Here is a 57,671-nt window from a genome sequence, read left to right as displayed (position 1 = left end):
TACCTGCACCAGCATAGCCAGCACGCACAGCAGCAGCATGCCTACCAGGCGGAAGCCAAACAGCTCCTGCACGTACAGCCCCAGCTCGTAGTTGAAGTAGCCCTTGAAGGTCTGCAGCAGCAGTCCGCACAGCATCACCACGGCCAGCAGTACCACCTGAATCAGCATCAGCGCGCCCAGCTTGGCCAGAAACGGCACCCAGGCGGGCATGGGCATAGCATCGTAGATCTGGTTGATCTTGGCATCCCGCTCGCGCCATACCAGCTCCCCGGCGTAGAAGGTGATGATGATGAGCTGGAACAAAGCAAACGTACTGGCCAGCAGCTCTACCACCACCGGCGTGGTGGGAAAGGTGTTGGTACCATACATTTTGCCCACCTGCATGCCGGTAACCAGTAGAAACAGCACCCCAGCCCCGGCAATACCGATGAAGTACACGCTGCGCACGGTGCCGAAAAACTCCAGCCGCAGCAGGCGGCTTAGCTGGGCCCAGGCCAGGCCCGCCGTAAAGCGCGGGGTTGCCCGGGGCAGCGTCAGATTTGGGGCGGCCTCGGCCACGCCTAGTGCCCCGGCCTTGGGTCGGGGACCCGAGTCGGCCTTGTTGGCGAAGGAAAACCGGAAGAAGGCAAAGCAGGCCGCCAGCGTAGTGAAGGCTACACCCAGCCACAACAGGCGGTTCTGCACCAGCCAGATACTCCAGGGCAGCAGGCGGGTATTTTTCTCGGCCACCGTCCAGTAGCGCTGGGTCAGGTCGATGGCGCTGCCGCCCAGCGGGTCGAGCAGAGTGCTGAGCGTGTCGTTGTCGAGGTCTTGCTGTAGGGTGCCGCTGATGGTGTACAGCACCAAGAACAGCACCCCGCCCAGGTAAATGGCCAGGGCCGAGCGCGTGAGTGTGGCCGCCGTGAAGAAGATGGCCCCCGACAGCAGCAGGTTGGGTATAACCAGTTGCAGGTAGGGCAGCAGGTAGGCGGCGGCCACGTTGGGGCCCAGCCGCTCGGGCTCAATAGTAGGCCAGTACGTGGCCAGCCAGGCTCCCAGGGCCGCGCCGAGGAACACCAGCACCGTCACCACAAACGAGCCTAGGAAGCGGCCGCCGAGGTAACCGGTCTTGCTGATGGGGGCCGTGTAGTAGAGCGAGTGGGTGCGGTGGTCGAAGTCGCGGAACACCGGCGTGCCCATCATGGCGGAGGTGATGAACACGCCAAACAAGCTCACCACCGTGAGAATGGTGTTGATCTGGTAAGCCGAGTTGGCCAGCATCTTGCCACTGCCGCCCCCAATGGTCACGTTCACGCCAAACACGCCGGCCACAGCCAGCATAAACAGCCCGGCCATGAGGGCCAGCAGCACAAAGTAGATGTAAGTAGCTGGCCGCTTAAAGCGGTAGCGCAGCTCAAACAGAAAGATTTCGAGGAACATAATCAGAATATCAGGAACGTCATGCTGAGCGAAGTCGAAGCATCTCTACCGCTTCGTTGTAAGACTACTCAGACGAAGCAATAGAGATGCTTCGGCAAGCTCAGCATGACAGACATGTTTGAGTTACTTAGCTACTGGTGCAGCTTCACTGACTGCCTGCTCGGCGGCGTGAATGCGGGCGAAGTACACGTCTTCCAGGGTCGGCTCCACGCCTTCGAAGCCGTTGCCGGGCTGAGCAAGGCTATGCACGTGAATGATGGTCTGGCCCGCAAACAGGCGCGAAGAAATCACCGCAAACTGCTGCTGATAGGTCGCCAGCTCCTCCTTGCGGATGCTGCGCCGCCAGATTTGCCCGCGCACTTCCTCAATGGCCCGTAGCGGGTCGCCGGTATACAGCACCTGCCCTTTGTTGATGATGGCAAACTGCCGGCACAGGTCCGAGACGTCCGACACGATGTGGGTGCTCAGAATCACGATGCGGTCTTCCCCGATTTCGGACAGCAGGTTGTGGAAGCGGTTCCGTTCGGTGGGGTCGAGGCCGGCGGTGGGCTCATCCACGATGATGAGCTTAGGGTTGCCCAGCAAGGCCTGCGCAATACCGAAGCGCTGCTTCATGCCCCCGGAGTAGCCGCCCAGGTTTTTGTTGCGCACCTGGTAAAGGTTGGTTTGCTGCAGCAGGGCATCTACCACTTGCCGCCGCTCACTTTTGTTGCTGAGTCCCTTGAGCACGGCAAAGTGCTCCAGTAGCTCCGCCGCCGTGATTTTTGGGTACACCCCAAACTCCTGGGGCAGATAGCCCAGCACCTGGCGCACGCGCTCCGGCTCCCGCAGCACGTCGATGTCGCCTAGCTGAATGGTGCCGGCATCGGCCTGCTGCAGGGTAGAGATGGTGCGCATCAGGCTGGACTTGCCGGCGCCGTTGGGCCCCAGCAGGCCAAACATGCCGGGCGCAATGCGTAGGCTCACGTCGTTCAGGGCCTTGGTGCCGTTGGGGTAGGTCTTGGAGAGGTGGTCGATAACCAGTTCCATAGCTGAAAAGTGTTTTGGTAGAAGGGCGTGAGAGCAGGCAGAAAAGCGGCCGGCAGACTGGGAGTTGCCAGGACGGTAGGCCGCCAGACAAACATGGCCAAATCCCTATGAAATGCCCCTGATTTTCAACCAACGCCGCCGTGCGCCCGCCCAACGGCACGTGGGCCGGCCGTAAATTCAGCCGGGAGGGGCTATGGCGTGCGGCGGGCCCGGCCCGGTCTTCTATCTTTGCGCCCGGCCCGCCGGCTTCCTTTCATTGAATTCCTTTCGTTTATGCTCCGTACGCACACCTGCGGCGAACTTCGCCCCGAACACGTTGGTTTAACCGTCACGCTTTGCGGCTGGGTGCAGCGCACCCGCGACAAAGGCGGCATCAGCTGGGTGGACTTGCGCGACCGGTACGGCCTCACCCAACTCACCCTGGAAGAAGGCGTGGAAACCGAGGAAATGCGCGCCGCCGCCCGCGAGCTGGGCCGCGAGTTTGTGGTGCAGGTAACCGGCAAAGTAGCTGAGCGCTACTCCAAAAACGACAAAATGCCCACCGGCGGCATCGAAATCCGGGTAGAAAAGCTGGACGTGCTCAACCCCGCCAAGCTGCCGCCCTTCCTCATCGAAGACGAAACCGACGGTGGCGACGACCTGCGGATGAAGTACCGCTACCTCGACCTTCGCCGCTCACCCGTGCGCCAGAACCTGATGCTGCGCCACCGCGTGGCCCAGGCCACCCGCCGCTTCCTCGATGGCCAGCAATTCATTGAGGTGGAAACGCCCGTGCTCATCAAAAGCACGCCCGAAGGGGCCCGCGACTTTGTGGTGCCCTCCCGCATGAACCCCGGCGAGTTCTACGCCCTGCCCCAGAGCCCCCAGACGTTCAAGCAGCTGCTGATGGTGTCGGGCTTCGACCGGTACTTCCAGATTGTGAAGTGCTTCCGCGACGAAGACCTGCGCGCCGACCGCCAGCCCGAGTTCACGCAGATTGACTGCGAAATGGCCTTCGTGGAGCAGGAAGACATCCTGAACACGTTTGAGGCGCTGGTGCAGTACCTGTTCCGAGAGGTGAAAGGCCTCGAAATCGGTCAGCTGCCCCGCATGACTTACGCCGATGCCATGCGCTACTACGGCAACGACAAGCCCGACACGCGCTTCGAAATGAAGTTTGTGGAGCTGAACGACGTGGTGAAAGGCCAGGGCTTCCCGGTGTTCGACAACGCCGGCCTGGTGGTGGGCATCAACGCGCACAACTCGGCCATGTACACCCGCAAGCAGCTCGATGAGTTGACCGAGTTCGTAAAGCGCCCCCAGATTGGCGCCACCGGCTTGGTGTACGCCCGCGTGGAGCAGGATGGCTCGGTGAAGTCGTCGGTAGACAAGTTCTACTCCCAGGATGCGCTGCAGCAGTGGAAAGCCGCCTTCAACGCTCAGCCCGGCGACCTGCTGCTGATTTTGGCTGGGGAGCCTACTAAAACCCGCAAGGCCCTGAGCGAGCTGCGCCTGGAAATGGGCCAGCGCATGGGCTTGCGCGACAAAAACACCTTCTCGGCGCTGTGGGTGGTTGACTTCCCGCTGCTCGAGTTCATTGAGGAGGAAGGCCGCTACTTCGCCATGCACCACCCTTTCACGTCGCCCAAGCCCGAGGACATTGCCCTGCTCGACTCGCCCGACACGATAGGGGAGGTGCGCGCCAATGCCTACGATATGGTGATTAACGGCGTGGAAGTGGGCGGCGGCTCCATCCGCATCCACGACCGTGCCGTGCAGGCCCGCATGTTTGAGCTGCTCGGCTTCTCGGCCGAGGAAGCGCAGGCCCAGTTTGGCTTCCTACTCGACGCCTTCGAGTACGGTGCCCCGCCCCACGGCGGCATTGCCTTCGGCTTCGACCGGCTCTGCTCGCTCTTCGGCGGCGCCGACTCCATCCGGGACTTCATTGCCTTCCCCAAAAACAACTCCGGCCGCGACGTCATGATTGACTCGCCCTCGCCCATTTCCGGTGCCCAGCTCAAGGAGCTAAGCATTGCTACGGCGGTGGTGGGGAAGTAAGCTTTTTCTCTGTTTAACCGAAAGCGGCGCCTGATACATCAGGCGCCGCTTTCGGTTTATGGCGTATCGAATGTTAAAACAGTTGATTGATCAAACTCTGCTCTTTCTTCGGGAGTCATCCTGTTGCGTAGAAGCTTAATCGTATAGCCACCAAAAAGACGGTTGTTCTGGGTGTAATTCCAATCAACGGCAGTAGTCGTATCTACTAAAATGCGCTGCCCAGCTACTACTTGGCTAGTAAATTCTGGTTTGTTATCGACAACACCATACAACTGGCCATTTTCGATACTTAGGCTTCCTACCCAAAGATATTCTCGTTGAACCCCATCATCATAATGGACTTTTATAGCTGAGTTGATGATAGTCGAATCTGACTTGCTTATCGTGAGTAGAAACGCAGGCAATGTGGCTTTCCCTTGTCTCATTGCTTTGTTCATTTCTTCGTCATCTGCGTCCGTGGTGTAGATGGCTGGCTCGCCTTCCCGCTTAATCTTGCTTGAGTCAGAAGTACAACCAGCAAAGCTCAGGAGAAACCCTATTAGAAATAAAGAAGAAATACGCATCGCGAGTGGACAGCAACGGAGTGTTTAGACAAATATCTAAATAATTGGAAAAGATATTTGCTCATCTGGAATATAATTAGACATTTGCCTAAATAACTAATCAGTCTTGAACGCCCTCTTCAAAGCCCTCAACGACCCTACCCGCCGCGCCATCCTGGAGATGCTGCGCGAGCGGCCCTGCACAGCCGGGGAAATTGCCGATGCCTTTCAGTTCTCCAAGCCCACCATCAGCCACCACCTCGATTTACTACGCCAGGCCGACCTGGTCGCCAGTGAAAAGCAGGGTCAGTTCGTGCTCTACACCCTCAACATGACGGTGATGGACGAGCTGCTGGGCTGGCTGCTGCAATTCAAATCCTAACGTTTAGCTAGTGCTCAATTCTATGAAAACGGCTTTTTCCTTTTGGCATGTTCTCTCCCTTATAGCCTTGGTGCTGCCCACCGCTTACCTGGCCTATTCCTGGTCGGCGCTGCCGGCCCAGATTCCCACCCACTTCGATGCTAATGGGCAAGCCAATGGTTTCACGGCCAAAGAAAACATGTGGTGGCTGTGTGTGGCCCTGCCATCGGGCATGTACGCGCTGCTGCACTTTCTGCCCCGCTTCGACCCGAAAAAGCAGTTGAGCGGCACCAGCGTAAACTACCAGAAGCTACAGTTTCTGCTGGTAGCTATGCTAAGCGGGGTGAGCCTGTACAGCCTCTACGTGGCGCAGCATGCGGGCACGCAGCCCGGCAGCGGCTTGGCCGTGCTGCTCGGTCTGTTTTTCGCGCTGCTGGGCAACTACCTCACCACGGTGCCCCAGAACTACTTCGTAGGCATCCGCACGCCGTGGGCGCTGGAGTCGACCATCATCTGGGCCCGGACACATAGGCTGGGGGGCTACCTGTTTTTCGGAGTAGGACTCCTAAGCGCGGCTCTGGCCTTTTGGTCGGCGCCGGTGGCTACCACGGTGCTGGTGGCGGGCGTGCTGGGGACGGTGGTGGCCACCTACGCCTACTCGTACTACCTGTACCGGCAGATGCTGAACGCCGCCTGAGGGGGTTATGGCGCCCCCGCCGATTTTGCTAGCTTTGGCGGGGTCTGCGCCGGCGCTGGTAGCTGGGCGGCCGTGCCTGCATGAAGCATTGCTTATTTCCCTTCTTACTGCTGCTGTTTCTGGTGCGCCTGGCCGCGGCCCAGCCGGCCCTGCCGCTCACGTTCCGCACGCTCACCACTGAGCAGGGGTTGTCGGAAAACAGTGTGTACTGCATGGCCCAGGACCCGCGCGGCTTTCTGTGGCTGGGCACCCAGGACGGCCTTAACCGCTACGATGGGGCCGGTTTCCGGGTGCTGCGCAACGACCCCCAGCTGGAAGGCAGCCTGAGCAGCAACTTTATTCTTTCGATGGCCGTGGACAAGCGCGGCCAGCTTTGGGTAGGTACCGGCGGCGGCGGCCTCAACCGCTATGACCCCGTCACCGGTCGTTTTCAGGTGTTCAAGCACGAAGACGGGCAGGCTGGCTCCCTGGCCGACAACTTTGTGCGGTCCGTTTTCTGCGACCGAAGCGGAACGCTATGGGTGGGCACGGAGGGCGGACTGCACCGCTTCAACCCGCAAACCGGGCAGTTTCAGCTTTATCAGCACCCCCCGGAAACCTCGCCCAATGTGCGGCAGAACTCCGTGCGTGCCATTGCCCAGGATGCCCGGGGGCGTATCTGGGTGGGCACCGGGGCCGGCCAGCTCAGCTACCTCGATACGGCCAGCGAGAGGCTGATTGCCCGCCCGAACTGGCAAACGCCTTCCGCCATCACGGCCTTGTGCATCAGCCAGACGGGCGGCGTGTGGGTGGGCACGGAGGTACATGGGCTACGCTTTGTATCATTGACCGGAGCCCGAGAGGAGTTGATCTTCCGCCACGAGCCGGGCCGGGCCGGAAGTTTGCGCAGCGACGCTGTGCGCAGCATTCTGGAAGATGCCCAGGGCCGCCTCTGGGTGGGCACCGATGAGGGCCTGCACCAACTGGACCGTGTGACGAACACGTTTGCGCCCTACCAGGCTCAGCTGGGCCGTCCGCACCTGCTGCCCGAAAACACCGTGCAGGCTTTGTTTCAGGACCGCAGCGGTTTGATTTGGGTAGGTACCGAGGGTGGAGTCGCCTCGTTTATGCCGCGCCCGGCCACCTTTACGACCGTGCCCATTACCGCGCAGCCCGACCCGGTGTGGGCCGTATGCGAAGACAAGCAAAGCCGTTTGTGGGCCGGAACCCAGGAAAACGGCGTGGTTTGCTACGATGCTGCCACCGGCCAGCGCCGCAGCTACCGCTACGACCCAGCCCGGCCCGCCAGCCTTAGCGAAAACTTCATTCGGGCCCTGTGCTTTGATAAGGAAGGCCAGCTGTGGGTAGGCACGCAGCGTAGCGGCCTCGATTGCCTCGACCCCGCCACCGGCCAGGTGCGCCACTTTCGCCACGACCCGGCCCAGTCCGGCAGCCTGAGTGATAATGCCGTGCGTGCTATTCTGCTCGACCCTTCCGGCCAGCTATGGGTGAGCACCGAAAACGGCCTCAACCTCTTCGACCCCGCCACCGGCCGCAGCACCATCTACCGCGACAAGCCCCTGACGCCCAAGGCAGGCTTTGGCACCAACTACATCCGCATGTGCTACCGCGACCGGCAGGGCCGCATGTGGGTAGGCACCGGCGGGGGCGGCCTGTGTTTGCTGGACCCACGCACCGGTCTGTGCAGGCCCTACCGCAACGTGCCCGGCCAGCCTCGCACCCTCAGCAGCAACTTTGTGCGCGGCATCGTGCAGGATCGGGCCGGCACGCTCTGGATTGGCACCGAAGGTGGGGGCCTGAGCCGCCTCGACGACGCCGAGAAAGGTTTGTTCACCACGTTCCGGGAGCCCCAGGGCCTGCCCAACGACGTGGTGTACGCTCTATTGCCTGACCGTGAAGGCAACCTGTGGCTTTCCACCAACAAGGGCATTGCGCACTTTTCGCCTACTACGCTGCAGGTACGCACCTACGACATGCGCGACGGGCTGGCGCAGGACGAGTTCAATGCCGGCTCGCAGTGGGCCGGCTCCGATGGGCGCCTCTACTTCGGGGGCATCAGCGGGCTGATTTCGTTTCGGCCGGGCGCGGTGCCCGTGAATCAGACGGCGCCGCCGGTGGTGCTTACCGGGTTCCGCAAGTTCAACCAGCCCGTGCGCCTCGACACGTCCATTACCGAGCGGCGCACCCTGCGGCTGGGCCCACGCGAAAACTTCTTTTCCATCGAATTTGCCGCCCTGAACTTTCAACTGCCCTCCAAAAACAGCTTTATGTACCGGCTGCGGGGGTTCGACGACGACTGGATTGAAGCCGGGGCCCGCCACGAAGCCACCTATACCAACCTCGACCCCGGCACCTACCTGTTTCAGGTGCGCGCCGCCAACAACGACGGCGTCTGGAACCAGCAAGGGGCCTCACTCCGCATTGTGGTGACGCCGCCGTGGTACCAGACGTGGTGGTTCCGGGTGCTGGCGGCTTGGCTGCTGGTGGGGCTATTGTTTCTGGCCTACCGGGTACGGGTGCGGCAGTTGCTGGCCTTGGAACGGGTGCGCCACAACATCGCCCGCGACTTGCACGACGATATGGGCTCCACGCTCAGCAGCATTGGTATTCTGAGCACGCTGGCCCGCAACCACCAGCACCAGAACCGCCCCGAGCAGGCCACCCAGCTGCTCGACCAGATAAGTGAAAGCTCGCGCCGCATGCTCGACTCCATGGACGACATCGTGTGGGCTATCAACCCCGCGCACGATTCCATGGAGGCCGTTCTGTCGCGGATGCGCATTTTCGCCTCGGACGTGCTGGAGGCCCGGGGCATTGATTTTGCCTTCACGGTGGCGCCCGAGGTGCAGGGCCTGCGGCTGGAAATGCGCGCCCGCCGGGAGTTTTTTCTGCTCTACAAAGAGGCCGTAAACAACCTGGCCAAGTACGCTCAGTGCGAAGAGGCCCGCATTCACCTCAACTATCAGTACAACCGCCTTACCCTCACGGTGGAAGACGACGGTGTAGGCTTCGACCCCAAGGACCCGGCCAAAGGCGGCGGCAACGGCCTCACCAACATGCGCACCCGCGCCGCCGCTCTGCGCGGCCAGCTCGACATCACTACTGCTCCCGGTAAGGGTACCAAGCTGGAGCTGAGCGTGCCGCTGAAAGCGGCGTAGTTTTCCTTGTAAGTCACATCATTGTGTGAGTGGGGGCGCGCCGGCTACCTGGTATCTTTACTCACCGTCTAGCCTTGCTCTGTGCCACCGTTATGGAAAAGAACACCCGCGTCCTCATCTACGAAGACAATACCGATTTACGCGCCAGCCTCAGCCAGCTGCTGGCCGGCACGCCCGGACTTGAGCTGGCCGGGGCTCTTGGCAACTGCACTCAAACTGAAACCGACATCAGCCGCCTGCGCCCCGACGTGGTGCTGATGGACATCGACATGCCCGGCATGACGGGTATCGAGGGCCTGCGCCGCATCAAAAGCGTGTCGCCGGGCGTGAGCGTGGTGATGCTGACCGTGTTTGAAGACAACGACCGGGTGTTCGATGCCATCTGTGCCGGGGCCGACGGCTACCTGCTCAAGAAAACCCCGCCCGTGAAGCTGCTCGATGCTATCAGCGAGGTGCGGGCCGGCGGTGCCCCCATGACGCCCGCCATTGCCCGCCAGGTACTCAAGCTGTTTCCGCGCACCCCGCCCAAAGCCAAAGCCGCTTCCCCGTCCGACGACTCGCCGGCCAACCTGAGCGCCCGCGAGCAGGAAGTGCTCAATCTGCTGGTCGAAGGCTACAGCTACAAGATGATTGCCGCCGACCGGGGCATTTCCCTCGATACCGTCCGCTCCCACATCAAGAAAATCTACGAAAAGCTGCACGTGCGCTCCATGACGGAAGCCGTGAGCAAAGCCCTGCGCCAGGGACTTACCTAATATTTCACATCTATATGTGATTGTGCGGGCCCGCAAGTTCCTGCACCTTTGTACAGTCAGTGGCCCCGGCAGATCCGGGTCGTAGCGGAGAAAGTCCGGGGCCGCTGATGTAATGCCGGAAAAGTTAATCACCACCAACACCGGCCGGAATTTTAGCGGCTGGTTTTGAGTTTATTGACCTGAAAACACTAACCCTGTGAAAACAAACGCCCGCCGGCCGGCCCTCGTGGTTGGTCGGCGGTTTTTTGTGACCCTGTGCCGGGAAAGCCTATATTCGGTATCCGAATTCAGTTAGTGGCGCCCGGCTATGCAGATTTTGCACAAAGTTTCCCTTGATCAGCTGTTCGTCCTCGACATCGAAACCGTGCCCTGTGTGGGCTGCCACGATGAGCTGAACGACATGCTGCGCCTGCTCTGGGAGCATAAGTGCCACGCACTACGCCGCGAGAAAGGCTGGCAGTCCAGCGCCGCCGACGTAGAGCCCCTGCCCGACCACCTGCACGCCACCAGCTTGTTTGAGCAGGCCGGCATCTACGCCGAGTTTGGCAAGGTGGTGTGCATTTCCGTCGGCTGCTTTTTCTTCGACAAGCAGGAGGAGCGGTGGCGCTTCCGGGTGAAAAGCTTTGCCGACCACGACGAGAAAACCATGCTGCGCGAGTTTGCCGCCCTGCTGGCCCGCAAGCCCAACTACCTGCTCTGCGCCCACAACGGCAAAGAGTTCGACTTCCCGTACCTGGGCCGGCGCCTGCTCATCAACGGTCTGCAGCTGCCGCCCCAGCTAGATGTAGCCGGCAAAAAGCCGTGGGAAATCAACCACCTCGACACGATGGAGCTCTGGAAATTTGGCGACCGGAAGTCCTACACGTCCCTGGCGCTGCTGGCCGCCATGTTCGGCATTCCCACGCCCAAGGACGACATTACGGGAGCCGACGTGGCCCGCGTGTACTACACCGACAACGACCTGCCGCGCATCGTGCACTACTGCCAGAAGGACATCATCACCACGGCCCGCCTGCTCCAGAAATTCCGGGGCGAAGAGCCTTTCTCGGACGAAGCCGTGATGTACGCCGACGAGCTGAGCGCCGTGATGCGCCGGGCCTGAGGCACCGAGTTACTTGGCAGCGGGCAAGGTATCCAATAGCTGCCAGATAGCGCTGAACTGCTTCGTCAGGACTTCGTTTTCGTCAAGCGCTACATTGGTGATGAACACTTTGCCGATGCCGGTTTGCGGGTTGTAGAACATAAACGACGAAGCGCCCGGGTCGCTACCGGTGTGCCCGATCTGGCCGTTGCGGCGGATAGCCCAGAAAATACCGGAGTTGGGCTCTTTCGGGTTGAGGTTGCGTGGGGGAGAGGCAGCCGCAAACTGCGGCCCCAGCATCGCCTGAAACGAGGTGGGCGTTAGCAGAGGGGAAGGCTGACCGGCCGCGCCCCGCAGGATTTCGGCGAGATAGAGGCCCAGGTCGTGGGGCGTAGTGAGCAGGCCGCCGTCGGGATAGGTAAGAAGCGAGTAGGGGCGGAGAGGCTTGCCGCTGGGCTTGTAGTTGACGGCGTAGCGGTTGGCGCGGCGGGGCTCGTACAGCCAGCCGGAATCTTGCATCTTCAGCGGCTCGAAGATGTAGCGGCGGGTATACTCGGCAAAGCTCAGGCCCGACTTCAGCTCAATCAGATAAGCGGCCAGCGCGGCGCCGATGTTGCTGTAGTGATACGCGGTGCCGGGCGCATCGGGGCTGAAGTTGGCGGGGCGAAACGTGCGGCCCTTCGGGCTCAGGTACTCGCGCAGAAATGCGGCCAGCTGCCGCCGGGCCAGGGCGTGCCGCTCCGCCGAGTCGAGGGCCGCCGTGGCCGTGGTCCGGGGCACGTAGGCTTTCCGGTAGGCCGCTTCGCGGTCGATAATGCCCGAGGTGTGCGTGGCCAGCTGACGAATGGTAATGGGCTGGGCCGGCGCCTGGGGGTGGTGCACGGCAAAGGGCAGCACCTTGTTAATGGGCGTATCGAGGGAGAACAGCCCCTGCTCCACGGCTTTCAGCAAAGCCACCCCAATAAAGGTTTTGCTGACTGAGCCCACGTTCTGCATGGTGCCGGTTGAGTAAGGCTGCCGGGCTTGCCGGTTGGCATACCCGAAGCCGTGCTCGTACAGGATGCCGGTGCTGCTCACCACGGCCACCCCAAAACCCGGCAGCCCGGAGGCCGAAGCCAGGCGGCTCAGTTGGGCGGTGAGCGAGTCGGGAGCAGTTGCCTGCGCCACGCCAAGCAGCGGGAGGCTCAACAGGGCTGCCAGGGCAAGGAAACGTTTCATAGTCGGAGAAAGGGGAAGCAGAAAATCAGCCGCAAGTATAGGCCCGTTCCGGCGAAAGCCGTACCCGCGCGCCTCCGCCACTCCGGCGCGGGCCTTCTAGATGTGTCCAACCCCCTCCGGCACTTGGCCGCGAGTTTTCAACACGGCAGCGCAAGCGTCCGAGACGTCAGCGCGAGCGGCCTACACCTCAGCGCGAGCGTCCGAGACGTCAGCGCGAGTGTCCTACACCTCAGCGCGAGCATTTAAAGGGGTTCCGGCAGCGTATGAAGCCCCGCCGGATGCGTATGAAACGTCAGCGCGAGTTATTATTGGCCCTGCGGGGGCCTGGGATGAGTAACGAAAAAGGCCCCTTCCGAATGAAAGAGGCCTTTTCCAGGAAAAGAAATTCGGGAGTCCGGCGCGGGCCTAGAGCATACCGGCCACTAAGCCGGGCAGCACACCCAGCACCACCGTGAGCAACGCCAGCAGCAGGAGCGTGGCCGACTGAAACGGGCCTACCGGCACCGGGGCGGCCGTGGTTTCGTCCTCAGTCGGGCGCATGTACATGGCAATGATGGGGCGCAGGTAGTAGTAGATGCTCACCATCGACATCACCACGGCAAACACCACCAGCCCGATGTAGCCATTCTCCACGGCCGCCGCGAAGATGAAGAACTTACCGAAGAAGCCACCCGTGAGCGGAATACCAGCCAGGCTCAGCATGGAAACCGTGAGGGCGAAGGCCAGCAGCGGGTTGGTCTTGGCCAGGCCGTTCAGCCCGTCGTAGTCCTCGCGCATGCGGGCATCGGCTACCAGCTTGAGTACCCCAAAGGCCGATACCGTGGCCACCGAATAAGCCAGGGAGTAGAACATAATGCCGTTGGCCGAGGCTCCGTACAGCTGCCCGTTGAAAGCTACCAGCGCAATGAGCAGGTAGCCAGCGTGCGAAATGCTGGAGTACGCCAGCATCCGCTTCACGCTGGTTTGGGCCACGGCGCCCACGTTGCCGATGAGCAGGGTGAGTACGCACATGGCGGTGAGGGTGGGCAGCCAGACACCCTGGGCATTGGCGGCGGGGAAAGCCTGCACGAGCAGCTTAAGGAAGGCGGCGAAGCCGGCGGTTTTCACCACCGTGCTCATAAAGGCGGCGAAGAACGTGGGCGTGCCCTCGTACACGTCGGGCGTCCAGAAGTGGAAAGGCGCCGCCGATACTTTAAAGCCAATACCCACCAGCATAATCAGCATGCCGATGTAGAGCATGGGGGTGAGCGACTCGAAGCCGGGGGCCGGGTTCTGCACCGCCGCGCTGATCTGGCTTAGCTCGAAGGTGCCCGTAGCCCCGTACACCAGCGCCACGCCAAAAAGCAGCACCCCGGTGAAGAAGGAACCCATCAGAAAGTACTTCAGGGCGGCCTCGTTGGAGCGCAGGTTGCGCTTGTCGGAACCGGCCAGCACGTACATGGCCACGCTCAGGATTTCGATGCCCAGGAACAGCATCAGCAGGTGGTTGTAGCTCACCAGCATGATGGCGCCCACCAGCGAAAACAGCAGCAGGGAGTAGTACTCCGCCAGGTTCGGCTCACCGTCGCGCACGTACTTCTGCGAAAAGGGCAGCAGCAGCAGCGCCGTAACTACCACAATGCCCGTGAAGGCCACCGAGAAGTTATCGACCACCAGCATTCCGCTGAAGAACGACAGCGGGCCGGCGTTCCAGTCGAGGTAGTTTACCCCAAGGGCCACCAGCAGAATGAGCATCGCCACGGGCAGCAGCAACCGGTTGGAGCGCAGAAAGCCCAAAAACAGGTTGGCCAGGCCCAGGACGGAAAGTACAATGATGGAATTCATATTCGTCTCGATGTAGAGCGAAGCAGCAAGGCGCTACGCTTAGCGGTTTACTACTTCGTTCAGGATGCCCAGCACACTGCCTTCCGACAGGTGCAGGAACGTGTTCGGGAACAAGCCAATCCAGAACACCAGCACGATGAGCGGTACCAGCAAAGCCAGCTCGGCGCCGGTGAGGTCGGTGAAGGTTTCGGTGAACGAGGAATCGGGGCCGAGCATCACGCGCTGGAACATGCGCAGCAAATACACCGCGCCCAGAATAATGGTGACGCCGGCTACCGCGCCCATCCAGGCGTTGAACTCGTACACGCCTGCCAGCAGCAGGAACTCACCCACGAAGCCGTTGGTGAGGGGCAAGGCTACCGTGCCCAGCAGCAGCACCAGAAAGCAAACCGTGAGCACGGGGGCTTTGCGGGTGAGGCCGCCCAGGTCGGCAATGTTGCGGGTGCCGGTGCGGCGCTCAATGGCGTCGGCAATGAAGAACATACCCACCACGTTCACGCCGTGGGCCAGCATCTGGATGGCGGCGCCCTGCATGCCCATCTGGGTCAGCGAAAACACGCCGGCAATCATCAACCCCACGTGGGAAAGGGAGGAGTAGGCAATGAGCCGCTTCACATCCTGCTGCCGAATAGCAATAATGGCCCCGTAGATGATGCCGATGATGGCCAGGATCAGGACCAGGTTTTGCCAGTAGTCGGTGCCGAGCGGTACCACCGGAATCAGCCAGCGCATGCAGCCGTAGATGCCCATTTTGAGCATGATGCCCGAGAGCAGCATGGTAGCCGGCGCCGGGGCCTCAGTGTAGGTATCGGGCTGCCAGGTGTGGAAGGGGAAGATGGGCATCTTCACGGCGAAGGCCGCGAAAATCAGCCAGAACACCCATACCTGCGTTGCAGCCGGCAGGTTCAGGTTGTAGAACGAGGCAAGGGCCGAGTTGTGGGCCGACAGGCCATCAGCCGAGGGGCCGGTCTGAAAGTAGAGGTACACGAAGCCGGCCAGCATGAACAGCGAGCCGATGATGGTGTAAAGGAAGAACTTGAACGTAACGCGGGCCCGGTTCACGCCGCCCCACACGCCGGCCAGGAAGTAAATCGGAATCAGGGCCACCTCCCACATGAAGTAGAACAGGAAGGCATCCTGGGCCGTGAATACGCCCACTAGGCCGGTTTGCATAAACAGCACCAGCGCGTAGAATACCGACTCGTTTTCGAAGTTGCGGCGGAAGGCGCTCAGCAGAATGATGGGTACCAGCACGGCCGTCAAGAGCACCAGCAACAAGCTCAGCCCGTCCATGCCCACCGCGAAGCGGATGCCGGCCGAGGGAATCCAGTTCAGGTCGTAGGCGAACTGGCCGGCGTGGTTGGTGTTGAAGGTGAAGGCAGCGTAAGCGGCCAGCGCAAGTTCAACCAGGGCCGCGCCCAGCGCCGGAACCCGGGCCGCACGGCCTTTGAAGAAGTGCAGCAGCAGGGCGGCCGCCACGGGCCAGAGTAGGAGAAGGACGGTGAGCATGCTTTACTGTGAGGGTGCGGTGATTTTCAATTGGGCTAGCCTAACTGTTAGCGTATTTTTCGTTTGTATACAATCCAAGAGCCGTACATCAATTTTCCCGTCGAGTCCATATCAGTTTCTGAAACAGCTAATTCATTATTTTTAACGGAGTATCTCATTCGGTAATTATTCTCAAAGACAAAGCAGCCAGAGCGTCTGTGTGTATCAACTATGAGTTCTTTTCTGGTGGGTTCGTAAGTAGCAGGATAATCATTTTCGTCAATGGAAGCCATTAATTTATCACCGTGTTGATGAATGATAATTGATGGAACAGAGTCCTGACTAGACTTCTCAATCCACTTTCCTACAAATCTTACTTCGTCATTTGAGCAAGAGGAAAGAATGAAAATAGTAGCTAGAAGGAGGATTGATTTCATGAATCAAACTCTTCTAACTATGTTTAAAACTTCCCGAAGTTCAGCGCCAGCACCAGCACGATGCCCACTACCATCAGGATGAGGTAGGTTTCCACGGAGCCGGTCTGCACGTAGCGCAGGAGTTGGCCCCCACCCATAGTCAGGCGACCGAAGCCGTTCACGATGGGGTCGATGATACCGTTTTCGACGTAGCGGAACAGGCCGTTCGAAAGCCACATGATGGGGCGCACAATCAGGGCGTTGTACAACTCGTCGATGTAGTACTTGTGGTAGATCAGGTTTTCAAGGAAGCCGCGTGACTGGCCGTCTTCCACCGGGCGCACCCCGCGGCTCACGTACTGCACGTAGGCCAGGATGATGCCCAGCACACCCGCGCCCACCGAAAGGCCGATGAGCATAAGCTCCGTAGCGTGGTCGGCGTGTACCGCGAAAGCAGCCGGATTGATTTTCTGCGAGTAGGTGAACAGCGGCGCGAGGAAGTTGGCGAGGTAGGCGTTGTTTTCGCCCAGGAAGAAGGGCGCGTTCATAAAGCCCCCCACGGCCGCCAGAATCGCCAGCACAACAAGCGGCAGCGTCATGGAAGCCGGCGACTCGTGCAGGTGATGCTTCTGCTCCGCGGTGCCCCGGAACTCGCCGAAGAAGGTGAGGAACAGCAGGCGGAACATGTAGAAAGCCGTCAGGAAGGCGGTGAACAAGCCTACCGCGTACAGCACCTTGCTGTGCTCGAAGGCGTGCAGCAGGATTTCGTCTTTGGAGAAGAAGCCCGAGAAAGGCGGGATGCCGGCAATGGCCAAACAGCCAATCAGGAAGGTGATGAACGTAATGGGCAAAGCTTTGCGCAGGCCGCCCATGCGGCGCATGTCCTGCTCGTTGCTCATGGCGTGAATCACGGAGCCCGCGCCCAGGAACATTAGCGCCTTGAAAAAAGCGTGCGTGAGTACGTGGAACAGGGAAGTGCTGTAGCCCATTACGCCCAGGGCCAGGAACATGTAGCCCAGCTGCGAAACGGTGGAGTAAGCCAGCACCTTCTTGATGTCGTTCTGGGCCAGGCCGATGGTGGCCGCAAACAGGGCCGTGGCCGCGCCGATGATGGCAATAACCTCGAGCGTATCGGGGGCCAGCGTGAACAGCACGTTGGCGCGCAGAATCATGTAGATACCCGCCGTAACCATGGTGGCGGCGTGAATCAGGGCCGAAACCGGGGTAGGACCAGCCATGGCGTCGGGCAGCCAGGTGTAGAGCGGCAGCTGGGCCGATTTACCGGTAGCGCCCACGAACAGCAGCAGCGTAATCACCGTGACGATGCTCACGGTATAAGGCCCGAACTGGTTTAGGGCAGCTTTCTGGAAAACCTCCCCAAACTGCACGGAGCCGAAGGTGAGGTAAATCAGGAAGATGCCGAGCAGGAAGCCCAGGTCGCCGACGCGGTTGATGATGAAGGCTTTCTTGGCGGCATTGTTGTAGCTGGTGTTCTTGTTCCAGAAGCCGATGAGCAGGTAGGAGCACAGCCCCACGCCTTCCCAGCCGATAAACAGAATCACGAAGTTGGCGCCCAGCACCAGCACCAGCATGCTGAACACGAACAGGTTCAGGAAGGAAAAGAATTTGCCCACGTTCTCGTCGTGGTGCATGTAGCCGATGCTGTAGACGTGAATCAGGAAGCCCACGCCCGTCACGAGCAGCAGCATAATCAAACTGAGCTGGTCGATCTGGTAAGAAAAGGGAATCTGCAGGGAGCCGACCGAAATCCAGTCGAACAGCGTGACGGTGTACTGGTACTGAAAATTCAGGAACAGAAACACCGAAATGGCGAACGAGCCCAGCACGGCCAGGCTGCTGATGGCCCCGGCCACCGTGCCCGAGAGCCGGCGGTTGAGCAGCCCGTTGATGAGAAAGCCCAGGAACGGCAGCAGCGGAATGAGCACGTACAGAATCGTGGGGTACGGTGCGCCAGCAGCAGGTAGTACAGTTTCTTGCATATCGTAGGGTCTTGGGGGCTTAGGGTCTTGGGATCTTGGATTTCGTTGGTTTAACTTGTTCAACTGAACAAAAAACCAAGACCCTAAGACCCTAAGACCCTAAGACCCAAAACTAGAATTTGAGTCGAGTCAGCAGATTAACGGCGGTGTTCTGAACGTTGCGGTAGATCATCACGATGATGGCCAGGCCCACGGCCACTTCGGCGGCGGCTACGGCCATGATGAAGAACACGAAGACCTGCCCGTTGGGGTCGGAGCGGTAGGCCGAAAAGGCCGTCAGCAGCACGTTCACGGCGTTGAGCATTAGCTCCACGCACATAAAGATGATAATGGCGTTGCGCCGGGTGAGCACGCCCAGCACCCCGATAGAAAACAGGGCCGCGGCGAAGAAAACGTAGTACTGAAGAGGAACCGTTTGGATAACCTGCGGTATATTCTGGTCCATGCGGTAGGGCTGACGGCGAAGTAATGCCCTGCCAGAGCAGATACGACAGGGCCATTAGCTGGCAAAAGTAGCCCGAAAATCGGAAAACGCCACCCTTAAAATAACAGACCGGCCCGCGCCGGCAGACTAGGTCGGCAATTGCCAACGGGCAGGAATGCCGTTGCTATCTACCCGGAGGATGGAAGCCAAGTAATATAGGCTGTGTCTACTGTTGCAGATGCTTTATATATTTAAATAAGACGATATGAACCAACTGACAAGCGCCGCAGTTAGCGAAGCCTATCGGCCGACGCTACGTTGCGTGGCGGATGGAAGGTTAGTAAATCTTACAAGATAGGGTATAGTGATTTGAAGAACTTTAGGGTACTTGATTATTTCTATTGCTAAAACCTGCACTTTTACCTTGGTAACTGTGCGCTAACGTGTTATAAGTCAGACGTAGTTGTACTTTTTCATTTTGCACTTTCAAGCCCACCCTATGAAAAAACTGCTTACTCTACTACTCCTGCTGCTCCTGAGCAGTACGGCATCTTGGGCAGCCACTTACTACACCTTTGTCGGGGGTGGCACCAGTGGACCATGGAATAACTCCGGCACCACTAAGACGTGGACCACTGACCCCACCGGGCAGACCATTGTTGGTTCGCCAGCCGCGGCACCGCTTTCCAATGACGTACTAGTTATTCTGAATGGCTACACCGTCAATCTGACGGCCAACGTCACGACCACGGGGCATACCATTACAATTCAGAGTGGGGGCGTGCTGGATCAGGCTACGTTTAGCTTTTCTGCCAGTAACCCGGCGCTTACACTGAGCGGAACCGGTCTGCTACGACTGAAAAGTGTAAGCTTTCCCAAAAGTGCGGCTAACACTTTTGCCAGCGCCGGTTCGCTCACGGTAGAATACTACGACCTTGGCTCAGTGACCTTGCCGGCAATTGGCACGTACCGCAACTTAGTGCTTAGTCGGACAGGCGCTACGAACGTCACCGTAACGCAGCCCAACAACACCGCTCTCACAATTACGGGTACGCTCAAGACCAGCCGGACTGGCGTAGGTGCGCTGACGTTTGCTGCGGGCAGTAATGCTCTTACGCTGAATGATAACGTAACGATTGGTGCTGGTACAACGCTTACAGCAAGCGGAGCTATTACCAGTGTGGGCAATATCACCAACAACGGCACAATCAATACCACCAGCATCATCACGTTTTCGGGGGCGGCAAACCGGACGCTCGCGGCAAATGGCCCAACGACATTCAAAGCTGTAGTTGTTAATAAAGGAACAAACCAGCAGTATATTCAAAGTATTACGTCGAGTGCTTCCGGCAATTTCAGCCTGGATATGACTTATGGGGGCTACATCGTGGATTTGCGCAATGGTACCCTCAGATTGGGAAGCAACATCACCTTGGCTCGCTTGCGAGACGACACAAACGGCCAGGTTGGATATGAAGTGCCGGCTTCTGCCGGCTTGTGGATTGATGGCGCAGACGTGACGCTGCCAGGCAACATGGGCGGTAGCAACAAGGGGATAGGCGGCGGCTTTATTTGTCGTGGGGCTTTCCGTATCAGTGCCGGCAAGTTCACCAGCAACCGTAACGACGGCGCCGTGATTGGCGATGTGGGCAGCTACCTTATTGAGGGCGGCGTAGTATCCGTAGAAAAGTTCAGCCCACGTAAAGAAGGAACTCCCGTTGGCAGCTTTGTGATGACCGGCGGTGAATTCAACGTTAAGGGAACAGGTGCCCAGATTGACCGGCAAAAAGCGTTTGATCGGTTTTGCCTGGATTCGCCCACCAATAGCTTTTCAATGAGCGGTGGGACTATCAATATATATAATGCCGAGGGCAATGATGGGGTGAAAATTGGCCCTGCCATTGGTAATTACTCGGTAACCGGAGGAAATTTTAATGTCATTCTGCCGCCCAGCGGCGATGCTTATCCTGGGACCGTCAATATTAGCTCAACCGCTCCTTTTTGGAATTTAACTGTTTCAGAACCGGTAGCCGCAGCCGGTACTACAGTCGCCTGGGCAGTAAGCCCGATTACGGTGCTGAATGATCTGAAGATCGAATCTGGAACAAACAATGCCACATTTACTGCTAATAACAACGCGGTAACCGTGCAAGGCAGCTTTACCGTTGGTGCCGGGGCAACTTACCTGCCGGGTACCAACGTCACTTCCTTCACTGGCAGCAAAGACCAGACGCTGCAGATCGATGGCACTATTGGCGCTACAGGCAGCCTGGGCTTTAATCAGTTGCTGATGGATAAAACCAACGGTACCCTTACCCTGGCTGGTTCCGCAACAGCTTCTATGCGCGTACGCAGCACGCTCACGCTGGAGAACGGTGTGTTCAACGATGCCGGCAAAGTGCTGACGGTATTGGGCAATGTGGTGAACTCGGCTACGCACACCAGCAGTGGCACTACTACCGGCAGCATTACGCTGGGCGGCAGTTTGCTGCAAACCCTGTCAGGCGACGGTACGGGTATTTTTGGCAACCTGATCATCGACAACTCTTTTGGCGCTGCCGGTGCCGTATCCGTGCAAATGGCGGCTGAGCAGACCATTAGTGGTAAGCTGACCCTGCTTCGGGCAAAACTCTTCGACATTGGCACGTACCGTCTATACATCACCTCGGTAAGCCAGGATGCCATATCGGGCGGTGGAAATGCTTTCTCCAACACCCGTATGATTCTGACCGCCGGCAACCAGTCAGACGGCGGTATCCGCAAAACCTATGGCTCGCTGACTGCCTTCGTGTTTCCGGTGGGTACTAAAGTCGGTGCTAACTACTACTATACTCCGGCCAGTATTACGCTCACGGCGGCACCTACCAAGTATGGTAAGATTAACGTAGCTCCGGTAAACGCCGTCAACCCGTTTGCCACAAACAAAAGCGCTGCGCTGCAGTACTACTGGAAAGTAACGGAGCACGATTTTTCGGGGCTGGCCGTCAACAAGGTGATGCATACGTATTCGGCTTCGAACGACCTGATATTCGCTGGAAACATCAAAACCGATTATGTGCCGTCTTATTACAACCCTGCGACGGTAACCTGGAATACCCCGGCTGTGACTGCACCTGCAGTTTCCAAGGATGACGTAGTAGAAAACACCGCCACCATTGACATTAAGTTCAACGCCGTTAACATCAACGGCGAGTATACGGCCGGCTACCCAGCCGCCTTCGGCGAAATCAAGAAGTTCTACAGCCTGACGACCGGCAACTGGCATACGGCTGGTACCTGGTCGCGTGAAAGCCACACCGGTACTCCGTCTGCCGAAATTCCCGGATCCGGTAATCCGGTCTTCATCGGCAACAACCATGTGGTAACGGTTCTGACGAATGGGGCTACTTCCGGCAGCCTGCAGATTGACAAGGGCGCTGTGCTGGACCTTGGTACCACCACCGGACACAACTTTGGTTCGCTGCCCGAAGAAGTGGTGCAGGGCTCCGGTACTTTACGCATTTCCACCACGGCCACTACGGCAGCCTTCCCGGGCGGTGATTTCGCCAACTTCCTGGGTGCCCAGGGTGGTACGGTAGAATACTATACCACGGGTGCTGCCAGCTTCACGCTGCCCGCAAATACGGTAGCTTCTTATTATAACCTGGTATTGAACGCTGGCAGCGGCCGCACCATTACCCTGCCTAACCAGAACCTGCGCATTTACGGCGACCTGAATGCGGGCACACTGGCCGGCTTCACAGGCACGGCTACCATGAGTGCCCTCACCAACGGTAATCTGGTGGTGGATGGGAACATTGATGTGCAGGGCGGCAAACTCCTCTACGGTGCCGCTACGCGCAGTGTGGTAGTAAGCGGCAATGTACAGGTGGGTGATGCCGCCGGGGCTACCTTTGGCATCGAAACGGGTACTGCAACTAATACGCTTCAGATTGGGGGCAGTGTCGTAAACAAGGGCACGTTTGCGCTGGCTCCTGCCGGCGGCAAAGTAAACGTGACCTTCACCGGCGCTACTGACCAGAAAATTACGGGCGCAGGTATTGCTACCAGCCTGAATACGGTAACGATAAACAAAGGCACTTCTCGTACGCCTGTGCTTACGCTGGACGTAGCCGGTACGCTTACCGTGCCCGACGCCACCAATAACTGGCTGGTTCTCACGAACGGCACGTTTAGCTTTGCCAAGCCCGACAAAACCATTACGGTTAACACAGGCGAGTACACGATAGGCAGCACGGCGGGCCTGACGGTAAACGGCGTCGGCGCGGTTATCAACCTGGCCACGGGGGCTACCACCCAACTGGATGGCCGTTTGAGCGCGCTGCAGGGTACCATCAACGTCGGCCAGAGCATTGAGTACTCGGGTGCTACGCAGCCGGAAATTGTCGTAACAGCCGGCACGTTGAACGTGAACGGTCAGATTCGGCGCCCGCTTACTACTACGCAAGGCTCACTAACTTATGCTCAGAGTGGAGGTAATGTAACGGTAGGAAACAGTACTTCCTTTGCGCTGAACAACAGCCGCGCCGTCTTTGAAGTACTCAATTCCGGTACATTTACCATGACCGATGGTACCCTGAAGGTGTTACGCACCCTGGGGGTAGCCGCTACGCCAGACGTATATCTGCACCCGGCTGGCAGCACCGTTACGGGCGGGGAGGTTATCCTGGGAAATACCACGGCTCCTGGCCTGCTGAAGCTGGACACCACCGTGCCGTTGTATAGCCTGAAGGTTGAGAACGGCACCAATACCGCTCAGCTCCTGCAAAATCCGCTGACGCTGAAAGGCAACCTCACGATTGGTAACGCCACCTCGGTGTTCGATGCCAATGGCCTGGACGTATCCGTAGCCGGCAACTTCACGAACAACAACACGGCTACCACAACGAACCTGACGACCGGAGGCTACCGGGTGCAAAGCGCTTCGCAAACCACCACGCTGAACGGCTCAGTAGCCAGCCAAACGGTAGCGGGTGCTGGAACCAACGTCACCAGCTTTGCTAATCTGGTGATAAACAATACCCTGTCGGGTGGAAAGGTGACGCTGGCGGCCAATTCCACGCTGCGCGTGAATGGCCAGCTGACGCTCACCAAAGGCGAACTGGCCGATGGGGGCAATACCATTTCCGTAGTAGGCAACGTGGTAAACTCAGCCAAGCATAGCGGGGCGGGTAAAATAGTGCTAATCAACACCACTGCTCAGAATATCGGCGGTGATGGTACGGGTATCTTTGGTAACCTGGAGCTGAACAACAGCGCCGGCGCAACCACTCTGGCTGCTCAGCAGGTGGATGGCGTACTCACGCTTACGAGCGGCAACCTGACTATTGGCTCCAACTTGTTGAAGCTGACTAACACAGCAGGTGCTATTGCCGGAGCGCCCTTCTCTGCCACGAAGATGATCATCACCAACGGCTCGGTGGCCGATGGCGGCGTGCAGAAGTCGTTTACCACCGGTGTAGCCTCCTTCACCTTCCCGGTAGGGGTGACTGACAAATACACGCCGGCTATCTACACAATCAGTGCTAACACCTTGCCGGGTGTCCTCACGGTTGCTCCGGTTAACACGGCGCATCCCTCTACCACGAGTGGCAACAATTCGCAGCTGAACTACTACTGGCGCGTGAGCGGCACGGGCTTCAATGGCCTTGTCGCTACGCATCAGTACACGTTCCTGCCAGCCGACGCGCAAGGCACCTCCAGTCAGAAAACCCAGTACGTGCCCGGTCGTTTCCTCATCAATCAATGGGCACCGGTTGGCGGTGTGACGGGCACCGGCAATACAGCGGTTGTTAGTACTGGCCTGATTACCCTTACGGGTGCTGCGTACCTGAACGGCGACTATACAGCCGGGGTAGGTGGTACCACGGTTGGTGCCACTGAATTCGGCACGGTGAGCGTGTATTACAGCCGTGCGGGGGCTGCCAACGTTACAACAACGGGAGCTACTTGGTCGGATGTGAATACCTGGACCCTGACCTCAGACGGTTCAGGCCCGGCCGTAGCGGCTGCCCCTACGGCCGGCACGCCGGTCGTTATCCTGCCGAACCACGTGGTGAAAACCACAACGGCCGGCCAGAGTGCTTCCTCGCTCACGCTGAACGGCACGCTGGATATCAGTAGCTACACCTCCAATAACTTCGGAGTAGTGACGGGCACCGGGCGGTTGAAAATCAACTCCTCTACCTTCCCGGCCGGCAACTACGACGACTTCACCAGCATCGCCGGCGGCACGGTAGAATACACGGGTCTGATTGTGACGCTGCCACCCCGCTCCATCTACAACAACCTGGTCTTTTCGGGTTCGGGCGCTTCGGCTACCAAGTCGCTTGGCAACGTGCCCTTGCAACTCAACGGCTACATGCAGATTGAGGCCGGCAACACCGTCAACAACAACGACAACATCGATGTAACCCTGCTGAACCCGGCGCAGCCACTTACCAACAATGGCAATGTAAACCTGGGCTCGGGCAACCTGACGCTGGCCGGAGCAGTGGTGAACAACACGGGCGCGAGCCTGACGTTGGCCGGAGGCAATGCCGTTATCGGGACCACGCTTACCAACGCTGGCACCATCACGGCCGGCAACGGCAGCGTAGCCGTGGGCTCCAGCCTCACCAACTCGGGAACCTACAACCACGGCGACGGGGCACTAACTGTTTCGACGAATCTGGAAAACGCAGGCGTATTCAATGCTCTGAGCCAGGACGGAACGGTGACCGTGAGCGGCAACCTCGCTAACTCCGGTTCCCTGGAGGCTGGCAACGGGGCGCTGGTCGTAAGCGGCAACCTCACCAACTCGGGCAACTACGCAGCCAACGCCAACGTGCTGACGCTTGCCGGGGACTTCGTAAACCAGGGCAACTTCAACGCGGGTAGTGGCACCATCAGCCTGCAGGGCAACTGGACCAACTCGGCTACCTTCATGCCGGCTACCAGCACGGTACGCTTCCTGAGCAGCCAGGCCCGCACCCTGAGCGGCACTACCACGTTCTATAACCTGAACAAAGTAGGCAGCGGCTCCCTTACCATGCAGCAGAACGTGACGGTGAGCAACCTGCTTAGCCTCAACAGCGGCAACATTATCACCGGCACGAATACCCTGCGCCTTACCAACACCGGCGCGCAGCCGGTAATCGGGGAGAGCCTGGGGGCCTACATCCTGGGCAAGCTGGCTATGGTATTCCCCACCACAGCCTACGCCACCCGCTCGTTCCCGGTGGGCAACTACAATATTCGCAACGAGGACTTCTACCGCCCGGTTATCATCACGGCTCAGGGCGGCAGCAGCTTAGGAGCAGAAGTACTGGTAGAAATGGTCCAGGAGTCGGCCACTGGTCCGGTAGCAACTACCGACCCGCGCATTTCCAACCTTTCGCGGGTACGCTACTACCGCATCTTCACCCTTGCCGGGACTATCAATCAGCCCACGGTGCGCCTGAGCTTCAATACCAACCGGGAGGATGAGGAAATCAACGTGCCCAGCAACCTGCGCATTGCCCGGTCCAGCGTGAGTACGCCCGCCGAATCGGGCGGCACCTGGACCAACGAAGGCGGCGCCGGGGTGTTCTCACCCGCCGCGCCGGCTGGCTACGTAACCTCCGGCTCTACCACCATCACCAACAATTCGTTGTTTGCGCTGGCTTCGACCAACCTGGTAGACAACCCGCTCAACAACGACCTGACCCCGCTGCCGGTACAGCTGGTGGCTTTCTCGGCCAAGGCCGTGGGTGCCACGGTACAGCTGTCCTGGGCTACGGCCTCGGAGAAAAACAGCTCCCACTTCGTAGTGGAACGCTCCCTCAATGGCCGTGACTTTGTGGCCCTGACGCAGGTGGCGGGCAATGGCACTACCACCAACTACCACACCTACGCCGCCACCGATGCCAAGCCTTTCCAGGGCCTGTCGTACTACCGGTTGCGCCAGGTAGACTTGGATGGTCGTACTACCCTGAGCTCAGCAGTAACCGTTACGGTCACGACGACGGCCAAAGCCTCGATGCAGGCGTATCCGAACCCCTCGGATGGCAGCCAGCTGCGCGTGCTGACAGTAGGCTTGCGCGGCCAGGGCACGCTACGCATCCTCGATGGCTTCGGCCGCACAGTGCAGCAGCAGGCCGTAAGCCTCACGCAGGCTCAGCAGGAGCTGACGGTAACGCCCGCCGCTCGTCTGGCTGCCGGTATGTACATCATCACCGTGCAGACGCCTGGCGGACTGTATTCGCAGAAGCTGGTGGTGAAGTAGCTTTGATGCTACCCACGTCCTCAAAAGCGGCTCCCCATCTTGGGGAGCCGCTTTTTGCTTTTCAGGGTATTTAGCTGCTTCGATTACTCTCATTACACACGGCGGTTAACGCGTACCTTCGCCGCTCGCACCTTTTTCCGCCAATTCCCTCCCGTATGAGCCTTACCATTGGCAGCCTCCCGGAGCTGCAACAGTACGAAACCCAGGAGCTAGGCACCTCCGCCTGGCACACCATCACCCAGGAGCAGATCAACCATTTTGCGGCCGCCACGCTCGATTTTCAGTGGATTCACCTGGACGCGGACCGCGCCGCGGCCGAGTCACCGTTTGGGGGCACCATTGCGCACGGCTACCTCACCGTAGCGCTGCTGCCTTACCTCTGGAACCAGATTGTGACGATTGAGAACCTGAAAATGCAAGTGAACTACGAAATCGAAGCCCTGCGCTTCAACCAGGCCGTGCTGGTAAACAGCGAAGTACGCCTGCAAGCCAAGCTGCTATCGGTGAAAGACCTGCGCGGCATTGCCAAAGCCCGCATTGAGGTAAATCTGGAAATCAACGGCAGCCGCAAGCCGGCCTATACTGGCATCATCACCTTCCTGTACCACTTCCAGTAAGGCACACGCCGTTTCGAAAGGGCCGTACGCCCTTTCGAAACGCATCTACGCCGCTTAGAAGGGCCTTTACGCCGCCATAAGCGGTGGAGCGCAGAGCGGGCGGAATATTTTCGGCGCCGCTAAAATATCTTGCCGGCTGGCGCGTCTGCGTCAGTAGAATGGAAACCATTGCTTTACCCCTCGATGCTTCGCTGATGACGGCCGGCCACCAGGACCTGCAGATACAGGAAGCCGTGCGCACCCAGCGCAAGCGCCTGCTGGCGTTCATTCGCCGCCGCATCCCCGACGAGGCGGAAGCCGAAGACGTGTTGCAGGACGTGTTTGCCGAACTGGTAGAAAGCTACCGGATGCTGAAGCCCGTAGAGCAGGCCGCTGCCTGGCTTTTTCGGGTGGCCCGCAACAAAATCACGGACCTGTACCGGCGCAAGCGCACTACCTCGCTGGAAGCGGAAATGGCCGCATACTCCGATGATGAGGAGAATTCCCTGCTGCTGGCCGACCTGCTGCCCGCCACCGACGATGCGCCGGAAAACCGCCTGCTGCGCGAAACGCTGATGGAAACCCTCAGCGACGCCCTGGCCGAACTGCCGGCCGCTCAGCGACAAGTGTTCATCTGGCACGAGCTGGAAGACAAGACCTTTCGTGAAATGGAGGAGGAAACCGGCGTTCCGCTCAAAACCCTCATTTCGCGCAAGCACTACGCCGTGCAGCACCTGCGCAAACGCCTCCAGACGCTCTACACCGAGCTATTTACGGATTGAGTTGTTGGTCGAGAGTTGTCAGTTGCCAGTATCACTGCTATTGATACAGCAACGCTGACGGCTCTCACTACCTGACAACTATCAACTGATAACTGACAACAAAAATGAACCGCTCCTTCTGGCTGCTGCGCGGCCTCAAATTCGTACTTTTCGCCGTTCTGTTTGTGGCCGTGGCGGGCTACGTAACCATGCGCCTGTGGAACTGGCTGCTGCCCGACCTGTTCAATCTGCCGCTTATCAGCATCTGGCAGGCGCTGGGCCTGCTCGTGCTTTCCCGTATCCTGTTCGGGGGCTGGGGCGGGCGCAAGGGCCGCGGGGGCTGGGCACGACACCGCCGGGAGTGGAAGCAGAAAGTGGAGGCCCGCATGGCCGGCCTCACGCCCGAAGAGCAGGAGAAGTTCCGTCAGAAAATGGCGGGTGCCTGCGGGCCGGCTTGGATGCGCCGCCGGGCGGCAGACCCCAGTCAGTCGGCTTCCTTATAACGCTTGATACTACCGCGGCCTCTGAGAAATCGGGGGCCGCGGTGGTCTTAAGCGTTATACTGCGCCAGCAGGTTCGCGCGGTCGGGGCGCTCTACCTGGGTCATGGCAAGCAGAAACTGGGTGAAGCGTACTTCGTTGATCTGAATCATGCCCAGCGGGATATTCAGCTCCTGAAACCCGAGGGACTTTGCCAGCTGGGCCATCGACTGGGCCACGGTGCCCTGGGCGCGGGAGGGCTCAAACTCCTGTGGCACCACTAGGCACAGAATTTTCTGCCCATGCACCTCCATCAGGTACGCATCCTGAATAATATCCCAGTTGATAAAGCCCTTGTAAGTGGTGCGGTCGAAAATGCCTACTTCATTGATGATGATCTGCGGGCGCCGGTCGAGCAGCTGAAAAATGCCCACGGGAATGCCCAGCCCAAAGAACCCCACGCAGGCCCACGCCATCAGGCGCGACGTATCCGGCTGCTGCAACAGCCAAACGCCTGCCGCCACAAAGGCTCCGCTGCCCAGCAGCAGCTTCACGGCCCGCCAAGGGGATTTATACAGCTTGATTTCCATGCCTAAACATAAAAAACGTCGGTGAAACCGGGGCAGGAATTGCTTTCTATAGCAAGTAGTGTGTGGTCAATATAATGGCGTAAAGCCAGGATGTATATACTATCGTGTAGGTAAATGCATAGCGCAGGCTTGGGGCAAGCCTTCCCCGGCATTCGCGCCCATGACGCAGCGCAAACCGAAGTGCCCGGAAGAAAATCCAGTAAAGCATAGCGGACAGTACCATAAAAACAACCCAGGCTACGGCCGCAAAAAACCAGAGCAGAACCACGGCAATAGCTGCAACCAGCAGCCACGCCAAAATGCCGAGGATAATAGCGCCGCACCCTTCACCCGCATCAAAATCCAGATCTAAATCCCCTGTACTTAATTCGGTTATCTGGTCGGGGAAAGGCATGCGCCGGATGTGTTCCTGCAGATTGCCAAAATTGTCGTGAACCCAGACTCCCTGAAACAGGCTTACCGTCAGGAATGACCCAAATGCTACCGACAGGATGGTAAGCGTAATGAGTGATTCTTTAAACAGGCTCCACTCTTGCCGCAAACCCAAAAACCATACGACTAGAATAGTGGCCGTGGCAATGAATAGCGTGTAGAAGAACGGCCTTCTAGCAGGAAGTTTCATAGTTGAAGAATTAGTACGAGCTTAAAGCAATTGCGTATAGTGTATGAGTTTCTATTGTCAGCATGGGAACGAATTATAGAATGACAAGCAGCGACTGATACATCAGTTGCCTGTTTTTTGCGTATTTGATTTGGGTATTATTCGATGAACCATCAAATATGTGCCTTGTGCATATCCATTTAAGATAATGTAATTGACTTGTTTAATATCGGTGATGTTGGGTAAGTCAATAACACTTCCTTCCGGTGCTATACGATATCTGTTATTCCAAATAGAATAACCTTCATCTGATGGAGTCATATTGTCCTCTTTAGCTATCGAAATAACTTTGTTGAAATTATTGAGCCGGCCAATTGAAACAGTTGCTCCGGGCTGCAATCGCCACCCTGGAATATAGTTCATGCGAATGTGCTGATAGTTTATTTTAATAGTCAATTCCAGTGTGTCGTCTTTAGGTATGGCTGGTAGAATTAATGTATTAGCGCTGTCCTGAAGAGCATAATTTCGAGTGCGAGACCTTAATGCTATATTCTTTGCTTTTACTCGTAATCTTTTCTCTTGATTATTAACATAGATGTTTACAATCAATATTGGTCTTTTTTGGCTTTTTACAAACGATTCCACTACCTGAAAAAGCATGGGAAATCCAAAAGAAGCAAGAGCGAAAAAAAAGCTTTTCATAAAATAGAATGGGGCTGTTGCAAGTACATAAAAAACGCGGCGACTGATGTTTCAGCCGCCGCGTTTCATTTCTGCTAATAGCAGCGGATAAAGCTAAAAATTCCGCTCGCCGGTTTCGCGCTTGCCCAGCATCACGGCGCCGACCATAGCCACCAGAAACAGCACGGAGGCCAACTCGAAGGGCAGCAGGAAGTCGGTGTACAGCCTCATGCCCAGCTGGTCTACCATTCCGATTTGCGAGTTAAAGGCCGTGCCGGTCGGTACCCCAGTGGGCCGCACGTCTTTCAGGGCCGCTACCAGAATGAGCAGCAGGGAGCCACCGGCCACTGCTGCGGCAATTTTGGCCAGGGCCGGCTTGTGCGGTTCCGTGTCCACGTTCAGGTTCAGGAACATAATCACGAACAGGAAGAGGACCATGATGGCCCCTGCATACACGATGATGTTCACGGCCGCCAGAAACTGCGCGTTCAGCAGCAGGTAGTGCCCGGAGAGGGAGAAGAACGTCAGAATCAGGAACAGCACGCTGTGCACCGGGTTTTTGGCAAACACCACGCCCAGCGCGCTCAGCAGCGCCACAAACGACAGAAACAGGAAAAGAGGAGACATGAGAAGAAGTTAGTTTTGTTGCGCTATGCAGAGCAACACAAGTATCATTATGCCTGCTGCAGCTTGCCGCGCAACGTATCGGCCTGCTCGGGCGTGAGCTGAATGCCGCGGACGGACCGCTCATCCGGCGACACGGGCTCTACCAGACGGTCCTTGCCGTAGATGAACTCGTCCCGCTCGAAGCGCGGCGGAGCCATCTTGTCGGCCTGGAGGTACACGGCGGCTTTCGGGCAGGCTTCTTCGCAGAGCCCGCAGAAGATGCAGCGCAGCATGTTGATTTCGTAGCTGATGGCGTACTTCTCCTCGCGGTAGAGGCCTTCTTCGCCCTTTTTCCGCTCGCCGGCCACCATCGTAATGGCTTCGGCGGGGCAGGCCACAGCGCAGAGGCCACAGGCGGTGCACCGCTCCCGGCCCTGCTCGTCGCGCTTGAGCACGTGCAGGCCCCGGAAGATGGGGGAGAAGGGGCGCACTTCCTCGGGGTAGCGCACGGTGGCCTTCTTCATGAAGAAGTGGCGCATCGTAATGCTTAGGCCCTGGAAGATGGCCGGCAGGTAAGCCCGCTCGGCCAGCGTCATCGGCTTCTTCTCTAGTTTCTTGGCTCGGTTGGTGAGTTGCATAAGGAGTAGTCGGATTCGGCTGGGCTAACGCGAGTTTTGTAGTTCGCGTCAGGCCCAGCCGATGTGACGATTATCGTTGGAAGCGCGAGCTTTGTAGCCCGCGCCTGAAGCGTTATTGAATCACCCCAAACAGGATGAGCCCGCCGGTGAGCAGGATGTTAAACACGGCCAGCGGGATGAGAATGGTCCAGCCCAGGCGCATCAGCTGGTCGTAGCGGAAGCGCGGCAGCGTCCAGCGCACCCACATGAAAAAGAAGATGAAGGCAAAAATCTTCAGAAACAACCCTACGGTGCCCAGAATGGTAATCAAGTTCTGGGCCGAGGCCAGCGTCCAGTCGTGGTTGCTTACGAGCCAGTCGCGCATTTCGTACTGGAAGGGGAAGTTGAAGCCGCCGAAGTACAGTACGCTCATCACGGCCGATACCACGAAGATGTTCACGTATTCCGAGAACAGGTACAGGCCCAGCTTCATTGAGGAATACTCGGTGTGGTAGCCGCCCACTAGCTCGGTTTCGCACTCGGGCAGGTCGAAGGGGGTACGGTTGGTTTCGGCGAAGGCGCACACCAGGAAGATAATAAAGCCCAGCGGCTGCTTTACGATATTCCAGGTGTGCCACTCGCCGGCCACCGACTGCTGCAGCGTGATTTCGCGCAGGCTGAGCGTGCCCGAAATCATCAGCACGGCAATCAGCGCCATGCCCATAGCCAACTCGTAGCTGATGTTCTGGGAAGCTGCCCGCACGGCACCCAGCAGGGAAAACTTGTTGTTGGAAGCCCAGCCACCAATCATTACCCCGTACACGCCCAGCGACACCACGCCGAAAATCCACAGCATGCCGATGTTTACTTCAATACCCTGCAGGAAGAAGGCATTGTTGCCGAAGCTCATGTTGTTGCCGAACGGAATTACCGCCGACGACATCAGGGCCGTAATCATGGCCAGGCAGGGACCAAACACGAACAGCGCCTTGTTGGCCCCGCCGGGAAAGAATTCTTCCTTCGTGAACATCTTCACGGCATCGGCCAGGGGCTGCAGCAGGCCGTAGGGGCCGGCTCGGTCGGGGCCCACGCGGTCCTGCAGAAACGCCGCAATAACGCGCTCTGCGTAGGTGCAGTAGGTCGCAATCAGCAGTGAAAGCGCAAATACAACGAAGATGACAATGGATTGCCAGCCGAGGGCGGGTAGTTCTAGCATTCTTTTAAGCTGTTAGCCTTGAGGACGTCTGTCATGCTTCGGCAAGCTCAGCATGACGTTCTTTGGTTTAGCTACCGAGTTTCAGTGGCGGGTTTTGCTGCAGGTCACGCACGGTGCTTTCGGGCAGGTCGGCTACCACCGACTGGTTGAGCACGGGCAGCTCGTAGTGGTTGGCCGAAATTACCGAAGAACGGTCGATATGGGCCGGGCCTTCGATAACCCAATCCGAGGTTTCCTTTTTCTCGAAGCGGCACTCGTTGCAGATCCACTCTTTCACCTCGCCGTACTGGTCTTTGCGGGCCGTGGTACGAAGCACATCTTTGCCTTTGTACCAGAGCACCACGTTGCCGGCGCACTTGGGGCAGTCACGGTGGGCATTCACGGGTTTGGTGAACCACACGCGCTGCTTGAAGCGGAATGTCTTGTCCGTCAGAGCACCTACCGGGCACACGTCAATCACGTTGCCGGAGAAGTCGTTGTCGATGATATTCTCGATGTACGTGCCGATTTCAGCCGCGTCGCCCCGGCCCAGCACGCCGTGCACCCGGTCGCCCTTGGCAATCTGGTCGGCCGTGTACACGCAGCGGTAGCACAGAATGCAGCGCGTCATGTGCAGCTGAATCAGCGGCCCGATGTCGATTTTCTCGAACGTGCGGCGCTCTTCCTGGTAGCGGGTGGTGCTCACGCCGTGCTCGAAGGCAAAGTTCTGCAGGTCACACTCGCCGGCCTGGTCACACACGGGGCAGTCCAGTGGGTGGTTGATGAGCAGCATCTCCACGATGCCCTTGCGCACGCTCAGCACCTGCTCGGAAGTCGTATTTTCGACCACCATGCCATCCTGTACCGGCGTCACGCACGAGGCCACCAGCTTGGGCATAGGGCGCGGGTCCTTGGCCGAGCCGGCCGCTACCCGCACGAGGCAGGCACGACACTTGCCACCCGAGCCTTTCAGCGGGGTATAGTAGCACATGGCCGGGGGCACGATGCCGCCGCCAATCTGGCGGGCCGCATTCAGGATAGTGGTTCCGTCCGGAACTTCTACCTCAACGCCATCAAAGGTTATTTTAGCCATTGTTCAGAGCTTCCGGAGGGGAAGAGAAAGTCAATTACTATAAATTAAGCCAGGACCGCGCCGGGCCGATACACAGCACCGGGCTGCGCAGCTTCCTTGGCGTGGGTCACGTGCCATTCAAACTCGTGGCGGAAATGGCGCACAGCGGCGGCCACCGGCCAGGCAGCTGCCTCGCCCAACGGGCAAATGGTGTTCCCCTCGATTTGCTTGGCCACGCTTACCAGCAGGTCGATGTCTTCCATGTGGCCGTGGCCGTGCTCCAGGCGGTGCAGTACCTTCTCCATCCAGCCCGTTCCCTCGCGGCACGGCGAGCATTGCCCGCACGACTCATGGTGGTAGAAGCGGGAGAAGTTCCAGGTGTTGCGCACGATGCAGGTTGTCTCGTCCATGGCAATAAAGCCACCCGAGCCCAACATGGTCCCCGTCATAAACCCTCCATCCGAAAGCGACTCATACGTCATCAGGCGGTTTTCACCAGCGGCCGTTTTCAGAATGAGCTCCGTCGGTAGAATTGGAACGGACGAGCCACCGGCTACCACGGCCTTCAGCTGCCGGCCTTTCCAGATGCCGCCGCAGTACTCGTCAGAGTAAATAAACTCCTCCACGGGCACGCCCAGCTCGATTTCGTAGATGCCGGGCTTGTTGAGGTGACCACAGGCCGAAATCAGCTTGGTGCCGGTACTCCGGCCTACGCCGATTTTGGCATACTCGTCGCCACCTTCGTTGATGATAGGCACGACGGCCGCAATGGATTCCACGTTATTTACCACCGTAGGGCGGGCATAGAGGCCCTGCACCGCCGGGAACGGGGGCTTGTTGCGGGGGTTGCCGCGTTTGCCTTCCAACGATTCGAGCAAAGCCGTTTCCTCCCCGCAGATGTAGGCGCCACCACCGGGGTGCACGTGCAGGTCCAGGTCGTAGCCTGAGCCGAGAATATTTTTCCCCAGGAAGCCGTTGGCGTACGCCTCGGCAATGGCTTTTTCCAGGATGCGCAGCACGTACAACAGTTCACCGCGGATGTAGATATACGAGGTGTTGGCGCCCAGCGCGTACGAGCTCGTAATCATGCCCTCAATGAGCAAATGGGGCAGTTTCGACATCAGCTGCCGGTCCTTGAAGGTACCCGGTTCCGACTCGTCGGCGTTGCACACCAGGTAACGCGGCACGCCCTCAGGTTTCGCCAGGAAGCTCCACTTCATGCCCGTAGGGAAGCCCGCGCCGCCGCGGCCCCGCAGGCCCGACTTCTTTACTTCTTCCACCACCTCGTCGGGCGTCATCGTTTTGATGGCCTTCTCCACCGAGCGGTAGCCGCCGTGTTTGCGGTATACCTCAAAGGTATCGATGCCTTCAACGTTAATATGTTCGGTCAGCAGTTTGCGTCCCATAGGTTCAGAGCTGAAAGACGTTAGTTGTTGGCCACTGCGTTCGGCAGGCCGGTTTCTTCCCAAGGCAGAGCCGGGCGGTGTACCTGGTTGCGCAGCTCCGTAAGCATGGCATCCACGGCTTCCGGCGTATCCAGCTGCTCGTAGTATTTCTCGCGCACCTGCACGATGGGCGCAAAGCCGCACGCCGCCAGGCACTCCACTTCTTTCAGGGTAAATAGGCCGTCTGCCGAAGCGGGGCCAGCTACTTTGGCGCCGGTAATGCGCTCCAGATGGGCCGTCAGCTCGTCGGAGCCGCGCAGCATGCAGGGACCCGTGCGGCATATTTCCAGCACGTGCTTGCCTACCGGCTTCAGGTTGAACATGGTGTAGAAGGACGAAACCTCGTACACCTCAATCGGCTTGATACCAATGACCTCGGCTACCAGGTCCTGCACTTCGGGGCTAACCCAGCCACCGAATTCGGCCTGGGCAATGTGCAGGATCGGTAGCAGGGCCGACTTGCGCCGGTCGTCGGGGTAATGGGTGAGCAGACGCTTGATTTCAGCCTGTGCGGCTTCAGAAAATTGTGGCTTGACGGTAGTCGTCTCCATAGAAGTCAAATTCAGCAAAAAACTACGCGTCCAGCTCCCCGGCAATTACGTTCATCGACGACAGCGTCACGATGGCGTCGGAGAGGGTCTGGCCTACTACCATTTCGGTGTAGGCCTGGTAGTAGATGAAGCAGGGGCGGCGGAAGTGCAGGCGGTAGGGTGTGCGGCCTCCATCGGAAACCAGGTAAAAGCCCAACTCACCGTTGCCGCCTTCCACCGAGTGGTAGACTTCGCCAACCGGCGCCTCAATCTCGCCCATCACAATCTTGAAGTGATAGATGAGGGCTTCCATGTTCTTGTACACGGCCTGCTTGGGCGGCAGGTAGTAGTGCGGTGCATCGGCGTGGTAAGGGCCTTCGGGCAGGTTTTCCAGGGCCTGATTGATGATGCGCAGGCTCTGCCAGATTTCCTCGTTGCGCACCATAAACCGGTCGTAGGTGTCGCCCTTGGTGCCCACCGGAATTTCAAAGTCGAAATCCTGGTAGCTGGAATAGGGATTCATTACCCGCACGTCGTAGTCGACGCCGGCGGCGCGCAGGTTGGGGCCGGTGAAGCCGTAGTTCAGGGCGCGCTCAGCCGAAATGCCGCCTACGTCCACCACGCGGTCCATGAAGATGCGGTTGCGGTTGAACATCTTCTCAAACTCCTGCATAACGGCCGGGAAGGTTTTCAGCCAGGTCCGCAGCTTTTGCAAAGCTACCGGCGTGAAGTCGCGCTCCATACCACCCACGCGGCCCATGTTGGTGGTGAGGCGGGCGCCGCTTACTTCCTCGTAGATTTCATACACCTTCTCCCGCTCATCCATCAGGTAGAGGAAGCCGGTGAAAGCGCCGGTATCCACGCCCAGAATGCCGTTGCAGATCAGGTGGTCCGTAATGCGGGCCAGCTCCATCAGAATCACGCGCATGTACTGGGCACGCTTAGGTACTTCCACGCCGAGCAGCTTCTCCACCGTCATATGCCAACCCATGTTGTTGATGGGCGACGAACAGTAGTTCATCCGGTCCGTCAGGGGCGTAATCTGGTAGAAGGGCCGGCGTTCGGCAATCTTCTCGAAGGCGCGGTGAATGTAGCCGATAGTGGGTACGCCCGAAATAATCCGCTCCCCATCCATCTGCAGAATGTTCTGGAAGATGCCGTGGGTAGCGGGGTGGGTCGGCCCCAGGTTCAGCGTGGTTAGCTCCTGGTTGAAGTCGTTCACGGTAGGCGCCAGCGGATTGATCCGGGGCTGCTGCTCGCGGGCTTCTTCAATAATCTTATGGGTGCCTTCCAGCGTGTCGTTTACTGCCATTTTTTCAGAGCTTAGAGCCTAGAACTTAGAGCTTGGAAGTTTGAGAAAGAGGTCTGAAAACAAGAACAGTCTACGTTCTAGGCTCTCATTTCTAAGTTCTAAAAATTATCGTCCGAAGAACAGGTCGGTTTTGTCTTCGCGGGTGCCATCTTCCAGGGCGTACTCCCGGCGCATGGGGTGGTAGTCCATGTCCTCCACATTCAGGATGCGGATGAGGTTGGGGTGACCAGGGAAGATGATGCCGAAGAAATCGAAGGCCTCACGCTCCATCCAGTTGGCGGTGGAGTAGAGGTCAGTCAGGGTGGGCACTACCGGGTCGGCAATGGGGAAGAAGATCTTCAGCCGCAGCCGTACGTTGTGCACCAGGCTGTGCAGGTGATACACCATGCCCAACTCCTGGCCTTCCTTTTCGGGCCAGTGCATGCCGCACATAGTAGTCAGGAAGTTGAGCTGCAGCTCCTGGTCCTGCTGCAAGCCGGCAATAATGTCGTGAATCCGTTCCCGGGTGGTGGTGGCGGTCAGCAGACCGTAGGGTTCCTCTACATCAGTGAAGGCATCGGCGCCGAACAGGCGGTGCAGCAGGGCCAGCAGCTGCGCATTTTTCTGCGCGGCCGGGTCCTGCGCGGCAGCTTGTTCCTGAGCCGGGATGGATTCGTTCTGTTCAGCCATTTTATAGAGCTTAGAGCTTAGATGGTAGAGCCTAGAAGTGAGTAAAGCCGAACAATCTGAGTTCTAAGCTCTACCATCTAAGCGCTAAACAAGCTGCTTACTTGATGTTGTAAGAGGCCAGCAGGGCCTGGTACTCGGGCGAGTTGCGGCGGCGGAGGGATTCATTACGGGCCAAGTCCTGCACCCGCATCAGGCCGTCGAGCACTTGCTCGGGGCGGGGCGGGCAGCCGGGCACATACACGTCTACCGGGATAATCCGGTCGATGCCCTGCAGCACAGAGTAGGTATCGAAAATGCCACCGGAGCAGGCGCAGGCACCCATGGCCAGCACCCAGCGGGGCTCAGCCATCTGCTCGTACACCTGCTTTACAATGGGCGCCATCTTCTTGGCGATTGTACCCATCACCATCAGCAAATCGGCCTGCCGGGGCGAGAAGGACGGGCGCTCCGAGCCGAAGCGGGAAATATCGTAGCGGGAGCCCATGGTGGCCATAAACTCGATGCCGCAGCAGGAGGTGGCGAAAGGCAAAGGCCAGAGCGAGTTGGCGCGGGCCATGCCCACCACTTTCTCCAGCGAGGTAGCGAAGAAGCCAGCTCCTTCCAGGCCCTCGGGGGCCTCCACCATTTTGATTTCAGGAACTCTAGTATCCATGAGAGAAGGTCAGATTAGAAAGCGGAATTACTCCACTTCAGCCAACACCAGCTAGCAAGCAAAAGTTTGGCTTAACGGGCTTCGTTCCAGCGCAGAACCCCCTTTTTGATGACGTAGGCGAAGCCGGCCATCAGCAGCGCCAGAAACACTATCATCTGAATGAAGCCTTCGGTGCCGAGGGCGCGGAAGTTCACGGCCCAGGGATACATGAAGATAACCTCCACATCAAACAGCACGAACAGGATGGCCGTCAGAAAGTACTTCACCGAAATCGGGGTACGGGCGTTGCCCACCGACTCGATGCCGCACTCAAAGGCTTCATCTTTCACCACGCTCTTGCGACGCGGCCCCACGAGGTGCGAAACCACCATGGCAAACGCTACGAAGGCAATGGCCAGCACAAACTGCACGATGATGGGCAGAAAGTCCTGGGGCTGGTAGTTGGTTGAAACGGCAAGAAACATAGGCTGCGACAAATAAACGCCGTTTAAACACGGCATGGGAGGCAAAGGTAGGGCCTAGCCGGTTGGGAACAAAGGTTATGATAAGCAGGGGAGGGAATGGCGTATATTTGAGCAAAACAGCTTGGCGCAGTATGGCTCACCTCCAAACCCCACCCCACCGCTACACCCTGGAAGAGTACCAGGCCCTGGAAGAAGTTTCGGAGCAGCGGCACGAGTATTTTGATGGGGAAGTGTATGCCATGTCGGGAGCTTCGGCCGCACATCATACCATTCGGCAAAACTGCGTTATTAGTTTGCGAACTGCCTTGCGGGGCCGTGGCTGCAGAGTGTATGATGAGGGAATGCAACTGGCTGTACAGGAAGGGCGCTACTACACGTACCCAGATGTACTGGTAACCTGCCACCCGGAGGACGTAAAGGAGCAGCGCACTATGCGCCATCCGGTGCTCATCATCGAAATTCTCTCACCTTCCACGGCCGACCACGACCGGAGCTGGAAATTCAACCAGTACAGGCAGCTGCCTTCGTTGCAGCACTACCTGCTGGTTTCGCAGCATACCTGCTTGGTGGAGTGGTTCCGGCGCGAGCAAAGTGGGGTCTGGTCCTTCAGCCCGCTGGGCGAGCTGACGGATGAGCTCGAAATTCCGGAACTGGCCAGCACACTGCGGGTACAGGATATTTACGATGAAATAGACATTACGCCAATGCGGGCCCAGCCCCCGGTAGAATAGGTTAGAGATTGTAATTAGCTTATTTTTTTTGTAGTTGTTTTTAGGATGATGAATAGTAGCTTACGGCTGGGTGTGGGCGCACACGCATCCCGGTTGCTCTACTGGCTGAGGCAGGTGACCCAACTCCCACTACTCTTCCTTTCATCCTTTTCCACAACCACCATGAGAACAGCTTATCAATCCAAACACCCCCAAACAATCGGGACGACGGACAGCCGACTAAAGCGGCTGCGCAACCACCGGCTTTTTGCATTCCTGCTCTTTGTACTCGCTTGCATGGGCGGCAATGCCTCCGCGCAAACCGCGTGCAGCCCGGCCTGGGGTGCTTCTACGGTGTACACCGTAGGTAACCCCGTGTCCCGCAACGGCAACAACTACACCGCCAAGTGGTGGACCCAGGGCGAAGACCCCGCTACGGCCAGCTGTACCGACTGCGTGTGGAAGCTGGTAGGCCCCTGTGGCGGCACCACCACGAATACGCCACCCACGGTCGGACTTACGGCGCCGGCTAACGGCGCCACGTTCACGGCGCCGGCCAATATCACGCTGAGCGCCAACGCTACCGACAATGTATCAGTAGCCAAGGTGGAGTTCTTCAGAGGCACCACCAAGCTGGGCGAGGACCTGACAGCCCCCTACAGCTACACCTGGAGCGGCGTGGCCGCGGGCACCTACACCCTCACGGCCAAAGCTACCGATAACGCCGGCCTGACAACTACTTCTGCCGCCGCCACGGTTACCGTAAACGCCGCCCCGCCCGTCGGCACGGCCATTCCAGGCCAGGTTGAAGCTGAGACGTACTCGGCGTTCAACAACGTCCAGCTGGAAACTACTACTGACATCAACGGGGGCCAAAACGTGGGCTACATTGCCGCTGGCTCCTGGATGGATTACGCGGTAAACGTGACTAACGCCGGGCAGTACGACGTCACTTACCGGGTGGCCAGCCTCAACACGGCCAGCAGCGTCCAGCTCCGCTCGGGCGCTACGGTGCTGGGTACCACGTCGGTGCCCGTTACGGGCGGCTGGCAAACCTGGACTACCACGGCCGCAACCCGGGTTACGCTGGCAGCCGGCGCCCAGACCCTGCGCGTGTACGCGGTAGCGCCGGGCTTCAACCTTAACTGGATCCGGTTTGCCGCTGCCGGCACCACCACGAATACGCCGCCCACAGTCAGCCTTACAGCGCCGGCCAACGGCGCTACGTTCACGGCACCGGCCAGCGTGACTATCACCGCCAATGCTACCGACAATGTGTCGGTGGCGAAGGTGGAATTCTTCAACGGCAGCACCAAGCTGGGCGAGGACCTGACGGCCCCCTACAGCTACACCTGGGGCAGCGTGGCCGCGGGTACCTACACCCTCACGGCCAAAGCCACCGACAACGCTGGCCTCACCACTACTTCGGCTGCCGTCAGTATCACGGTCAATGGCACCACTCCTCCCATTACCGGCCTGCCCAAGCGCATTATGTCGGGCTACTGGCACAACTTCGGTGGCGGGGTGCCCTTCATCAAGCTGCGCGACGTGCATCCGGGCTGGGATGTTATCAATATTTCCTTTACCGAGCCCATAGCCGCCGGCAGCACCGATGGCCGCATGAAGTTCGTGCTGGGCGGCCCGGCTGACTATACGCCGGCCGCTTTCAAGGCCGACGTGAAGCTGCTGCAAAGCCAGGGCAAGAAAGTGGTGCTGTCTATCGGCGGCTACGAAGGCTATTTCTCCCTTGGCTCCACCACGGCCGTCAACCAGTTTGTAAACGACATCAAGAGCTTTGTGAATGAGTACGGCTTCGATGGCATCGACATCGATCTGGAGCAGTCCTCGGTGCAGTTCAACGGCGGCGCCGACCCGGATTTCAAGAACCCGACTTCGCCCAAGGTTGTCAACATGATTTCGGCTATCCGGCAGATTGTCACTGCCTATCCATCGACGTTTATCTTGTCGTGGGCGCCCGAAACGTTCTACTTCCCGATGGCGCACCAGTGGTACGGCGGCACCAACAGCTTTGTTGATACCCGCAGCGGCGTGTACCTGCCCATGATTCAGGCCCTGCGCGACCGGACCACCTACGTGCAGACCCAGCTCTACAACTCCGCCCAGATGAAGGGCAACGACGGGGTGATGTACTCGATGGGAACCGTGGAAGGCATCGTGGCCATGACCAATATGACTATCGAAGGCTTCACCGTAGGCAGCGACACCGGCCCCTTCTTCACCGGTCTGCGCCCCGATCAGGTTGTCATTGCCGTGCCTTCCTCGCAGGGCGCTGCGGGCAGCGGGCAGATTTCGAATGCCAGCCTGCAGCAGGCCTTCAATCAGGTGAACAGCAAGCACCCGGGGCTGCGCGGCATTATGGCGTGGTCCATCAACTGGGACACCTTCCAGAACAGCAACTCCTTTGTCATCAGCAACAGCAACTTCCTTAAAGCGCTGCCCGCCGCCCGTACGGCGCTGAGCGACCAGCCGGCGGTTAGCCGCCAAACGGCGCTGGGCTTATTCCCCAACCCGGCGGTAGCTGGCAACCGACTCAGCCTCAAGCTGGGCGCCAAATACCAGACGGTAGACGTGCTGCTCTCCGACCTGACCGGGCGCAGAGTGGGCGCGTATTCCTTCCGCGGCGTGAGCCAGGCAGATTTCACCCTGCCTGCACATGTCCGGGGCATCCTGCTGGTGCAGGTGGTGGCCGATGGAAAAACCTCAGTTCAGCGCATCCTGGCCGAGTAAAAACTGGTAAGTTAAACTCAACAATAAAAAGGCCGCTCCGGAATTCCGGAGCGGCCTTTTTATGAATTACTTGAACAGCTTAGAATCCGCCCTGCCCGGTCACGTTCAGGTTTTCGCCGTTCTGCACGCCCAGGAAGGGGTAGCGGTAGTCCGTCACAGGCACGAAGGTTTCCTTGATGGCGCGCGGCGACACCCAGCGCAGCAGGTTCAGCGGGGAGCCGGCCTTGTCGTTGGTGCCGGAGGCACGAGCCCCGCCGAAAGGCTGCTGACCAACCACGGCGCCGGTGGGCTTGTCGTTGATGTAGAAGTTGCCGGCGGCCTGCACCAGCTTCTTCGAGGCCAGGTCGATGGCGTAACGGTCCTGGGCGAAAATGGCGCCGGTGAGGGCGTAGGGCGAGGTGCTATCCACCAGCTCCAGTGTCTGCTCAAACTGGTCGGCCTCGTACACGTGTACCGTCACGACGGGGCCGAACAGCTCCTCGCACATGGTCACGTACTTGGGGTCTTTCGTGACGATGACGGTGGGCTCAATGAAGTAGCCTTTCGACTTATCGTAGTTGCCGCCCGCCACAATTTCGGCGTCCGGGTCGGCCTTGGCCCCGTCGATGTACTTGGCCAGCTTATCGAAGGAAGCTTCGCTGATAACGGCGTTGATGAAGTTTGAGAATTCCTCCACGTCGCCCATCTTAAACGAGGCCAGGTCTTCCTTCACGTAGCCCAGAATTTCGTCGGCCAGGTTGCTTGGCAGGTACACCCGCGAAGCCGCCGAGCACTTCTGGCCCTGGTACTCAAACGCGCCCCGGCTGATGCCTACGGCCACCGACTTGGCATGGGCCGAGGGGTGCGCCACGATAAAGTCCTTGCCGCCGGTTTCGCCCACGATGCGCGGGTAGCTCTTGTAGCGCTTGATGTTCTGGCCAATCGTTTGCCAGATGTGCTGGAACACGCCCGTAGAGCCGGTGAAGTGAATGCCGGCAAAATCGGGGTGGGAGAAGATAACGTCGCCGGCGGTGGGGCCGTCCACGTACACCAGGTTGATAACCCCGGCCGGTACGCCGGCCTCTTCAAACAGCTCCATCAGCACCTGGGCCGAGTAGATCTGGGTGTTGGCGGGCTTCCACACCACCACGTTGCCCATCATAGCCGCCGAGGCCGGCAGGTTGGCGGCAATAGACGTGAAGTTGAAGGGCGTGAGGGCAAACACGAAGCCTTCGAGCGGGCGGTGCTCCAGGCGGTTCCACATGCCGGGCTGGCTCTGGGGCTGCTGCCGGTACAGCTCCTGCATGAAGTGCACGTTGAAGCGAAAAAAGTCAATCAGCTCACAAGCGGCGTCAATTTCGGCCTGGAAGCAGTTTTTGCTTTGGCCCAGCATGGTGGCCGCGTTCAGGCGGGCGCGGTAGGGGCCGGCCAGCAGCTCAGCCGCTTTCAGGAAGATGGCGGCGCGCTGCTCCCAGGGCAGCTCGGCCCACTGCGGGCGGGCAGCCAGGGCGGCATCAATGGCCTGCTGCACGTGCGAGGCGTCGCCTTCGTGGAAGTGGCCGAGGGTATGCTGGTGGTCGTGAGGCGAGCTGATGCGCTGGGTGTTGCCCGTGCGCACTTCCTGGCCGCCGATGTGCATGGGAATGTCGCGCTCCTGCTGCTTGAGCTCCTTGAGCGTCTTGAGCAGCTCGGTGCGCTCGGGGGAGTTGGGCGCGTAGCCCTTCACCGGCTCGTTGATCGGGGTGGGGACGTTGAAAAAGCCGTTAGCCATGTCTGTGTTTTTCGTTGTTGGGAATTGATGACTGGGTGGAAAACAAAGGTAGAGAGGAATGCCTAGTTGTACCGGGAGCCAACAAGACTGTCAATTCATCCAATATGCTCGTTGTTTCCAGAGCCTTTCTAATGGCTTGATTTGAGACAAGAGTAGAACGAAGCCTAATACGAACAGGAAGCCGTAGTTTCTCCTGTGGTTGCTGATATCGTCAGGCTGAAGCTGCAATAACAGTTGAGCCCGCTCCTGCTCCTGCGCCGGATACCAGATGGCCACCTTTGGTTGCCAGCCCAGGGCCAAGGCCTGCTGAAATGTGTAATGGTGGAAGGCTGGTAATGGGAGCAAGTAGGAGCGAGGCGCAAATGCCGCTAGATCTTCTATTGGACGAAATTGTACGCGTACGTGTGGGGCGCCAGTTATACTCGCGGCCATTACTCGGCCTTGTGTATGCGTTCCATCAATGTACGTCTGCATGTCGGCATTGGAAGCCGTCCAGTCCGAGCAACCCTTGAGCGTAAACCCCATCATACTGCCACCAAGCAGTAGTACGGCTGAGCGCCATAACCAAGGCTGGGGTCTAGGGCGAAGCCGTTCTTTCCAATGATTTGGCAAAAGGCTTATTGCTAACAACAATCCGCTGCCTAATAGCCAGTACCATATGTGAGGAGCTGGTTCGGGCGACATACTCGCTTTCTGACTTTGTAGAGAGTAATGAACGGCCAGCGTATCAGAAGCATGCATCTGCTGAAACTGCAGTTTTTCTACTTTCACCTCAACAAGGGAATCGGTATTGGCAAACGGAAGCAGTCTTAGGAGGGCGTAATACTTTGGTGGGCCTTTGCCTCTATAGTCAATTACCAACTCTTTGATAGCGCCTAATTTTACCGGAGCAGTGTTAAGCAGAAATGCTGCCTTCTCCTGGCCATACACGTAGAATGCGCCTGTCAGCAGGATGAGGGATAACAAGGCCACTTTGAGTTTTCCCGGCCACTCCTGTTCTGCATTATCCATATCCAACTACTACTGCCGCGCCAGCAGCTCGCGTATCTGCTGCTCCAGGTCCGTCATGGAGCCGGTGTTGTGGATGGTGAAATCGAAGTGCGGGTAAAGGTCGAGGGCGGTTTCGCTGGGGTGCTCGTCGTCGCGGGTACCGTCGCCGCGCTGGCGGAGAGGGTCGCCCTCTACGCGCAGCATCAGCCCGCCCCGGCGCCGGATCAGGTCGGCCTCGTTGGGAAAGCGCACGTCGGGAATAAGCGTACACTGGTCGGCGGGTAGCTGGGAGAAGAAGGCCTGCACCCAGATGTCGGGCTCCCACTGGCGCAACGCCAGGCCCACCTGCTGGAGCATCTCGCCCCGGGTGCGCCCAAAGGCCGGCAGCTTCTCAGCTTTGCCCTTCTGCGAAAAGTACGGGGCGGTGCCTTCGCCGGCCAGGGCCGCGCACACGGCCTTTATCGGTTCGCCCACGGAGCGGATGTGCCACTTGCGCTCGGGCTGCAGCCGTTGGAGCAGGCGGGCCAGCGTATCCTTGCCGCTGCCACGCTTGCCCGAAAAACCAATCAACTGTGTCATGGGCAGTAAAGGTACGAAAGGCGCTGTGGCGGTATAAAACCTACAAATGATTGGCGCGGGGTAAGCCAGCAAGTAGCAGCAATTGGGTAATTGTGTACGTCACCGATTTTTACCTCTCGTTGTGCCGAACATACCTGATCAGGTTGCTGGCCACGAGCACTACGCCGATGCCGCACAACAACATACCTAGCGTGTTGTAGCTGATGCCTATAGGGGTTTCTCCTTTGGCGGCTTCTGCCAGGGGCGGCAAAGCCGCATCCGCTACCACTAGCTGCTTGGGTGTGGCTGGGTCGTAGGCCACAAGCAAGGGCTGGTTTTGGGGGTTCGGCCGCGACAGGCGGGCATGTAGCAGCGCATACTGCTGCGGGGCAAGCGACACCCGCACCGGCGCGGCCGTAGCGGCAGCATAGGGGAGGCGCACGAGTGCCGAAGGGTAGTTTGAAGCTGCCGAGTACTGTACGCTGAGCAAGGTGGCCTGCTCGTATTGGTAGGCTACAGCTTCACTTGGAGCTGTCACAAAACCGGCGGCATGGCGGCAGCTGACAATGCCGGAACTGAAAACAAGTGCCCCAACTAGTGCCCACGCCAGAGTTCTGAGGGTAGGATAGCGGGCGGGCTGCCTTAGTGCTGCCTTGGCCTTGGAAACGGATTTTCTGGCGTTATGGCGGCCGGTTGAGCGCCGGTATTTCTGGTATATACCCCGGCCGCTAAAAACCAGGATCAGAACCAGAACGCCGTACCCAACCACTCCCCAGGTGGCGTAAAACTGCTCCCCTACGAAAGCAGTGTCTTCGGGCGAGCTTCTGGCGTACTTAATTGGAAATGTGTCGCCGGGCTCAAAACCAGCATAATAGTCTTCCTGAACTTCCAGCCGGCTGGCAGCCGCTTTCAGACCACCATGCATGAACTGGATGTTGAGGTAATAGTCGTACGCGTTTTTGCGCCAGTTTTTTTCCTTGCTTGCCACGGTGGCTAGCGCAGTGGGACCGTTTATCGTTTGATAGTGGGTCCAGATAGCCCAGTTAACAAAGCAGAAAATAATGGAATAAAGAAAGAATAACCCTTCAAGACTTTCTTTTGGGTTGCGGCCCATAGGATAACAAGGTTTGCCAGTCTGCCTCGGCTGGTTAAGCTATAGAATCTCCTTCAACTCGCTCAGGCAGCTGATTTCGTAGGTAATCTGGTTGAAGTGGCGGCGCTTTTCGGGGTTGAAGTACACCTGGTCGAGGCCAGCGTTGTGGGCGCCCAGCACGTCGCACTCCAGGTTGTCGCCAATCATGAGGCTTTCCGGGGCGGTGGCGCCGGTGCGCTCCAGGGCGTGCCGGAAGATGCGCGCATCGGGCTTGAGGTGCCCGCAGCACTCCGAGGTTACGATTTCCTCGAAATACTCGGTCAGCCGCGAGGCATCGAGCTTGACGTACTGGATGTCCCTGAAGCCGTTGGTGATGAGGTGCAGGCGGTAGCCTTTGTCGCGCAGGTAATTCAGCACCTCGTAGGTGTACGGAAACACTGCCTTTTTTGGGGCAGGATGTCGGTGAACTGCTCCGAGATGCCCGCCGGCGAATCCTCTTCGCGCAAGCCCAGCTGCACAAACGTGCGCGGAAAACGAACGGAGCGCAGCTGCTGCTGGGTGATTTTATTGTTCTGGTACAGCCGCCACAAGCCGTGGTTTATATCAGAATACTCCTGAATAAACTTCTCTACCGCAATGCCGTGGCGCTGCAAATCGTGCAGCTCGAAAAGATGGCGCAGGGTTTCATCGGCGTTGGTTTCAAAGTCCCACAGGGTGTGGTCCAAGTCAAAGAAAATATGACGGTATTTCACGAAGGCGTAATGAGGTGACAGGTAATAGGTAACACGTGACGGGCGAATTTGTCCTGCTTTATTCGGACCAGCCGGGCCGATCATCAATCCAGTAGCAGGCGCTTCACGGCTTTTCCCTCGCCCAGGTGCTGCACGATGTCGGCCGCGTCGCGGGGCTTCACGTCGCCGTACACGGTGCCCTCCGGATGTACGATGAGGGCGGCGCCCGGACCCTTTTTGCAGTGCTTGCAAAGGTCGAGGCAGTTGCAGGTCTGCACCCGCACTTTGGTTTTGTCGCCGCCGAGCAGCAGCTTTTTGAGGCCCTGCTTTTTCAGCTCGATCTTAAGTGCCCGGGCCACATCCCGCCCGATTTCATCTTTTTGCGCGGTGCATACAAACAGGCGGGTAATAGCAGATTTCATACGCAGAGCAACAACGGGGCGGGTCGGCGGGTGTGTCAGGCGGGTGCCTGCGTGCCCGTCCAGTGGCGGTTTTGCAGCTTATACGCGGCCAGCTCCCGGTTCGACCAGAGCGTCTGGTAAATCTTCTGATCCTGCTGCAGCTGCGTGTCGCGCTCCATGTAGCCCAGCAGTTGCTGAACGAAATCCAGGGCTTCGTCCTTGATGAAGTAGAACACCCAGTTATCGAGCCGACGAAAATGGACGAGGCCGGCACTTTTTAGCACGGCCAGCTGTCGGGAGGTTTTGGTTTGGGTGAAGTCGAGCACCTGTTCCAGATCAGAAATGCACATTTCCTGGTTGCGCCACAGCAAATGCAGGATGCGTACCCGGCTTTCGTCGCCGAGGGCCTTAAAAATTGGCAGGCCAAATGCAACGGAGAAATGTTTCAGGCGCATCTTGTGTAGCAACGGGGGAGGAGGGTCGGCACGGGGCCGGCACAAATTTACGCCAAAGCGGGGAGTGCCCCGAAAGCGCCGTATACTTGTAGTCAGGTTCGTTTTGTATGTCTGAAGTGGTTCGATTTCGTTTTGTTTTAGCCGGTTTTCTGCTCCTGGCTGCCTGGCTGGGTTGCCCCTCCGACGTGCGGGCCCAGGGCCAGCGCCAGGTGGTGCAGTTCACCGGCATCGTGGCCACCGGCGACTCGCTGCTGGGCGTGCCCGGTGCTTCCGTGCTGGTGCCCCAGGCCGGGCGCGGCACCGCCACCAATGCCTACGGCTACTTTTCGCTGCCCGTGCTGGCCGGGGATAGTATTGTGATTCGTTCCCTGGGCTACCGCAACCAGTACGTGGTCATCCCGCCCGATTACCAGCGCCAGAGCTACTCCGTAATTGTATCGCTCAAGGAAGACGCCACCGTACTGCCCGAAATCCGCATCTTCCCCTACGCCACCGAGCGGGAGTTCAAGCGGGCCTTTCTGGCCCTCAAGCTGCCCAAAGAGAGGGGCTCGGCTACCGCCGAAAACCTGAACGAGGACATCATGCGGCGCATTTTCAACAATGCCCCGGTGACCAGCGTGGGCAACTACCGCCAGACCATGCAGCAGCAGCAGCAAGAGCAGCAGCGCCGCATGGGCCTTGGCCCCTCGATGCAGGCCAACAACCCCTTGCTCAACCCCTTCAGCTGGCTGCAGTTGATCCAGCAGGTGAAGAAAGGCGAGTTCAAGAAAAAGGAAGGAGTGGATTACTAACACATCGACAGGCTTCTGTCAGGAGAAGGCCAGCGCGGATAGAACCCGCGCTGGCCTTTTGTATTGTTCGGCCCCTATATTCGCCGCTAAGGCAAGCTGCACGGTAACCAGAACTCCGGTTTCACGGTACAGCTACTGTTTGACCTTGCAGCAAGCTTCTCTCCCTATGGATACCAATCTTCCGGTTACCTCCCAGCCCCGCGTCGTCATCGTCGGGTGTGGCTTTGGCGGTTTGCGCCTCGCGCAGGAATTGCGCCACGACCCCGTGCAGGTTGTGGTTATAGACCGCAACAACTACCACAACTTTCAGCCTTTGCTCTACCAGGTGGCCACCGGCGCGCTGGAGGCCGACAGTATAGCGTATCCCATCCGCAAGATTTTTGCCGGGCAGAAGAATTTCTTCTTCCGCATGGCCGACGTGCTGCGGGTGGACACCACCGGCAACACCGTCCACACCAACATCGGCGACATCCGCTACGATTACCTGGTGCTGGCCACCGGCTCGCTCACCAACTTCTTCGGAATTGAGAGCATAGAGCGCAACGGTATGCAAATCAAGAGCATTCCGAACGCCCTGAATCTGCGCAGCTTTATCTTCCAGAACCTGGAAAAAGCCCTGCTCACTGAAGACCCCGCCGCCCGGCAGGCTCTGCTAAACATCGTGGTGGTAGGCGGCGGCCCCACGGGCGTGGAAATCAGCGGCTCCTTGGCCGAAATGCGCCGGAGTGTGCTGCCCAAGGACTACCCCGAGCTGGACTTCCAACACATGCAGATTACCATTGTGGAAGCCGGCGCCGAGCTGCTGGGGCCCATGTCGCCGCAGTCGCAGCGGGAGGCCTATGAGTACCTCAAGGAGCTGGGCGTCACCATTCTGCTCAACACCAGCATCAAGCGCTTCGAGGACTGCAAGGCTTACTACTCCGATACTGAGTTTATTCCGACCGAAAACCTGATCTGGGCCGCTGGGGTGAACGGCGCGGCCCTGCCCGGCCTACCCGAAAACGTGGTGGCCCGTAATAAGCGCATCAACGTGAACCGCTGGAACCAAGTGGAAGGCTTCACGAACGTATTTGCTATTGGCGACGTGGCCAATATGGTGACGGAAGACATGCCCAAAGGCCTGCCCATGCTCGCACCCGTGGCCATGCAGCAGGCTGACCATCTGGCCGACAACTTCCGCCGACTCGCCAAAGGCCAGACGCCCGTCGATTTCAAGTACAACAACAAGGGCGTCATGGCCATTGTGGCCCGCAACAAGGCCGTGGTAGATTTGCCCAAAGGCCACTTCAGCGGGTTCCTGGGCTGGCTCACCTGGCTGTTTGTGCACCTGATGACGCTGGTGGGCTTCCGCAACAAAGTAGTGGCCTTCATCGACTGGGCTTTCAGCTACCTCACCGCCGACAAAGCCCTGCGCCTCATCATCCGGCCCTTCAACCGCCGCGACATGAAAGACGACAAAGGCAAGCGCCCCGCCGAGCAGCAGAACGCTACCCCCCAGTACAACGCCCCCCCGCCCGCCATCCAGACGCCCCAGGCATAGCGCTTGTCATTCCGAGCGCAGCGAGGAATCTGGGGTTCCTGAAATAAACTTTTCCTTAGATTCCTCGCTGCACTCGGAATGACAGTCTTGTTTAAAAAAATAGCCTTACTCTAAGAGTAAGGCTATTTTTTTAGGTATATAATATGTAAAATACATTTATTTTGAGAATAACCCCCTAGATTGAACACCGGTAAAACACAAACTCGATATTTCTGTCATGCACGACGCGCTGCCTTTGCTGTTTGCTTTCCTGGTCGGGATGGGGCACGCATTTGAGGCAGACCACTTGATTGCCGTAACCAACCTGGTGGCCCGCCACGACAGCCGCCTGCTGGCCGTGCGCGAGGGACTTTTCTGGGGCCTGGGCCATACCACCACGCTCGTGCTGTTTGGCGGGGCGCTGCTGCTGAGCAAGTCGGCCGTGGAGCATTCCAACTACTTTGAGGCCGGGGTAGGGGCCATGCTACTGCTCATGGGCCTCAGCCGCCTCACCGACAAAAACCAATACCAGACGAAACCACCTCGTTACCAGCGCGGCACGGCCTACGCGGTGGGGCTGGTACACGGGCTGGCGGGCAGCGGGGCCTTGGTGGTGCTCCTGATGGGCAGTATGCGCACCACCTGGCTGGGCGTGGCCTATCTGCTATTATTTGGCCTGGGTTCCGTAGCTGGCATGCTGGGCGCGGCGGCGCTGGTGAGCATCCCGTTCACGCAGCGTATGCGGCTCAGTTACAGCCTGCGCACGGGCATGGTGGTAGTATCGGCCCTGCTCAGCATCGGCTACGGCAGCTGGATGATTTACGGGAATCTTTTTAGAGCTGAGAAGAAAGAGCTTAGAGCTCAGATTCATTCCGTGGCAAGGCCGACTAACTCCGGCTACGCGCCCATTCACTTCTAATATCTAAGCTCTACTATCTAAGTTCTAAGCCAAATGCACCTTTCCCCCAAAGACCTCGATAAACTGGTGCTGCACCAGGCTGGCGTGGTGGCCCAGAAGCGCTACGCCCGCGGCCTGGCCCTCAACTACCCTGAGGCGGTGGCGCTGCTGGCTACCCAGCTGCTGGAGTTTATCCGCGACGGCGAATCGGTGGCCGACCTGATGAACAAGGGCAAGCAGATTCTGGGCCTGCGCGACGTGCTGCCCGGTGTGGCCGGCCTGGTGGCCGAGGTGCAGGTGGAAGGCACCTTCCCCGATGGTACCAAGCTCGTGACAGTACACCAGCCCATCTGCCGTGAAGCCGGCTCGCCCGAGCTGGCCCTATACGGCTCCGGCCTCACCCGCACCGTGCCGCCCGCTGCCGCCGAAGCCGCCTCGGAACCCGGCGAATACCACTTGCAGGAGACGCCCCTGATTCTAAATGAAGGCCGTGAAACCCTCACGCTGGATATACTCAACCGCGGCGACCGGCCCATCCAGGTTGGCTCCCACTACCCGTTCTTCGAAACCAACGCCGCTCTCGACTTCGACCGCGCCGCCGCCCGGGGCTTCCGCCTCAACATTCCCGCCGGCACCGCCGTGCGCTTCGAGCCCGGCGAGCGGAAACGCGTGACCCTCGTAGCCCTGGCCGGGGAACGGATTGTGTATGGCGGGAATGGGTTGATAAATGGGAAGGTGGATTGATTCTGGAAAGTAGTGGTAGGCGCTGGAGAAACTGTGTTAAGTTTGGATAAAATATTGACAACCACTCGTTATGGCATTAAAAGATCGGACGCCGCTATTCTCGAAACGTCAACTTGATGAAGCTGGACAAATATTAATTAATAAATCAATAAAATTTCCTCTTTTTGAAGCTACAATAATTCTTAATAATCATAGGTCTTGTCACGCATATCCTATAAATACGTTTCAGGCTACTCTCAGAGCGTGTTGGGGAATTTAGGACCGATTGAGCGACATGGTGATGTTGGCCAATAACAGCCACGTGACATGGCTAGCGGGGGTAAATTCGTAATCGACTACGACGCGGCGAAAGCAGGCCAGCCAGGCGAAGGTGCGCTCGACGACCCAGCGCCGGGCCAGGGGTACGAAGCCGTGCAGGGTAGGCGGCCGACTACTAATTTGTTGGACTAGGCCCAACCGCAGCAGTTGCTGGGCAAAGCGCCCACGGTAGGCCGCATCGGTCAGCACAAGCTGCAGGCGCCGTGCCCACCAAGGCCGCTGGGGCAGCAATGCCAGGGCGCCGGTGCTGTCGTGGCGGTGGGCCGCGTGCACGTGCGCGGCCCAGATACGCCCGCCGGAATCCACTAGGAGCTGGCGTTTGCGGCCGTTGACGAGCTTGTGCGCGTCCAGGCCGCGGTGCTCGTAGATGCGCGGGGCCAGCTTGACGCTTTGGCTATCTATGCAGGCCAGCGCCGGAGTCGGTTCGCGGCCGTGTGCGACTCGGTCCAGGGCGTTGACGACCGTATTGAGTTGCTGCCACAGACCCAGCCGTTGCCAGCGATAGAAATAGTAGTAAACCGCCGTCCAGGGTGGAAACTGTGGGGGCAGCGCCCGCCACTGGCAGCCCGTGCGGCACACATACAGTAAGGCGTTGAACACCTGCCGCAAACACAAGCGCCGCCGTCGTTGCGTGGGCAGCAGCGACTTGATAACTTGCCACTGCGAGTCAGTAAGGGGTTGGTAGCCATCAACCATAATGCCCGTGGAAGCCTAGGAACTCCCCGCGCAACTTACTGACTCGTCTCTTTTTAGCCCTTACTCAATTCCCAAACACGCTCTCAGAAAAAAGCTGCGTAAGCTGAAATTTGAGGCAATAGTCTCTCAGCGCCTTAAACGCGCGCCTTCTATTCTTGATAAACTTGACCGCTACCCACAGATGAAGTTGTCTAGAATGCAAGATATTGGTGGAATCAGGGTAGTGCTTTCTAGTTGTGATGATGTTTATAAATTAGTTATGAAATATAAGCATCCTGGATTCCCACATAAATTAAAGAACGAGAAAGATTATATTAGCAATCCGAAGGATTCTGGTTATAGATGTTATCATATGGTGTATGAGTATTCAAATTCAATTAATTCGAATTACGATGGTTTGATGCTCGAATTACAAATTCGAACAAAGCTGCAGCATGCTTGGGCTACAGCTGTAGAAACTGTTGGAACTTTCTTAGACCATTCTTTAAAGTCAAGCCAAGGCCCAAGAGAATGGCTGGATTTTTTCGCATTGGTTAGCCATGCATTCTCCTATGTTGAAAAGACTAATGGCCTCGCGAGATTCTCCGATGAAAATCAAGAAACTGTATTCAAAAGAGTTAAATCTGAAGCAAAAAGGTTAGATGTCGTTGGTAAATTGATGGCCTTTAGACAAGTAATCAAAAACGTTACTACTGATAAGCGCCAAGGTTCAATTCACTTAGTTGTACTTAATATTGCTGACGCTCAGGTAACAATTAGAACATATTCGAAATCGGCTATTGGTCAGGCTTCAGACGATTACATGAATGAAGAGGCAACAATAAATGCAGAAAATAAAAAACAAGTTGTTCTCGTGTCATCAGATTCTATAGAACTTTTGAAAAAAGCTTATCCAAGTTATTTTCTTGATACTCAAGAATTTCTTATTCAGTTGCAAAAAATTATGAGCACTAAATTCTTGCATAAGCAGCTAGGGTTGTTTGAATAATAAATAGAATCAGTATCTATCTAGAAAACTTAATAGCAAAACTAACTCCCATGTTCCTCTCCCTTGACCGGCGCGCGTACGCCGATATGTACGGCCCAACTACCGGCGACCAGGTGCGTCTGGGCGACACTGACCTCATCATCGAAGTCGAGCAGGACTACTGCGTCTACGGCGAGGAGTGCAAGTTCGGGGGCGGCAAAACCCTGCGCGACGGCATGGGCCAGGCCGCCGGCATTCCGCAGGCCGAGGCCCTGGACCTGCTCATCACCAATGCCCTGGTGCTGGACTACACCGGTATCTACAAGGCCGATATCGGGGTGAAGCACGGGCGCATCAGCGGCATTGGCAAGGCCGGCAACCCGCACATCATGCCCGGCGTCACGCCCGGGATGGTGGTGGGCGTCACCACCGAAGCCATTGCCGGCGAAGGACTGATTCTGACGGCTGGGGGCATCGACTGCCATATCCACTTCATCTGTCCCCAGCAGATTGAGGAAGCCCTGGCTTCGGGCCTGACTACCATGCTGGGCGGGGGCACCGGGCCAGCCGCCGGTACCACGGCTACTACCTGCACCCCGGGTGCGTTTTACATCGAAATGATGCTGAAAGCCACCGACGCGTTTCCGCTCAACTTCGGGTTTCTGGGCAAGGGCAACTCCTCGCGCCCCGAGGGCCTGCACGAGCAGATTGCGGCCGGGGCGCTGGGCTTCAAGCTGCACGAGGACTGGGGCACCACGCCCGCGGCCATCGACCAGTGCCTGCAGGTGGCCGAACAGTACGACGTGCAGGTGTGCATCCACACCGATACGCTCAACGAAAGCGGCTTCGTGGAAAACTCGGTGGGCGCGTTCAAGGGGCGCACCATCCACGCCTACCACACCGAGGGCGCCGGCGGCGGCCACGCCCCCGATATCATCAAAATCTGCGGGGAGCCCAACGTCATTCCCTCGTCCACGAACCCCACGCGGCCCTTCACCAAGAATACCATCGACGAGCACCTGGACATGCTGATGGTGTGCCACCACCTCGACCACAACATTCCCGAGGACGTGGCCTTTGCCGAAAGCCGCATCCGGGGCGAAACGATTGCCGCCGAGGACATCCTGCACGATATGGGCGCGCTCAGCATCATTTCCTCCGACTCCCAGGCCATGGGCCGGGTGGGCGAGGTGGTGACGCGCACTTGGCAGACGGCCCATAAGATGAAGCAGCAGCGCGGCGCCCTGCCCGAAGATGCGGCCGGCACCGCCGACAACTTCCGCGCCCGGCGCTACATCGCCAAGTACACCATCAACCCGGCCCGGGCCCACGGCTTTGCCCGGGAAATCGGCTCCGTGGAGCTGGGCAAGCTGGCTGATCTGGTGCTGTGGAAACCTGCTTTCTTTGGCTCCCGGCCCGAAATGGTGGTGAAGGGCGGCGTGATTGTGCGCAGCCAGATGGGTGACGCCAACGCCTCCATTCCCACGCCCCAGCCTTCGTTTTCGCGGCCCATGTTCGGGGCGTTTGGCTCGGCGGTGGGCGGCACGTCCCTGGCCTTTGTGTCGGGGGCTTCCGTGGAGCACGTGCGCGCCGCCTACGGCCTGCGCAAGCAGGTAGTGGCCGTGCAAGGCTGCCGCAGCGTGACAAAAAAGACATGGCCCTGAACGACTACCTGCCAAACATCGAAGTCGACCCCGAAACCTACCGCGTGACGGTGGACGGCGTGCACCTGACCTGCGAGCCTGCAGAAAAATTGCCTTTGGCGCAGCTTTACAATCTGTTTTAATGGAGAGCTGAGAACTTAGAATTGAGACAGGTACACCACATAACAAGCCATCAATCTCGCCTCTCAGTTCTAAGTTCTCACCTCTCATGCCTACCCGCCTTGCCCGCCTGCTTCACCTTGCCGATTCGGCCCTGCCGACGGGTGGCTTCGCGTATTCCTACGGACTGGAAAGCAGCCGCACGTTCGGGCTGGTGCGGGATTCGGCGGGGCTGCGGCACTACCTCTACTCGTATCTGCAGCAGGCCGTGGGGCTGGAAATTCCGTTTCTGAACTCCTGCTACGCGCTGGGCTGGCCGCTGGAGCCTGCGCAGTTGGCCGATATTCTGCTTGAATACGACGCCCAACTGTTGGTACCCGCCCTGCACAAAGCCAGCCTTACCCAAGGCAAAACCTGGCTGCAGCTGCTCCAGTCGTTTTACCCAACGGAAGGTTTGCGGGAATTGAGCGAGCTGCTGACGACCCAGGAGTTGCCGGGGCATTTCGTGCCCGTTCTGGCGCTGAGTATGCAACGGCTGAATTACTCGCTTTCCGAAGCTCACACGTTCTATCTGCACCTGGCGTTGCGCGACCAGATCAGCGCCGCCATCCGGCTCGGGTGCCTCGGTCCGATGGAAGGGCACCGCCTTCAGCACGAGTTCTACGCCATTTTTGACGACCTGCTGGCCGACGTCGCCCACCTCGATTACCGCTCTGCCACCCGCTCCGCCAGTCTGCTCGATACCGCCCAGATGCTCCACGAACACGTCTATTCCCGCCTGTTTCAGAATTAATACAACATTAGGCAGTCATGCTGAACGAAGCCGAAGCATCTCCTCTACCGCTTCGTTGGATTACTACCGCAACGAAGCGGTAGAGATGCTTCGACAAGCGCCGCATGACGAACAACTGACAACTGACAAAAAAATGCCCTTCATTGATAAGCTCGCCCTACTGCTTCACGGCCACGCTCACGAGCAATACGACTCGCCTGGTGACTACACCCAGCGCGAAACCCGTCGCCTGCCCCCCGCACCGCAACTTCCGCAAGCGGGCCTTTACGGTGGGCATAGGCGGGCCCGTGGGCACCGGCAAAACGGCGCTGTTGAAAGCCCTGTGCGAGCGGCTGCGCCACGAGTTTGAGTTGGGCGTGGTCACCAACGACATCTTCACCAGCGAAGACGCCGAGTTCCTGATTCGCCACAGCGCCCTGAGCGAAGACCGGATTGTGGGCGTGGAAACCGGCGGCTGCCCCCACGCGGCCATCCGGGAGGATATTTCTCTGAACATGGACGCGCTGGAAGGCCTCATGCAGCGCTTCGACCACAAACTCGACTACCTGTTCGTAGAAAGCGGGGGCGACAACCTGGCGGCTCACTTCAGTCGCGAGCTGGTCGATTACTCTATCTATGTCATCGACGTGTCGGGCGGCGACAAGGTGCCGCGCAAGGGCGGCCCCGGCATCACCCAATCCGATCTGCTGGTCATCAACAAAACCGACCTGGCCGAGCTGGTGCGCGCCGACCTCGGCGTGATGGACCGCGACGCCCGCCGCATGCGCGGCGACGGGCCTTTC

52 protein-coding genes (2 of these 52 only partly in view) are annotated in these 57,671 nt (G+C 58.5%); 21 read left to right on the top strand and 31 right to left on the bottom strand.

Going from position 1 to position 57,671, the window contains the following annotated elements:
* Both LRS06_RS06205 and LRS06_RS06200 read right to left on the bottom strand, forming a co-directional pair.
* Window positions 1-1,419 carry the 5' end (the start) of a M1 family aminopeptidase gene (locus LRS06_RS06205; protein WP_257870689.1) on the bottom strand. It extends 2,205 nt beyond the left edge of the window, so 1,419 of the gene's 3,624 nt are visible here — the first part of the coding sequence; the start codon lies at window positions 1,417-1,419; its stop codon lies beyond the left edge, outside the window.
* A 123-nt stretch (window positions 1,420-1,542) separates the two neighbouring features.
* Complete coding sequence (locus LRS06_RS06200) at window positions 1,543-2,448, bottom strand: ABC transporter ATP-binding protein (protein ID WP_257870688.1); 906 nt, start codon at window positions 2,446-2,448, stop codon at window positions 1,543-1,545.
* Window positions 2,449-2,721: 273 nt separating this feature from the next.
* Here LRS06_RS06200 and aspS point away from each other — a divergent pair, with 273 nt between their 5' ends.
* Entirely contained in the window at window positions 2,722-4,485 is a 1,764-nt protein-coding gene (gene aspS, locus LRS06_RS06195) for an aspartate--tRNA ligase (RefSeq protein ID WP_257870687.1), read from the top strand.
* Between the two features lie 56 nt (window positions 4,486-4,541).
* On the opposite strand, the gene LRS06_RS06190 is transcribed toward aspS, so the two are convergent.
* The gene (locus tag LRS06_RS06190) at window positions 4,542-5,048 is read right to left on the bottom strand and encodes a YegJ family protein (protein ID WP_257870686.1); all 507 of its coding nucleotides are present in this window, start codon (window positions 5,046-5,048) and stop codon (window positions 4,542-4,544) included.
* Between the two features lie 106 nt (window positions 5,049-5,154).
* Here LRS06_RS06190 and LRS06_RS06185 point away from each other — a divergent pair, with 106 nt between their 5' ends.
* The 5 genes from LRS06_RS06185 (at window position 5,155) to LRS06_RS06165 (ending at window position 11,100) form a co-directional block, all read left to right on the top strand.
* Window positions 5,155-5,409, top strand: coding sequence for an autorepressor SdpR family transcription factor (locus LRS06_RS06185; RefSeq protein WP_149070783.1), 255 nt, complete (start codon window positions 5,155-5,157; stop codon window positions 5,407-5,409).
* Between the two features lie 22 nt (window positions 5,410-5,431).
* On the top strand, window positions 5,432-6,085 hold the full coding sequence (locus LRS06_RS06180) for an SdpI family protein (RefSeq protein WP_257870685.1): 654 nt from the start codon (window positions 5,432-5,434) through the stop codon (window positions 6,083-6,085).
* 80 nt (window positions 6,086-6,165) lie between these two features.
* A complete protein-coding gene (locus LRS06_RS06175; RefSeq protein WP_257870684.1) occupies window positions 6,166-9,243 on the top strand; it encodes a sensor histidine kinase in 3,078 nt (1,025 codons plus the stop codon).
* A gap of 92 nt (window positions 9,244-9,335) precedes the next feature.
* Window positions 9,336-9,998 (top strand): response regulator transcription factor, encoded by a 663-nt coding sequence (locus LRS06_RS06170; RefSeq protein ID WP_257870683.1) that lies wholly within the window; start codon window positions 9,336-9,338, stop codon window positions 9,996-9,998.
* Window positions 9,999-10,305: 307 nt separating this feature from the next.
* A complete protein-coding gene (locus tag LRS06_RS06165) occupies window positions 10,306-11,100 on the top strand; it encodes a 3'-5' exonuclease (protein WP_257870682.1) in 795 nt (264 codons plus the stop codon).
* A 9-nt stretch (window positions 11,101-11,109) separates the two neighbouring features.
* Here LRS06_RS06165 and LRS06_RS06160 read toward each other — a convergent pair whose 3' ends face one another.
* The 6 genes from LRS06_RS06160 to nuoK form a co-directional block, all read right to left on the bottom strand.
* On the bottom strand, window positions 11,110-12,297 hold the full coding sequence (locus tag LRS06_RS06160) for a serine hydrolase (protein WP_257870681.1): 1,188 nt from the start codon (window positions 12,295-12,297) through the stop codon (window positions 11,110-11,112).
* Between the two features lie 405 nt (window positions 12,298-12,702).
* A complete protein-coding gene (locus tag LRS06_RS06155; protein ID WP_257870680.1) occupies window positions 12,703-14,121 on the bottom strand; it encodes an NADH-quinone oxidoreductase subunit N in 1,419 nt (472 codons plus the stop codon).
* A 39-nt stretch (window positions 14,122-14,160) separates the two neighbouring features.
* The gene (locus tag LRS06_RS06150) at window positions 14,161-15,630 is read right to left on the bottom strand and encodes a NuoM family protein (RefSeq protein ID WP_257870679.1); all 1,470 of its coding nucleotides are present in this window, start codon (window positions 15,628-15,630) and stop codon (window positions 14,161-14,163) included.
* Between the two features lie 47 nt (window positions 15,631-15,677).
* Complete coding sequence (locus LRS06_RS06145; protein WP_257870678.1) at window positions 15,678-16,046, bottom strand: hypothetical protein; 369 nt, start codon at window positions 16,044-16,046, stop codon at window positions 15,678-15,680.
* A 23-nt stretch (window positions 16,047-16,069) separates the two neighbouring features.
* Window positions 16,070-18,025 carry an NADH-quinone oxidoreductase subunit L gene (gene nuoL / locus LRS06_RS06140; protein ID WP_257870677.1) on the bottom strand — a complete coding sequence of 652 codons (1,956 nt, stop codon included), beginning with the start codon at window positions 18,023-18,025 and terminating at the stop codon, window positions 16,070-16,072.
* A gap of 112 nt (window positions 18,026-18,137) precedes the next feature.
* Window positions 18,138-18,470, bottom strand: coding sequence for an NADH-quinone oxidoreductase subunit NuoK (gene nuoK, locus LRS06_RS06135; protein ID WP_257870676.1), 333 nt, complete (start codon window positions 18,468-18,470; stop codon window positions 18,138-18,140).
* Window positions 18,471-18,948: 478 nt separating this feature from the next.
* Between nuoK and LRS06_RS06130 the strand changes: the two genes are divergently transcribed.
* From LRS06_RS06130 to LRS06_RS06115, 4 genes are all read left to right on the top strand, one after another.
* Complete coding sequence (locus tag LRS06_RS06130; protein ID WP_257870675.1) at window positions 18,949-26,694, top strand: T9SS type A sorting domain-containing protein; 7,746 nt, start codon at window positions 18,949-18,951, stop codon at window positions 26,692-26,694.
* A 155-nt stretch (window positions 26,695-26,849) separates the two neighbouring features.
* A complete protein-coding gene (locus tag LRS06_RS06125) occupies window positions 26,850-27,311 on the top strand; it encodes a MaoC family dehydratase (RefSeq protein ID WP_257870674.1) in 462 nt (153 codons plus the stop codon).
* Between the two features lie 158 nt (window positions 27,312-27,469).
* The gene (locus tag LRS06_RS06120; protein ID WP_257870673.1) at window positions 27,470-28,072 is read left to right on the top strand and encodes an RNA polymerase sigma factor; all 603 of its coding nucleotides are present in this window, start codon (window positions 27,470-27,472) and stop codon (window positions 28,070-28,072) included.
* A 104-nt stretch (window positions 28,073-28,176) separates the two neighbouring features.
* Window positions 28,177-28,554, top strand: a complete 378-nt coding sequence (locus LRS06_RS06115) for a hypothetical protein (RefSeq protein ID WP_196955237.1) — start codon at window positions 28,177-28,179, stop codon at window positions 28,552-28,554.
* Window positions 28,555-28,601: 47 nt separating this feature from the next.
* On the opposite strand, the gene LRS06_RS06110 is transcribed toward LRS06_RS06115, so the two are convergent.
* The 13 genes from LRS06_RS06110 to LRS06_RS06050 form a co-directional block, all read right to left on the bottom strand.
* Window positions 28,602-29,120 (bottom strand): STM3941 family protein, encoded by a 519-nt coding sequence (locus LRS06_RS06110; protein ID WP_257870672.1) that lies wholly within the window; start codon window positions 29,118-29,120, stop codon window positions 28,602-28,604.
* Between the two features lie 46 nt (window positions 29,121-29,166).
* Entirely contained in the window at window positions 29,167-29,742 is a 576-nt protein-coding gene (locus LRS06_RS06105; protein WP_257870671.1) for a hypothetical protein, read from the bottom strand.
* Window positions 29,743-29,844: 102 nt separating this feature from the next.
* Window positions 29,845-30,423: a hypothetical protein gene (locus LRS06_RS06100; protein ID WP_257870670.1), complete on the bottom strand. Its 579-nt coding sequence runs from the start codon at window positions 30,421-30,423 to the stop codon at window positions 29,845-29,847.
* Window positions 30,424-30,516: 93 nt separating this feature from the next.
* Window positions 30,517-31,029 carry an NADH-quinone oxidoreductase subunit J gene (locus tag LRS06_RS06095; protein WP_257870669.1) on the bottom strand — a complete coding sequence of 171 codons (513 nt, stop codon included), beginning with the start codon at window positions 31,027-31,029 and terminating at the stop codon, window positions 30,517-30,519.
* Between the two features lie 47 nt (window positions 31,030-31,076).
* Complete coding sequence (locus tag LRS06_RS06090) at window positions 31,077-31,646, bottom strand: NADH-quinone oxidoreductase subunit I (protein ID WP_257870668.1); 570 nt, start codon at window positions 31,644-31,646, stop codon at window positions 31,077-31,079.
* Between the two features lie 112 nt (window positions 31,647-31,758).
* Window positions 31,759-32,841: an NADH-quinone oxidoreductase subunit NuoH gene (gene nuoH / locus LRS06_RS06085; RefSeq protein WP_257870667.1), complete on the bottom strand. Its 1,083-nt coding sequence runs from the start codon at window positions 32,839-32,841 to the stop codon at window positions 31,759-31,761.
* A 67-nt stretch (window positions 32,842-32,908) separates the two neighbouring features.
* Window positions 32,909-33,913, bottom strand: a complete 1,005-nt coding sequence (locus LRS06_RS06080; RefSeq protein ID WP_257870666.1) for a 2Fe-2S iron-sulfur cluster-binding protein — start codon at window positions 33,911-33,913, stop codon at window positions 32,909-32,911.
* 44 nt (window positions 33,914-33,957) lie between these two features.
* Window positions 33,958-35,298: an NADH-quinone oxidoreductase subunit NuoF gene (gene nuoF, locus LRS06_RS06075; RefSeq protein WP_257870665.1), complete on the bottom strand. Its 1,341-nt coding sequence runs from the start codon at window positions 35,296-35,298 to the stop codon at window positions 33,958-33,960.
* Between the two features lie 20 nt (window positions 35,299-35,318).
* On the bottom strand, window positions 35,319-35,888 hold the full coding sequence (nuoE, locus tag LRS06_RS06070) for an NAD(P)H-dependent oxidoreductase subunit E (RefSeq protein ID WP_257870664.1): 570 nt from the start codon (window positions 35,886-35,888) through the stop codon (window positions 35,319-35,321).
* 22 nt (window positions 35,889-35,910) lie between these two features.
* Window positions 35,911-37,179 carry an NADH-quinone oxidoreductase subunit D gene (locus LRS06_RS06065; protein ID WP_257870663.1) on the bottom strand — a complete coding sequence of 423 codons (1,269 nt, stop codon included), beginning with the start codon at window positions 37,177-37,179 and terminating at the stop codon, window positions 35,911-35,913.
* Window positions 37,180-37,284: 105 nt separating this feature from the next.
* A complete protein-coding gene (locus LRS06_RS06060) occupies window positions 37,285-37,848 on the bottom strand; it encodes an NADH-quinone oxidoreductase subunit C (RefSeq protein ID WP_257870662.1) in 564 nt (187 codons plus the stop codon).
* A 97-nt stretch (window positions 37,849-37,945) separates the two neighbouring features.
* Window positions 37,946-38,500, bottom strand: coding sequence for an NADH-quinone oxidoreductase subunit B (locus LRS06_RS06055; protein WP_308239874.1), 555 nt, complete (start codon window positions 38,498-38,500; stop codon window positions 37,946-37,948).
* Between the two features lie 71 nt (window positions 38,501-38,571).
* The gene (locus LRS06_RS06050; RefSeq protein WP_196955226.1) at window positions 38,572-38,964 is read right to left on the bottom strand and encodes an NADH-quinone oxidoreductase subunit A; all 393 of its coding nucleotides are present in this window, start codon (window positions 38,962-38,964) and stop codon (window positions 38,572-38,574) included.
* Window positions 38,965-39,095: 131 nt separating this feature from the next.
* Here LRS06_RS06050 and LRS06_RS06045 point away from each other — a divergent pair, with 131 nt between their 5' ends.
* Together LRS06_RS06045 and LRS06_RS06040 are read left to right on the top strand one after the other, a co-directional pair.
* Window positions 39,096-39,695, top strand: coding sequence for a Uma2 family endonuclease (locus tag LRS06_RS06045; RefSeq protein ID WP_257870661.1), 600 nt, complete (start codon window positions 39,096-39,098; stop codon window positions 39,693-39,695).
* Between the two features lie 162 nt (window positions 39,696-39,857).
* On the top strand, window positions 39,858-42,422 hold the full coding sequence (locus LRS06_RS06040; RefSeq protein WP_257870660.1) for an Ig-like domain-containing protein: 2,565 nt from the start codon (window positions 39,858-39,860) through the stop codon (window positions 42,420-42,422).
* Window positions 42,423-42,501: 79 nt separating this feature from the next.
* Here the strand turns inward: LRS06_RS06040 and pruA are convergent, their stop codons facing one another.
* The 8 genes from pruA to LRS06_RS06000 all read right to left on the bottom strand — a co-directional run bounded on the left by pruA (window position 42,502) and on the right by LRS06_RS06000 (window position 48,400).
* Window positions 42,502-44,172 (bottom strand): L-glutamate gamma-semialdehyde dehydrogenase, encoded by a 1,671-nt coding sequence (gene pruA, locus LRS06_RS06035; RefSeq protein WP_257870659.1) that lies wholly within the window; start codon window positions 44,170-44,172, stop codon window positions 42,502-42,504.
* Between the two features lie 90 nt (window positions 44,173-44,262).
* Window positions 44,263-45,183 carry a hypothetical protein gene (locus LRS06_RS06030; protein WP_257870658.1) on the bottom strand — a complete coding sequence of 307 codons (921 nt, stop codon included), beginning with the start codon at window positions 45,181-45,183 and terminating at the stop codon, window positions 44,263-44,265.
* A gap of 9 nt (window positions 45,184-45,192) precedes the next feature.
* Window positions 45,193-45,741, bottom strand: a complete 549-nt coding sequence (locus LRS06_RS06025; RefSeq protein WP_257870657.1) for a hypothetical protein — start codon at window positions 45,739-45,741, stop codon at window positions 45,193-45,195.
* A 109-nt stretch (window positions 45,742-45,850) separates the two neighbouring features.
* The gene (locus LRS06_RS06020) at window positions 45,851-46,708 is read right to left on the bottom strand and encodes a hypothetical protein (protein ID WP_257870656.1); all 858 of its coding nucleotides are present in this window, start codon (window positions 46,706-46,708) and stop codon (window positions 45,851-45,853) included.
* A 165-nt stretch (window positions 46,709-46,873) separates the two neighbouring features.
* Window positions 46,874-47,251, bottom strand: coding sequence for an HAD family hydrolase (locus LRS06_RS06015; protein ID WP_257870655.1), 378 nt, complete (start codon window positions 47,249-47,251; stop codon window positions 46,874-46,876).
* The gene (locus LRS06_RS06010) at window positions 47,224-47,565 is read right to left on the bottom strand and encodes a hypothetical protein (protein ID WP_257870654.1); all 342 of its coding nucleotides are present in this window, start codon (window positions 47,563-47,565) and stop codon (window positions 47,224-47,226) included. The genes LRS06_RS06015 and LRS06_RS06010 overlap by 28 nt, the downstream gene beginning before the upstream one ends.
* Before the next feature lie 83 nt (window positions 47,566-47,648).
* Window positions 47,649-47,966 carry a hypothetical protein gene (locus tag LRS06_RS06005; protein WP_257870653.1) on the bottom strand — a complete coding sequence of 106 codons (318 nt, stop codon included), beginning with the start codon at window positions 47,964-47,966 and terminating at the stop codon, window positions 47,649-47,651.
* Window positions 47,967-48,001: 35 nt separating this feature from the next.
* The gene (locus LRS06_RS06000) at window positions 48,002-48,400 is read right to left on the bottom strand and encodes a metalloregulator ArsR/SmtB family transcription factor (RefSeq protein WP_257870652.1); all 399 of its coding nucleotides are present in this window, start codon (window positions 48,398-48,400) and stop codon (window positions 48,002-48,004) included.
* Between the two features lie 107 nt (window positions 48,401-48,507).
* Between LRS06_RS06000 and LRS06_RS05995 the strand changes: the two genes are divergently transcribed.
* The 4 genes from LRS06_RS05995 (at window position 48,508) to LRS06_RS05980 (ending at window position 52,352) form a co-directional block, all read left to right on the top strand.
* Window positions 48,508-49,191 (top strand): carboxypeptidase-like regulatory domain-containing protein, encoded by a 684-nt coding sequence (locus LRS06_RS05995; protein WP_257870651.1) that lies wholly within the window; start codon window positions 48,508-48,510, stop codon window positions 49,189-49,191.
* 166 nt (window positions 49,192-49,357) lie between these two features.
* On the top strand, window positions 49,358-50,731 hold the full coding sequence (locus LRS06_RS05990) for an NAD(P)/FAD-dependent oxidoreductase (RefSeq protein ID WP_257870650.1): 1,374 nt from the start codon (window positions 49,358-49,360) through the stop codon (window positions 50,729-50,731).
* Between the two features lie 217 nt (window positions 50,732-50,948).
* Entirely contained in the window at window positions 50,949-51,629 is a 681-nt protein-coding gene (locus LRS06_RS05985) for an urease accessory protein (RefSeq protein ID WP_257870649.1), read from the top strand.
* Window positions 51,630-51,662: 33 nt separating this feature from the next.
* Window positions 51,663-52,352: an urease subunit beta gene (locus LRS06_RS05980; RefSeq protein ID WP_257870648.1), complete on the top strand. Its 690-nt coding sequence runs from the start codon at window positions 51,663-51,665 to the stop codon at window positions 52,350-52,352.
* A 255-nt stretch (window positions 52,353-52,607) separates the two neighbouring features.
* Here LRS06_RS05980 and LRS06_RS05975 read toward each other — a convergent pair whose 3' ends face one another.
* On the bottom strand, window positions 52,608-53,366 hold the full coding sequence (locus LRS06_RS05975; protein ID WP_257869755.1) for an IS5 family transposase: 759 nt from the start codon (window positions 53,364-53,366) through the stop codon (window positions 52,608-52,610).
* Between the two features lie 67 nt (window positions 53,367-53,433).
* Here LRS06_RS05975 and LRS06_RS05970 point away from each other — a divergent pair, with 67 nt between their 5' ends.
* From LRS06_RS05970 to ureG, 5 genes are all read left to right on the top strand, one after another.
* Entirely contained in the window at window positions 53,434-54,354 is a 921-nt protein-coding gene (locus LRS06_RS05970; RefSeq protein ID WP_308239925.1) for a RelA/SpoT domain-containing protein, read from the top strand.
* Window positions 54,355-54,404: 50 nt separating this feature from the next.
* Window positions 54,405-55,997, top strand: a complete 1,593-nt coding sequence (gene ureC / locus LRS06_RS05965; RefSeq protein ID WP_308239873.1) for an urease subunit alpha — start codon at window positions 54,405-54,407, stop codon at window positions 55,995-55,997.
* Window positions 55,988-56,119: a hypothetical protein gene (locus tag LRS06_RS25335; RefSeq protein ID WP_308239872.1), complete on the top strand. Its 132-nt coding sequence runs from the start codon at window positions 55,988-55,990 to the stop codon at window positions 56,117-56,119. Before ureC ends, LRS06_RS25335 begins: the two co-directional genes overlap by 10 nt.
* Before the next feature lie 86 nt (window positions 56,120-56,205).
* The gene (locus tag LRS06_RS05960; RefSeq protein ID WP_257870647.1) at window positions 56,206-56,889 is read left to right on the top strand and encodes an urease accessory protein UreF; all 684 of its coding nucleotides are present in this window, start codon (window positions 56,206-56,208) and stop codon (window positions 56,887-56,889) included.
* 143 nt (window positions 56,890-57,032) lie between these two features.
* Window positions 57,033-57,671: the 5' portion of an urease accessory protein UreG gene (gene ureG / locus LRS06_RS05955; protein ID WP_308239871.1), read on the top strand. 105 nt of this gene lie beyond the right edge of the window; 639 of the gene's 744 nt are visible here — the first part of the coding sequence; its start codon is at window positions 57,033-57,035; the stop codon falls past the right edge of the window.

Origin of the sequence: Hymenobacter sp. J193 (genome assembly GCF_024700075.1) — a bacterium.
Lineage (GTDB): Bacteria > Bacteroidota > Bacteroidia > Cytophagales > Hymenobacteraceae > Hymenobacter.
This window is presented reverse-complemented; position numbering and strand designations above follow the sequence as displayed.

Bases quoted from the DNA above. Each gene is read 5' to 3' on its own strand.
- LRS06_RS06200 (WP_257870688.1), bottom strand. From the start codon at position 2,448: ATGGAACTGGTTATCGACCACCTCTCCAAGACCTACCCCAACGGCACC.
- aspS (WP_257870687.1), top strand. From the start codon at position 2,722: ATGCTCCGTACGCACACCTGCGGCGAACTTCGCCCCGAACACGTTGGT.
- LRS06_RS06190 (WP_257870686.1), bottom strand. From the start codon at position 5,048: ATGCGTATTTCTTCTTTATTTCTAATAGGGTTTCTCCTGAGCTTTGCT.
- LRS06_RS06180 (WP_257870685.1), top strand. From the start codon at position 5,432: ATGAAAACGGCTTTTTCCTTTTGGCATGTTCTCTCCCTTATAGCCTTG.
- LRS06_RS06175 (WP_257870684.1), top strand. From the start codon at position 6,166: ATGAAGCATTGCTTATTTCCCTTCTTACTGCTGCTGTTTCTGGTGCGC.
- LRS06_RS06170 (WP_257870683.1), top strand. From the start codon at position 9,336: ATGGAAAAGAACACCCGCGTCCTCATCTACGAAGACAATACCGATTTA.
- LRS06_RS06165 (WP_257870682.1), top strand. From the start codon at position 10,306: ATGCAGATTTTGCACAAAGTTTCCCTTGATCAGCTGTTCGTCCTCGAC.
- LRS06_RS06160 (WP_257870681.1), bottom strand. From the start codon at position 12,297: ATGAAACGTTTCCTTGCCCTGGCAGCCCTGTTGAGCCTCCCGCTGCTT.
- LRS06_RS06155 (WP_257870680.1), bottom strand. From the start codon at position 14,121: ATGAATTCCATCATTGTACTTTCCGTCCTGGGCCTGGCCAACCTGTTT.
- LRS06_RS06150 (WP_257870679.1), bottom strand. From the start codon at position 15,630: ATGCTCACCGTCCTTCTCCTACTCTGGCCCGTGGCGGCCGCCCTGCTG.
- LRS06_RS06145 (WP_257870678.1), bottom strand. From the start codon at position 16,046: ATGAAATCAATCCTCCTTCTAGCTACTATTTTCATTCTTTCCTCTTGC.
- nuoL (WP_257870677.1), bottom strand. From the start codon at position 18,025: ATGCAAGAAACTGTACTACCTGCTGCTGGCGCACCGTACCCCACGATT.
- nuoK (WP_257870676.1), bottom strand. From the start codon at position 18,470: ATGGACCAGAATATACCGCAGGTTATCCAAACGGTTCCTCTTCAGTAC.
- LRS06_RS06130 (WP_257870675.1), top strand. From the start codon at position 18,949: ATGAAAAAACTGCTTACTCTACTACTCCTGCTGCTCCTGAGCAGTACG.
- LRS06_RS06125 (WP_257870674.1), top strand. From the start codon at position 26,850: ATGAGCCTTACCATTGGCAGCCTCCCGGAGCTGCAACAGTACGAAACC.
- LRS06_RS06120 (WP_257870673.1), top strand. From the start codon at position 27,470: ATGGAAACCATTGCTTTACCCCTCGATGCTTCGCTGATGACGGCCGGC.
- LRS06_RS06115 (WP_196955237.1), top strand. From the start codon at position 28,177: ATGAACCGCTCCTTCTGGCTGCTGCGCGGCCTCAAATTCGTACTTTTC.
- LRS06_RS06110 (WP_257870672.1), bottom strand. From the start codon at position 29,120: ATGGAAATCAAGCTGTATAAATCCCCTTGGCGGGCCGTGAAGCTGCTG.
- LRS06_RS06105 (WP_257870671.1), bottom strand. From the start codon at position 29,742: ATGAAACTTCCTGCTAGAAGGCCGTTCTTCTACACGCTATTCATTGCC.
- LRS06_RS06100 (WP_257870670.1), bottom strand. From the start codon at position 30,423: ATGAAAAGCTTTTTTTTCGCTCTTGCTTCTTTTGGATTTCCCATGCTT.
- LRS06_RS06095 (WP_257870669.1), bottom strand. From the start codon at position 31,029: ATGTCTCCTCTTTTCCTGTTTCTGTCGTTTGTGGCGCTGCTGAGCGCG.
- LRS06_RS06090 (WP_257870668.1), bottom strand. From the start codon at position 31,646: ATGCAACTCACCAACCGAGCCAAGAAACTAGAGAAGAAGCCGATGACG.
- nuoH (WP_257870667.1), bottom strand. From the start codon at position 32,841: ATGCTAGAACTACCCGCCCTCGGCTGGCAATCCATTGTCATCTTCGTT.
- LRS06_RS06080 (WP_257870666.1), bottom strand. From the start codon at position 33,913: ATGGCTAAAATAACCTTTGATGGCGTTGAGGTAGAAGTTCCGGACGGA.
- nuoF (WP_257870665.1), bottom strand. From the start codon at position 35,298: ATGGGACGCAAACTGCTGACCGAACATATTAACGTTGAAGGCATCGAT.
- nuoE (WP_257870664.1), bottom strand. From the start codon at position 35,888: ATGGAGACGACTACCGTCAAGCCACAATTTTCTGAAGCCGCACAGGCT.
- LRS06_RS06065 (WP_257870663.1), bottom strand. From the start codon at position 37,179: ATGGCAGTAAACGACACGCTGGAAGGCACCCATAAGATTATTGAAGAA.
- LRS06_RS06060 (WP_257870662.1), bottom strand. From the start codon at position 37,848: ATGGCTGAACAGAACGAATCCATCCCGGCTCAGGAACAAGCTGCCGCG.
- LRS06_RS06055 (WP_308239874.1), bottom strand. From the start codon at position 38,500: ATGGATACTAGAGTTCCTGAAATCAAAATGGTGGAGGCCCCCGAGGGC.
- LRS06_RS06050 (WP_196955226.1), bottom strand. From the start codon at position 38,964: ATGTTTCTTGCCGTTTCAACCAACTACCAGCCCCAGGACTTTCTGCCC.
- LRS06_RS06045 (WP_257870661.1), top strand. From the start codon at position 39,096: ATGGCTCACCTCCAAACCCCACCCCACCGCTACACCCTGGAAGAGTAC.
- LRS06_RS06040 (WP_257870660.1), top strand. From the start codon at position 39,858: ATGAGAACAGCTTATCAATCCAAACACCCCCAAACAATCGGGACGACG.
- pruA (WP_257870659.1), bottom strand. From the start codon at position 44,172: ATGGCTAACGGCTTTTTCAACGTCCCCACCCCGATCAACGAGCCGGTG.
- LRS06_RS06030 (WP_257870658.1), bottom strand. From the start codon at position 45,183: ATGGATAATGCAGAACAGGAGTGGCCGGGAAAACTCAAAGTGGCCTTG.
- LRS06_RS06025 (WP_257870657.1), bottom strand. From the start codon at position 45,741: ATGACACAGTTGATTGGTTTTTCGGGCAAGCGTGGCAGCGGCAAGGAT.
- LRS06_RS06005 (WP_257870653.1), bottom strand. From the start codon at position 47,966: ATGAAATCTGCTATTACCCGCCTGTTTGTATGCACCGCGCAAAAAGAT.
- LRS06_RS06000 (WP_257870652.1), bottom strand. From the start codon at position 48,400: ATGCGCCTGAAACATTTCTCCGTTGCATTTGGCCTGCCAATTTTTAAG.
- LRS06_RS05995 (WP_257870651.1), top strand. From the start codon at position 48,508: ATGTCTGAAGTGGTTCGATTTCGTTTTGTTTTAGCCGGTTTTCTGCTC.
- LRS06_RS05990 (WP_257870650.1), top strand. From the start codon at position 49,358: ATGGATACCAATCTTCCGGTTACCTCCCAGCCCCGCGTCGTCATCGTC.
- LRS06_RS05985 (WP_257870649.1), top strand. From the start codon at position 50,949: ATGCACGACGCGCTGCCTTTGCTGTTTGCTTTCCTGGTCGGGATGGGG.
- LRS06_RS05980 (WP_257870648.1), top strand. From the start codon at position 51,663: ATGCACCTTTCCCCCAAAGACCTCGATAAACTGGTGCTGCACCAGGCT.
- LRS06_RS05975 (WP_257869755.1), bottom strand. From the start codon at position 53,366: ATGGTTGATGGCTACCAACCCCTTACTGACTCGCAGTGGCAAGTTATC.
- ureC (WP_308239873.1), top strand. From the start codon at position 54,405: ATGTTCCTCTCCCTTGACCGGCGCGCGTACGCCGATATGTACGGCCCA.
- LRS06_RS25335 (WP_308239872.1), top strand. From the start codon at position 55,988: ATGGCCCTGAACGACTACCTGCCAAACATCGAAGTCGACCCCGAAACC.
- LRS06_RS05960 (WP_257870647.1), top strand. From the start codon at position 56,206: ATGCCTACCCGCCTTGCCCGCCTGCTTCACCTTGCCGATTCGGCCCTG.